Origin of the sequence: Marininema mesophilum (assembly GCF_900106775.1) — a bacterium.
GTDB classification, from domain to species: Bacteria; Bacillota; Bacilli; order Thermoactinomycetales; family DSM-45169; genus Marininema; species Marininema mesophilum.
In genome coordinates this window covers 1-45,622 of sequence record NZ_FNNQ01000019.1, presented here as the reverse complement: position 1 = coordinate 45,622, position 45,622 = coordinate 1, and the positions used below count along the sequence as shown (strand labels likewise).

The window sequence follows — 45,622 nt, the reverse complement described above, 5'->3', positions numbered from 1 at the left end:
TTGATCCGTGCTTTGTGCCAATTGGAACCGCCTTTGGTTCGTTGGCTCATGATGCGCTGTGCTTTGGCTAGCTTCTTTTCGTACTGGCGGAAATAGCGAGACGGTTTTACTTGGGTTCCGTCCGTTAGAATCGCAAAGTCTTTCAGCCCCAAATCAACACCGATACAAAGTACTTCCCCGTGGGATTACGCCGGATAGTTGCAGAAAGAATCCGTCCCTCTACTTCACGGGATTTGGCAACCTTCACCCATCCGAGTTTTGGGAGCCGGATCCGATTGGCTATCACCTCGATGGTGGCCTTTCCCTTTTTCGGATGGTTACATTGACTGGTGTAGGATTGGACACGGTTTCGTTTACTTTTAAAGCGAGGACGGTCATTTTGCTTTTTGAAGAAGCGAGAGAAGGAATCTGCTAGGTGTTTCAAGGTATTTTGAAGCGAAGTAGAATCGACTTCCCGTAGCCAATCGATCTCTTTTTTTAAGGCAGTCAGTTGGGCAGAACAGGTTCCATAGGTCAGACCTTTTCCTGTGCTGTCATAGGATTCGTTCCATCTGGCTAGAAAGTGATTAAATGTGAAACGACTACATCCAATGGATTTATGGATGAGAATGGTTTGTTCCTTTGTTGGATACAAGCGAAATTTAAACGCTTTGTGCATGGGTTTACCTCCCCTTTATCTAATTATATACGGGGATTGTCAGCCTTGCGAGAGGGAAGATCACCCCTCTCTCGTCTGACGCTCGCTTTCATCCCAACCCTGAAGGGCTGGGTTTTCCCGCTCGTAATCTATAAGCAATCTGGGCCCGGTGGATTTACCGGGCCCAGATTGCTTATACGGGTATCCCCTGCAAAGATAAGCAAGGGGGGCTTGCTTCTTACTGTTTATCTTGGAGAGGATCATATCAAATCTGCATGGAGCTTTACATATCCTTCATTCTGTTTCGGTACTTCTCATGCGGATCCAGCCATTGCTCTCTATTATTTCTAGGTACTTCACTAATCGCGGGAGAACGGGCTCTGCCTTTTCACCAAATTGTTCTTCCAAGGCATTGGCTAGATCCTCTACAGTCATTTTCCCAGTGCATCGCGATAAGACAAAACTTCCGATCACATCCAGCTGAACACGAATGGCTGTAGGCTGTTTTAACCATCGGATGGATAACCGTTCTAGCCACCCTGTTCGAGGGATAATCAGCGTAGAAACATCCTCCCCGGCTTCCCCCTTCTTTTCAAGTTGAAACTGTTCTTTGAGAATAGGTGCCATCGTAAGCATATTTTTTTCTTTCCTTTTGCCAAACATCCACCATCACCGCCATCATTATTTGGACCCAGTATCAGCTTTGGTCCGTTCATTAGATGCTCGATGAGCGATCCACCATAGGAGAATCCCTACTAGGAGGAAAACACCAAGGGAAACCCACATATTTTCATTCAATGGCGTGGTTGGGATAGAGACACCACCTACAATCAAAATCGCGATCACAACACCAATCAAGGATTCACCAGCGATCAGTCCCGAAGCAAAGAGAACACCTGCATCGTTACGTAGTTTCCGAACACCCTCCTCCTTCGAGAAGAGATCGATAAGCCACCGAATCGCTCCACCTACTACTATCGGAGTACTCACATGGATGGGCAAGTAGACGCCTACAGCTACAACCAATGAGTTCAAACCAAGAAATTCAATCACAATCGCAATTCCTGCACCAATAAAGATGAGGTCCCAGGGAAGGTCACCTTTCATAATGCCTTCAATGATTGTTTTCATTAACACGGCTTTCGGAGCAAGCAATTCTTTGGAACCCACTCCATAGGCTTGGTTTAATATCACCAATACCATACCGATCACTAAACCAGACGCCACCACACCGATCATCATAGCGATCTGTTGTTTCCATGGTGTTCCACCAACAAGATGACCTGTTTTTAAATCCTGTGAGATATCTCCTGAAACCGCCAAGGCTGTACAAACGACAGCTCCTATAATCAAGGCGGCCATCATCCCATGCATTCCACTCATGCCAGTCGCTTTGAAAATAAAAGTGACGATCAGAATGGTCGCAATCGTCATCCCCGATACAGGAGATGAAGAACTACCTACGATCCCAACAATCCGGGAAGAAACCGCAACAAAAAGAAACCCAAAGACTGCGATGGAAAGAGCACCAATCACTCCTACATTGGTAAGAGGCGTAAAAGCGAGAATTAAAACAACAACTAATACACCAATCCCAACCCATTTCATCGGGATATCCCGATCCGTCCGTGCTAGTCCTTGTCCTCCTTGTTTGTTTTTACGTGCACTGCGCATGGTTTCACCAATGGAGGTAACCAGCGTAGGTAAGGTCTTCACCATCGTGATCAACCCAGCGACAGCCACTGCACCTGCACCGATATAAGTGATATATCCCTTCCAGATTCCCCAGGCATCCAACTTCGCAATGGGTGCTTCAGCAGGGAAGATCGTCTGACCCGTGCCCGCTCCAAAAAAACTAATCAAAGGAATAAATACTACCCAAGCAAGAAGTCCACCCGCCATCATCTGGCCAGCGATACGAGGGCCGATGATATAGCCAACTCCTAACAACGCAGGGAAGGTATCTAGTCCAATCACTGCGTTTTTAAACTTACCAATCTGGGTTTCGATCTCCGTTTTAAAGAGCATAAATCCATCGCCCAGCGCTTTAACCAATCCGCCTACTAAGAAACCTACAGCGATCAAACGTGCATTTTTGCCCCCAGTTTCACCACTTTTGAGCACTTCAGCACATGCCGTTCCTTCTGGGTATGGAAGTGTTTCATGCTCATTGACGATTAGCAATCGACGGAGGGGAATCATCATAAATACCCCAAGAAATCCACCTGTCAATACAATAAATGCAATCATCGCTTGACTCGGGTTCAGATCCCATAGAAACAAGGCAGGGAGAGTAAATACAGCACCTGTACCAATTGCTTCCCCTGCAGTCGTTATCGTTTGCACGATGTTGTTTTCTAAAATGGACTCCCGACGAAAGATCCCTCGTAAAATCCCCATTGAAATAACTGCCGCAGGGATGGAGGCGGATACAGTCAGTCCGATTTTTAAACCTAAGTAGGCATTAGCCGCACCAAAAACCACCGCTAACACAATTCCTAACACACAAGCGATCCATGTTAATTCCGGCAACGTCTTATCCGCAGAAACATAAGGGACAAACCCCGTCTGCCGCGTGTTCTGTTTATCACTACTCATCGCTACCCCTCTTTCTCCAGCTAGGTCTATGAATGTCACACGATCCTACTTATATGGGAAATAACTAGCTTCCTTATATTCCACTTCATTACTTATAAATCTGCTTATATTCCCTTCATATAATGCGAAGGAAGCCCTATTACCCTTCCCGTAAAACCTGATTATTTACACCCACAACCCTGGACTAAACGATTCTAACATGTAATATAAAAATAATAAATTACTTATAAAAGAATTAGGAACCCCATACTAAGCCTCTATGCGGAGAAATTACGCCAAAATATGTTCAAAATTACTATTTTATCCTATATCACTCGTCATTCGCCAGCTCATTTGATTGCAAAAATTTTTGCTTATCGAGGGGTTTAAAAAGACGATCCGAATAACATAAGTTTTCCCATCTATCGCTCAAAATTATTACCACTCCACTTAAGAGTACCCATAGCCATCATTAAACAAAAATAGCTGTTTTCTTCTTCAAAAATTCTCTATACCATAAGGAGTAAGAGCTTTTATTTTGAGGGGGTATATCCATGCTTACGCCTGAGCTTAAAAGCGAACTAACGACGATCCTAGGTGCAGAATATGTCTGTGATGATATGGAAAGTTGTATAAGTTACTCCTATGATGCCACCCCACTTTATCAAGCAATCCCAGACGGGATCGTCTTTCCCAAAAATACAGAGGAGATACAGAGAATCCTCCGTCTCGCCCATCAGCATCACATCCCTATCATTGGCCGTGGCTCAGGCACCAATCTAGCTGCGGATACGGTCCCTACACAAGGAGGGATCGTGATGGTAATGACTCGGTTGAACCAGATCATCGAAATTGACACCGATAATTTAACCATTACTGTCCAGCCCGGCGTCCTGACACAAACGATCCACAATGCCGTGGAAGCGAAACAGCTCTTTTACCCTCCCGATCCGAGTAGTATGAAAATCTCCACCATCGGAGGGAATATTGCTGAGGGTTCAGGCGGATTACGGGGGCTTAAATACGGAACGACCCGAGACTATGTGCTTGGGCTTGAAGCAGTACTTGCAAACGGAGAGGTAATCCGTACCGGGGGAAAGCTGTACAAAGATGTGGCGGGTTACGATCTTACCCGCCTTCTTGTCGGTTCCGAAGGAACCCTTGCGATCATCACCGAAGCCACCCTTAAACTAATCCCCTTACCTGAAACTCGACGTGCTATGGTTGCTCACTATGCCGATTTAGACACCGCTGCACGAGCGGTCTCTGCAATCATCTCCGCCCGGATCATTCCCTGCACCTTAGAGTTTATGGATCAAGGGACGATCCAGGTAGTGGAGGATTATGCTCAAATCGGCCTCCCACGCGATATGGCAGCCATCCTACTCATTGAACAAGACGGACCCCACCTCTTAGTCGAACAGGACATTACAAAGCTTCATCAGATCTGTCTTGATAGTGGTGCTACTCACATCGAGGTTGCGCAAACTTCTGCAGATGGCACACAGTTAATGGCTGCACGACGAAACGCTCTCTCCGCCCTTGCACGACTACGCCCTACTCTCATTCTCGAAGATATCACCGTACCGCGCTCGCAAATTGCTCCGATGGTACGTTCTATCACAGAAATCTCCCGTCGTTACGACCTCACCATCTGTACCTTTGGCCATGCTGGCGATGGTAACCTACACCCCACCATTCTTACAGATGCCCGGAATTCCGAAGAGATCACCCGAGTAGAAAAAGCTCTTGCCGACATGTTTGCCACTGCTATCCGCCTAGGTGGAACGATTACTGGAGAACATGGTGTGGGATTAGCTAAAGCACCTTTTCTAGAATGGAAAGTTGGCCGTACAGGCATAGTTGCTCTCCAGGGGATCAAGAATGCCCTTGACCCCACTGGCATCCTCAATCCAGGTAAGATTTTCACACAGGTTCCAACTGAACAGGAGGGGACAAAGAAATGACTTCATGGAACGATGTTGGCAAAACACTCACCCTCACTTTAGATGAAGAAGAACTGACTCGTTGTATGCGATGTGGTTTCTGTTTACCTGCTTGTCCCACTTATCGTGAAACAGGGCGTGAAGCCGCCTCCCCTCGAGGTAGAATCGCTCTCATGAAAGCGGTCCATGAAGGGAGGATGATCCCAGACAGCTCCTTTCAAAAACAGATGGATTTTTGCCTTGGTTGCCGTGCTTGTGAAAGCGACTGTCCCGCCGACGTGCACTTTGGCCATCTGTTAGAGCAATCCCGTGCCGCTATTGTTTCACACGCTCCTTCGCCAACCTGGAAAAAATACATGCGGAAATTCTTTTTTCACGCCCTCATTCCCCATCGTAGACGACTCCGTCTGGTCGGTGCTTTTCTCGCACTCTATCAACGATCAGGTATCCAAAGGTTATTGCACCGTTCTGGACTATCTAAATGGCTAATGCCTTCTCACCTCCAACAAGTAGATGAAGTGCTCCCCCTTGCTAGTCCTTATGGCATCCGCGAACGAGTCACCACTGAACGACTCCCTGCAATCGGAACCCCTCTCGGACGCGTTGCCCTTTTTCAAGGATGTATCATGGATGTGCTCTTTGCAAAAACGAATCACAATACAGCCAAAGTGTTACAAGCGGCTGGATACGATGTTATCATTTCCAAGTCACAGACATGTTGCGGAGCTCTACATGCCCATTCAGGAGAAGAAGAAAAAGCTCGCCTGCTTGCACAGCAAAATATTAAAGGGTTTCAGGGGATAGATATCGATTGGATCGTTTCAAATGCTGGTGGCTGTGGTGCACATCTCATCGATTATCCTTATTTACTAAAGGATGACCCCCAGTGGGCCACAGCGGCGCAATCCTTTGCTCATCGAATAAAAGATGTCAGTGAATTACTTGTTGATGGACATTCTCTCAACCTTCAACCCATCCACGAACGAGTCACCTATCAAGATTCCTGTCACCTTCGTAATGGTATGAAAGTGATCAAAGAACCCCGAACCCTGCTGAATACCATCCCTGAAATCGACTATATCGAACTTGTTGAATCCGACCGTTGCTGCGGATCTGCTGGTATCTACAATCTCACCCACCCTCAAACCTCCCAACAACTCCTCGATGAAAAAATGCAGCATCTTCACCATACCCGGGCAGCTATTTTGGTTACCTCAAACCCAGGTTGTCTCATCCAAATGAAAGTGGGAATTCAGCGAGCTGGACTAGAAAACCATATGAGAGCTGTTCATCTGGTAGATCTTTTAATAGAAAGCATGGAGGGGGACAGAACCTGAATAACGGGATTAGAGCAAATTTCACTGGAAATTATGGGGCGTCCAATTATAAAAAATATTATTTCCAACCTCCCTATCTCCCCTTAATTTCCCTGAATTAACACCATAAAGCCTTGTTACACTAAAATTTTTTAGTAATAAAAACTTCTATCTTCTAAAATTAAGGTCAACCTACTACAATTTATCCTCTAATCGATTTCCAATTTTCTACTTTTGGTGTAGAATAGCCATGGCCTTAAAAGTTATGAGATGGAGGGTGATTCGTGTTGAGTGCACTGGATATCCATGAGATTGGGGAAATTATCCGAAAGGTTAGGAAGGAAAAAGGGTTGCGATTGGAAGATTTAGCTGATAAAAATATTTCCCCGGCTACCATAAGTAACATTGAACGCGGTATTCCTCATGTCAATCCTCAGCGTGCTACTTACCTATTGCAAAAACTAGATATTCGTTTAGAGGATATACCTAACCTTATGGTCCAAGAAAAAGAGGCTCTTCATGATTTAAAATTTAAGTTGTTTGCTATTGAATCCACCCGTGATGCAGGTAATCCAGATCAAGCTCTCCGACAATTAAAAGGGCTCCAAGTAGATGATAGCCACCCTTATGCTGCCAAGATTTATTATCTATTAGGAACCTGTTTAAACAAACTGACTCAGTTCGAAAGAGCCCAGCGCCTCCTATTTGATGCCATTCGTTTATCGAACCAGAATCCCTACGGCAAAAAAAATAATATTGCAGCCGCTAGCTTCTATGAATTAGGTCTCAATAGTTATCATCATCACCGTTTAGAACAAGCATTGGCTTATGTAGAAAACGGACTTGAAGCTTTTGTTGATGATGGTGAAGGAACCCACTTAAAATTCAAGCTCATCGAAAATAAGGCGGTCTACCTAGAACACCTTGAAAGGGTTGGTGAAGCTCTTAAAATTATCGAGGATCACTGGGATGCTGCCTTGGTATCCCAACATATTGATACTATTCTTGGATTTTATACTTGGCGCTCTGAACTATTATCCCGATTACAGCAATACGATGCCGCATCCGCCTTCTGTTTAGCAGGGATAGAGATCGCTAGAATAAATAAGCAACACAACCGATTATTTAACCTGTGGACCATTTTAGCTAATATTCATATGAGTAACTCACAATGGAAAAAAGCTGAGGAATGCTTTCAAGTTGCTTTGACTCTAAAGAGTAGCACCCTTCATCAAAAAGATTTAGCCCACGCCCATATGCGACTTTCCACTCTATATATACAACAAGAACGCTGGGAGAAAAGTTTAGGTTCCATTAATCAAGCGATCTCCTTATATAAATTAATTAAAGATATGCCTCGATTAGCCGATGCCCTTACCACTCTTGGGAAATATTATTGCATTCAGAAGAACCGACACACAGCCATTACTCATTTTCAAGAGGCATTAGATATTGCACACAAGTATCACCTATTAAATAAAAAAGTTGATATCCTCTTTCTCCTTGCTCGATGTTGGGAGAATATTGATAGAAAACAGTTTCAATTATGTTTAAATGACATGTATAAAGTAAAGCATGAGCTTACTGCTGACGAGTAACGGTTAGACTAATTAGTTAATCAGAAAAGCAAAGCACAAAAAAAGAGAGTCCCCTATTAGGTTAGGGCTCTCCTGTACATCCACTGCTTCCCATCTGATAACCTTCACCGAGGACTTCGCACAGACCGATTCGCATTAATCCTACCAAATGTCCACAGACTCCCTGTCCCAGGAATACGATCAGCAAATATCTGAATTGAACGTCTAATTTGAATATTATTTCTCCCTTGGCTGGCCAGCAATCCTGCCAACCCTGAGACAAATGGAGCCGACATCGAAGTGCCACTCTTGAAACCATAGCCACTACCAATTGTTGTAGAGAGTATGCTGACACCTGGGGCCGCTACATCCACCCAATTACCAAAGCTAGTAAAGGGAGCTCTACGATCCCTGGCATTGGTTGCTGCAACAGCAATCGCGTTGGCATAAAATGCAGGGTATTCAGGACGACTACTACGAGAATTGCCCGCAGCAGCAACAATAACCGAGCCCATATTCCATGCACCGTTTACTGCATTTTGGAGCGTACTACTTGTATTCGGTCCACCCAGACTAAGGTTTATCACTTTAGCTCCTCGTCGAGCAGCAAACAGAATTCCCCTAGCCACGTTAAAAAGAGTACCAACCCCTCGGCTATCCACTACCTTGACTGGTAAAATTCGTACGTTAAATCCTGTTCCAGCAATACCGATCCTATTATTTGTAGCAGCAGCAGCTATCCCAGCAACATGAGTACCATGACCATTATTATCGTTGGTATTGGAATTTCCAGAAACAAAATTAAATCCTCGTACCAACTTCGTTCGTAAATCCGGGTGATTCACCTGAACACCTGTATCCACTATAGCCACTAATACTGCTGCTCTCCCTCGCGTTACATTCCATGCCAAAGGTGCTTGGATTTGGCGTAGACCGTATTGACGAGAAAGTAGAGGATCATTGGGGATAAAATGAGTTTTCATCAGGTAATTGGGTTCTGCAAATTCGACAACCTCGTGTTGGGTTAATGCTTTCAATGACTCATAAATATGTCGGTTTAGGCGGACACGCGCCACTCCGACTACCTCTCCGGGTAAAGTCCTGGCTTCTACTTTCCCTAACAAAGAGTAAATATCTTTCTTTGAAGCAAGAGGATGGAATTTGACAAGCAATTCTCCTTGGACAAACCTCTGTGAAAGAGAATCGCTCTTTCTTCGACGTTGTTTCCTCTTAGACATACAGCATCTTCCTCTATTGAATTGCGTCATTTTCTTTCAATCTATGAATGGAAGGACGCAATCGGCAAGGCAGATTCCCACCCCATTTGGCAAATAAGGAACCTGTTTTTTAGAAGAAAATCCGCATGATATTGTTATATAAGAGCAGATTAACTAGAGAATTCAGCCCGCAGGAAAAGAGGAAGATCGATGCACGTCACCTTTTGGTCTCTGCTCCCTTTATTGATCGTCATCCCTGTTGCTCTTTTCACCCGACAAGTTTTTCCTGGTCTAGTTGTAGGTCTCTTGATCGGTTCCTATATGATGCGACCCAATTTTCTAGGTGGGATAGAAGTAGCGATTTCTAATCTATTACAGGAAATATCTCGGCCAAACAATATCCGCTTACTTGTGTTTCTATATGGATTTGGTGCTTTTGTAGGGTTAATTCGTGTCACTGGTGGAGTAGCTGGCTTTGCCGATTGGATGAACCAACGCATTCAATCTGTCCGAGGTGCCTTTACCCTCACCTGGCTTTCTTCCTTTGCTACTTTCATGGCTCCTGATTTTCGAATCATTACTGTAGGCCCTGTGATGCAACGGGTATTTGAACGATTAAAAGTTCCAAAATCTAAAGTCGCCTTTATCATCGATGCAACCTCTACCCCTCTGATTGCTTTAACTCCTATCGGTACCGCCTTTATAGGGTATATGGTAGGCCTGATCGCAAGTTCCGCCCATCATTTAAGGCTAGGGAAATCTGCTTATGAACTATTGTTGCAAAGCCTCCCCTTTAACTTTTTTGCAATTCTGATGTTACTTTACTCCCTATACCTTACTTTTTTCACAGGGAATAAAGATGAGTGCAAAGCGGATGATGAACAGGATTGTCCCCCAACCATCCAAACAGCTTTCCGCGCCTCACCCCAGGTGGCATATCTGGATCAGTTACGGCACGCAGAGAAGAAAAAAGATAAAAAAAAGACCCCCCATGATAAACTCTCAGGTGCCAGTAGCGAACATGAACCTGACAGCGATTTTCCAGATCCAATAGAAATCGTCTCCGAAACCGTACCTCCCCAGGCTATCCATCTTGTAGTACCTTTGTTCGCCCTCATAGGCCTCACCTTTCTTCTCACATGGTTGGACGGCTCTACCAAGGCTTCTACTCTCTGGGGAGCACTCGTTAAGGCTGATGCAAGTAAAGCCATGCTGGAAGCGATATTCATCACTCTCTTCTTAATGATGATTTGGTACGCGATCTTCCGTCAGCCCTTAACCCGCCTCTTATTTGGTTTTCTTCAAGGGGGGAACGAGATGATGGGAGTCAATCTTCTTCTTGCCCTGGTTTGGGCATTGACCGCCGTCTCCACTGATCTCGGCTTCATCCCATACACGAAGAGCTTGATCGGTACATCGTTGCCAGCACTCTGGTTAACTCCCCTATTCTTTATCATCGGATGTGTGATTGCCTACATTCTCGGCTCTAGTTTTGGATCATGGGCCATCTTAATGCCTCTCGCCTTCTCTCTTGCCGTCGGTACCCATGTCCCGTTGCCTTTAATCTCAGGTGCCGTCTTTGCTAGTGGTACATTCGGTGGCTTTGCTTCCCTACTTAGTGATAATACCGTAGCGATGGCAACCGTTATGAAATTACCCTTAATGAAATACTCCCATATGAAATTAAAAGCCTCTCTGCTCGTGGGAGTAGCAAGTACTCTCCTATATGTTGTAACCAGCTGGTTACTTGTCCGCTAACCCAGATAATCACAAAAAAAAACACCCACTAGTGGGTGTTTTTACAAGAGATCTATTAATTTTATCCTTTTATCATACCTTCGACTAGATAATGCTTCTGGCTGAGATTCTAAATCAGGGTTGTTCTCCCCATCCAAGTCTTCACGTAGACGCTCCGGCAACGGCTTAACTTCCTCGTGATCTAGCATAGGGATCACCTCCTACTCTATCCGTACCCTCTTTACCATAAACCAAAACAAAATGTTAGTAATTTTCCCCCTTATTGCCAATCAACCGTTGTTGTCTTTTTTCTCGTGCTTGATCGTAATTCCCTTCATAGCGCAGAAGGGAGCCCTCTTCCAGCCAAAAAACAGGGGCAAACAACCGATTTAAAAACCAGCGATCATGGGAAACAGCCAAAATCGTTCCTGTAAAATCTAGCAGTGCTTCTTCGAGAGCTTCCCGTGAATCAATGTCTAAGTGATTAGTGGGTTCATCCAGGATCAAAAAGTTAACTTCCTGGTACATCAATTGAGCCAATCGAAGCCGCATCCGCTCTCCACCACTTATTTGACCCACCGGGCGAAATACCGCGTATCCATAGAACAAAAACTTGGCCAACAAACGCCGTGCTTCCCCTTCTTCAACTGGAACTTCTTCTCGAAAAGCCTCAAGTACAGTTAAATCTTCGCCACCTTCCCAGCCAGCTTGGGATAAATATCCTACCTTTGCTCCACTGCCCAGTCGAACTTCTCCAATGTCTGGTTCCAATTGCGAAGTAGCCATCTTGAGTAAAGTGGTCTTTCCTGACCCATTTCCCCCTAAGATAGCGAGCCTCTCACGAAATCGCACCTGCAGATCGACATCTTCTAGAAGGATTCGATCACCGAACCATTTTGATACATCCTTTAGTATTAAGACATCCTGTCCACTTCGCTCCTCCATTTCAAAAGTAAGTCCGATTTTCTTTCGTTCAAGAACAGGTTTCTTTAGCCTTTCAATACGATTCAAGGCCTTTTCCATGCTGTTAGCACGACGGTGCATTCCATCATTTGGAGGATTGGCTCGATTTGCCCATTCACGCAGACGTTTGATCGCTTCCTTCATTTTTTTGATTTTCTTCTGTTGCTCCTGATACGCTTCAAACTCTATGAGAAGGCGTTTTTCCTTCTCCTTTACAAAGGCGGAATAACCTCCCTCATAGATGACGAGCTCCCCACCCTCTATATCAAAAATTCGATGCACGGCTCGATCCAAGAAAGTACGATCATGGGAGACAACAATAACGGTTGCTGTGGATCGGCTGAGATACTCCTCTAACCATTCCACTGCAGCTAGATCCAAATGGTTCGTTGGCTCATCGAGTAACAATAGATCCGGTTCTTGTAGCAAGATACGGGCCAAGCCTACTTTTGTTTTCTCACCCCCGCTCAGGATATGAAAAGAACTTTCCAGCATCTCTTCAGAAAACCCTAATCCATGGGCTACTTTCCGTACCTTCGCCTCTTGCTCATAGCCACCTGAACGCTCAAAGGCCTCTTGGGTATTTTGAAAACGAAGGAGTATCCGTTCCAACTTCTCCTCGCTTAAAGAGGGATCCCCCATTTGTTCAGACAAGCGGTTTAACTCCAGTTGTAGGGCCTGGGTTTGGTCAAAGGTATCCAGCAGTGCTTCCCTTACACTAACCTCCCTAGAGAAATGCGGGATTTGGGTAAGGTAACCGATCTTTGCTCCCTTGCGATGAAATACTTCTCCTCGGTCAGGGGTCTCTTCTCCGGCTAATATTCGTAGCAAAGTGGTTTTGCCACAGCCATTGGGGCCCACCCAACCTATTTTTTCTCCATCACGGATATCCATCGTTATATTTTCAAAAACCCAATGGGTTCCTATTAGTTTACCTACACGATTTGTTGCACAGAGTATCATAGGACGTTCTCTCCTTTTTGGGTACACAAAAAGCCACAGGTAAGGTCCCTGTGGCTTCGCAAATCCCGTACATTGCGGAGCGGTGAAGGAAGCTTACGCGTAATCCGGATATTCCCTAGCGCTAATTTTGGACACAGCTATCCCGTTATTAACTTTTCGATAGGTAATTTCAGAGATCACAACGGTAAACCAGTCCATTACGCTAATGATTCCGGCACGCATTCTTCCTTCACTCCTTTCGTCCATAATTAGTTTTATTATACTCGAACCTCCCCATGATCTGCAAATGATTCCAAATAGATAAGGCATTTTATTCCCATCAAAGGGAGGTTATAGCGACATGAGAAAGCGCTTTCATTTTCATCCGTTCAACGTCCAACAACCTTCTGTTTTTCATCTCCCTCTAGATTTCTAACCGTAGTGCTTCGCTTTGTCTCTTTTTCAGAGGGATAGGTTCCCATCGCTTTATCCAACAATGGATGGGTCACTCCGTACCAGTACTTTTCATTTTTAAAGTGGTGCCAAAGGTGCATTTTTTTCATGTATCTCCCCCAGGGAGTCCATGGTTTTAACGGGCGATGGGCAATATAATGTTTCCATTCATAGTAGAGTAGATATCCTACTACCCCTACACTAAAGGCTACAGTTAATATCCCATCCCTGGTAACACCATAAAAAATCGCCGATGTTAATGTAATCAATGGGATACTATACCATATAGGGAGAAAAAGAAGTTTTAGATCATCAGGATCTACATGATGATCATAATGCAATCGTTTTAATAATCGTAGAAAATTAGGATTGCTTGGAGGTTTAAGGTGAAATAAAAAACGATGGATGAGGTACTCACTCATGGCATAGCCTATCATTCCTGCGACAATCGCCACCCAGACAAATCCTCTACTCAAACTCGGGATGATCACTACTAACCCTACAAACATGATGGTGTTCATCACCACGATATCAGGGAAAGTAAAAAACTCTTTGTAGTATTGTCTCTTCATACTCTACACCTCCTTCACCCATCATAGCACATAATTCATTCTATTCTGTTTGTTGAAAAACATCCTTCCAGCATTTATTTCCCTTCTATCACTTGGCAAAAAAAGCCGCAAAAAGCTGCGGCTTTATGACATCTCCTATTAAGTACTTGGGCGATCAGGTCCTTCCAGCTTTTTATCACCAGCTCCATCTGCCTTCACCTGAATACCATTTTCAGCATCTTTGGCTTCTGCCTGCTTCCTCTGTTGTTCTCCACTGTCTTGCTGAACATCTCGATGTTGTTTCATTAAAAATCCCTCCTTTTCGCCCATAGCTTTTCCACGGAAACCTATACTATACGAAAAGCTACAGGAGGACGGGAATCTCTTGCTCCAGTTTAATCCCATCAAAATTAATCGAACATACATAAGCGCGTAAATCGATTCCCACTGAATCTGCTTTACGAAGTTGTTCTCCTAAAACAGGATCGATCCGATCATAGGGAGTAAAGTGGTTTACATAATCCATGAAAGCCACAAAGGCAATCATTCCACCCATACCCTCCTCAACAGCCTGGATCAATTCTCCAACATGCTTTTGCCCACGCTGGGTAGGGGCATCCGGAAACATAGCGACCCCATTCTCTTCATAAGTCACACACTTCACCTCAATCAAGGTAGGAGGCTCTCCCTCCATGTAAAAATCCATCCGACTTGCACCAAACTTCACTTCCCGCCGCACTTCACCTTGGATTCCACGCACTCTCCCACCTTGGATACCATCCTCAAAGACCCGATTCGCTAGGGCTGAGTACACACATACCCACGTTCCCTTCTTTTTTACAAGGGTGAGGCTATAGGGATGCTTCCGCTTTGGGTTATCTGAACGGACAAGAGCTACCTCGATACCTGGTGCCAACAACCCACTCATCCGACCGGTATTGGGTACATGAACAATCTCACGGATTCCCTGGATCTCTACAACGGCTTGGAAACGATTGGGTCGTTCCAAAAAAATCCCTTGTACTACCTCTCCTGGCAATGATACTGCCATCTACACACCTCCTATAAAAAAGCATCGAGGATAACTATTATTCTATTTAATAATTACCATATTTTTTCACTTACTTCATGATCATTTACTGTCCCCAATGGATCATTTAATCGATCTTGAACATTGAACATATGGACGGTACATCGCTGGAATTGTTCCTCATCCCGACCCTTATAACATTTAGCAAGCTGATACCAGCCTTGATACTCTTTCTCCGGGTACCCATACTGCCGGGCCAATCCGATACCACAGTGATAACAGGAGATCGCCTCATCTATTCGATTCTGTTTAAAAAAGCATACTCCCAGAGAAATAGAGGAGGCCGCTAAATTATACGGGCTATTGATCGCTTCTGATTTATCGATGGCTGTTTGTAAAACTTCTTCCGCTTCTGTCCATTTTTCCAATTGGATATAGAGGGATCCCATTTGGATACAAGCACGAATGTACCTACCGTTTCCTCTATACTCCTCAGGAACCGACATCGCAATTTGAAAACACATTTCTGCCTTGGCAAAGTCCATTTTTGCGGTGTAGGTACTTCCCAATACAATCCACAAATCAAAAACATACCTGGGTTTATCGTTTAAACTGGCTAATTTCCTCCCCATTTGTCCGTAATGGATCGCGGAATCTAGAGAACCGCTTTTGCGTAATAACTCCGCTCTTAAACAATAAAAGCCTAGTATGGTATCTATTTTCTCAATCTGATCCATCTCTTTCCACACTTCTTCTACCACTTTCATTCCATCCATGATGCGGTCGAGGCGCTCTAAATATAAGGCTTTATTTAGCGTAAGAAGATATTTCCCATATCGACGGCCTCCTTCAGAGTTAAATACTTGGAGCCCGTTCTCAGTATACTTAAGTGCTGTATGTAAATCATCCCGATAATAACTACAGACACTGAGTGCATTAAAGCTTAGGGCTTCGATATTCTCCGCCTGGGCTAAAGGGTTTTGCCCACTTAATCGAAGCGCGTTGGTTAATTCTCGTTCAGCCCGCCGATAGTTTTTTTCATTCATACAGCAGATGCCTTTCAGCCAGTATATTTCAGCAGCATAGGGGTGATCATCCGGCTTTTCCAATTGATCTAATTCAAGGAGTGCCTGATGGGTTTGCCCGATGCGTTCCATAGACTCGATCGCACAGAGTTTAAACCTTACTTCTTCCAGTTTTTTTTGTTCACTTACCATCAATTGAGGCAGCTTCTCCATCGAAACATTCAGTTTCTCTAATAAATAAGTTAATTTCTCTTGCTTAACATGGGGGACTCCTCGTTCCAAATTACTTATCGTTGCAGGGGAAATATTTTCATCTGCCACATCATCAATTCGAAGCCCGCGTTCCTTTCGTATCTTTCTAATCATTTCACCGATCTCATGTATCCCTACGGTCGACACAATATTCTCTCCCTTCCGAGCCCGCCAATGATACTATCATAGAACAAGTACCAGAAATGGCAAATGAAATTTCCATGAGAATCACATACTAAAAACCATATATTTAATAATCAATTGGAAAGAGAGAGTCATGTGCAATTATCCGATACTACTAAAAAAACCCGTCCACCGACGGGTTTTAGATTTGTGCTTCCTTTTCCTTCTTTTTGCTGTTCTGTTCATAACAATGATTGCAATAACCATCATATTTTTCTCCACACTCTTCACAGTTAAAATGAAGATCATGGCACTTATCATTATCATTTGTGCAGTTTACATAGCGAGTCGTTGGTTTGCCGCAGTGACAGCAATGGCTCACAATACTTTCATCCACTTGGTTAATGGGTACGGACATCCGCTCATCAAAAACAAAACACTTTCCTTTAAACCCTTCACCCTTTACCTCTGGATCCTTACCATAGGTAACAATCCCACCTTGCAATTGAGACACGTCAGTAAAACCTTCGTCTAGCATAAACGCGCTCAATTTTTCACAGCGAATTCCTCCTGTACAATAAGTGAGGATCTTCTTATCCTTTTTATCGCTTAAGTTTTCACGGATCCACTGCGGAAACTCACGGAAGGAATCCACATCGGGGCGGATCGCATTGGTAAAGTGTCCGAGATCGTATTCATAACCAGTACGTCCATCCAGGATCACCACGTCTTCCTCCTGCATCTCGCGATGGAATTCCTCAGGAGATAGACGATTTCCGGAAGAATGATTAGGGTCTAGTTCTTTATCCACGCGGAAGGTAACCAGTTCTTTTTTATGGCGTACATGCATCTTTTTAAATGCATCACCCTCATGGGGGTCCATCTTAAACACCATATCTTTAAAACGCGGATCTTGGTGCATAGCATCCATATATGCCTGGGTAGCCGGTATAGGCCCGGATACTGTTCCGTTGATGCCCTCCTCCGCAATAAGGATCCTCCCTTTCAAACCTAACTCATTACAAAAGCGAAGATGCTCAACAGTAAAAGCTTCAGGATCTTCAATAGGCACATAGTGATAATATAGTAACACCTGATATGGGTGCGTATTCGACATGCTACATTCACTCCTATACTTTGCAAATTGCTCTAAAGACACTATCTATCATTGTAAACTAATTTTGCCCAGAAATAAAAACAGACCAGACTTTACCACATACATATGTCACTTTTTCATTAGCCGATGGATAGTGACAAGTAATTCTTCGACTACATCATCGTCTCCCGCCCGAATTTTTTCCACAACACAATGCTTCAAATGCCCCTCAAGGAGAATTCGGGTCACACTATTTAAAGCTGATTGAGCGGCTGCAATCTGAGTCAATACATCATCACAATAAGTGTCTTGATCAATCAGACGACGCACTCCTCGTATCTGTCCCTCAATACGATTTAACCGAGCGGTCAAATTACTCTTAACCTCTTTAGAATGATGGCTTTGACGTAGCTTTTCTTCGTTCATATTACACACCTCTTCATTTGACGTATCGTGATGCTCCTTATCTGCATGACTCTTCTCCATAACCTTTCCTCCTTTCTTATCTAACCTTCTGTGGAGTACCTTTCATTTCATGCGTTGTAATCGGAGTGCATTGAGTACAACGGAGACGGAACTAAAGGCCATCGCCGCACCTGCTAACCAAGGTGCCAAAAACCCAGCAGCGGCAATCGGAATGCCGATCACGTTATATGCCAATGCCCAAAACAAGTTTTGCTGAATGTTTCCAACCGTTTTTTTACTTGTTCGAATCGCATCAGCAACACTTCGAAGGTCCCCTCTCATCAGGGTGATATCCGCTGCCTCCATCGCTATATCCGTACCGGTACCCATCGCCATCCCGATATCTGCGGTAACCAAAGCAGGAGCGTCATTGATCCCATCCCCAACCATCGCTATCCGATGGCCGGCGGATTGTAATTTTTTGACCTCTGTCGCTTTTTGCTCCGGCAATACCTCCGCGATCACCGCTGAAATACCCACCTCCCGAGCAATTGCCTGAGCAGTACGCTCATTATCCCCAGTAAGTAACGATACCTGGAGTCCCATCTGCTGTAATTGCTGAATAGCCTCCTTTGAAGATTCCTTTACGGTATCCGCTACAGCGATCACCCCTGCTACTTGACGATCCACCGCGACAAACATGGCTGTCTTTCCTTCATCCTCTAAGGAACGAATAGTCTCTTCTGCTTCACTACCGTCAATATCATAACGCTTCATCAACCTTCGCGTACCGATTAAGACTTCTTTAGTAAAAACATGGGCACGAACACCCTCCCCGGGAATCGCCGTAAACTCATCGGGTGTTTGCAGTTGGGCCCCTCTGCCCTTCACCCCAACTACAATCGCTCCAGCAATCGGGTGCTCCGATTCTTTTTCAGCAGAGCCGATCAAGGAGAAAAACTTCTTTTCATCCATCTCGAAGGGAAGAATATCCGTCAGCTCTGGCTTCCCTTTTGTCACCGTCCCTGTTTTATCAAGCACAACTTCATCAATTTGATGGGTCGTCTCTAAATGCTCTCCACTTTTAAACAGGATTCCTAGCTCCGCCGCACGACCGGATCCTGCCATGATGGAAGTAGGGGTTGCTAAGCCTAAGGCACAGGGACACGCGATTACCAAAACTGCAATGGTATGTTCCAAAGCAATCGCAAAATCTCCTGGACGCACTCCTAGAAACCAGATAAGAAATGTCACTAGAGCAATCCCGATCACCACCGGAACAAATATTCCGGAGATACGATCTGCGATCCGTTGGATTGGAGCTTTTGAACCTTGTGCCTCTTCAACCACCTGAATAATTTGCGCTAAAGCAGTCTCTTTCCCCACTTTATCGGCTCGTACCCGTAACACTCCATTCCCATTAACCGTCGCGCCAATCACTTTATCACCGTTTTGTTTTTCAATCGGCAAACTTTCCCCTGTTAACATCGATTCATCCACAGCAGAAGTGCCAGAAATCACTTCACCATCCACAGGAATCTTATCTCCGGGTTTTACAATGACCGTATCCCCTACCATGACTTCCGCTACAGGCACAGAAATCTCACTACCATTGCGTATCACAGTAGCCACCTTTGCCCGAAGTCCCATCAATTTCTTGATCGCTACCGTTGTTCGTCCCTTCGCCTTCGCTTCCAATAATTTCCCCAATAAAATCAGGGTAATCAGAATCGCACTTGTTTCAAAATAGAGTGGAATCCCATGTCCACTGTGTCCCCAAGAACGTAGCGTAAGGAAAAGACTATAGAAATAAGCTGCTGAGGTTCCTAAAGCCACCAGGACATCCATGTTGGCACTACGATTTTTCACTGCTTTATATGCCCCAACATAAAACTGCCATCCGATCACAAACTGAATCGGTGTGGCTACTAATAACTGAAATAGCGGATTGGTAAATCCATCAGGTACCCAGATAAAGGAGGTAAATGAAAAGTGGGAAACCATCGCCCATAAAAGCGGGGAAGAGAGCAGAGCGGAAGCAATCAATTTATATTTTTGAGTGTTGCGACTCGTTTCTTCGTCACTCTCTTTTTCTTTCATATCAGGTTTAGCAGTATACCCCAATTTTCCAATCTGGTTGATCAAACCCTCCTCTGTGACCAACCCAGATGAATAGACGACATGGGCTCTTTCTGTCGCCAAATTTACATGGACCGCACTCACACCCTTTAACCGGCTCAGCCCCTTTTCAATACGCTGGGCACAGGCGGCGCAGGTCATTCCACCGATCAGAAGATCTACCTCCTCGTGAACCGTTCCATAACCTAACTCGCTCACTTTCCCTTCAATTTGTGAAAGGCTTACCTGCTCTGGATCATAGTAAACGGACGCATTCTCTGTAGCAAGATTAACCTGCACCGACTGAACACCTGCCAGTTTGCCGACTCCTTTTTCAATCCGATTGGCACAGGTCGCACAGGTCATTCCACTAATTCGCAAGGATGCTTTCTCACTCATTAATTTCACCCCTTCAAATACCCCTACTGGGTATATTTTTAACAAAAGAAAAAACCACATCGGCTTTTTCTAATTTCTTCTTTTAGCTAACCACCGTCTGAAAGCCCCACTCTTTAAGGGTGGGATGAAAGTCGGCGTTGCTCTAACCCCTGCTTTTCTAGGATATGAGCAACGTGCTTAGAAGAGTGTACGTATGAGCGTGTCGAATCGTGATAGCGGCTTTGTTCCTATTATACATCATCGGGTAAAAAGTAACACATAACATACCAGAGGGAAACAAGATTCCCCTCTCCGTTTGCCCGCCTGAATGGTACCTATACCAACTATCTATGAGCGCGCTGTAGATGGTTGTATATTTCTTTCACAAGAATGCACTGCAGGATAATTGTAGCCCCTGCCGCATAGCCTGCCACTACATCGGTCGGATAATGGGCACCCAGATAGACTCGGCTCCAACCGATCAGAAGAATGAGAAGAAGCCAAGCCCCAGTTAGAATGACCTTTACCGGATAGGAAAGACGACTTTTCCAAGCTAAATACAACAGGAGGCTAAAAAATGAAATCGCCCCCATACTATGACCACTCGGAAAACTATACCCATCGGCATCGATTAAGGAGTTCTCTGGACGAGATCGTTCATAGGCATTCTTCAGCAACGTATTCATCCCAGAGGTTCCAAGCATCCCCATCGCAACCACTACCGCATACTGAACTTGGCGCCGGATAAGAAGGATAAGCACGACTATTACTGTACCTGTCAACAACCATTTTACTGACCCTAACTCCGTAACTCCTTTCATGATCGCAGTAAGTGTAGGGGATTCCATGTTTAATGACCAGGAAATACCGAGTTGATCCAACCCCCAGGTTTCGCGCTCTTGTACATCCTCTGCGACCTCAAAAAAGCTATCGATCAACGTACCGGTCAATATTAGGGCAACAGCTAGATAGATAAATAGCAGCCAAGCTCCTTTGATTCGATTGAACGTCGTCATCGTCCATCCCTCCCTTCCTGAATCATCTTTCCAAACGCATCATTTTTTCATGATTACCCTGTAACCGCCATCGATAAGCTAAGAATTCTTCAAATCCACTTAATCTCCACAGACTCCGGGGGATTGGTCATTTGTTGCCCATCGGTTTAGTTTCTTATAGGATTCCCGTAACTGATCGAATCCACTAACTGATCCGCTTATTTCCTTCCTAATTCCGACAAAGATGCCTCAGCTTCTTGACCTCTCGCTTGCCAGTGGCGTACCGCCCTCCTGTAAATGATTCATACACCCGATACGGTGAATTCGCCAACCAGTTTGAGGATGGAAAATGAGGTGTGTAACTGAAGTATTACCAATTTGAGTCCTTGGCCCATGAATCCCTTGGCTAATGGCTGCTAGCACAGAGTTAATCCCTCCTCCATGGCTAACTACAGCGATTCGTTCACCAGGATGATTCCTCACCAATTTTTCCAGTCGATGAAGGATGCGACCTTTGAGATCCTCTGTACTTTCAAGCCCAAATTCCCCGCCATCATGCCATACCCGCTCCCATGCACCAGGGTGTTGCGCTTTAATATCTGCAACTAAACTTCCCTCCCACTCTCCCATATCCCGTTCTCTTAAATCCTTATAGGCCTGGACAGACAAGGGGGCCTCGGCCCGCTTTGCAATGGTCTGTGCCGTTTCTACTGCTCGTTGAAGATCACTGGTATAAATTCCGTGAAGTCCTTCACCAACAAAACGTTCCGCTAAGCATCGCGCTTGTTCTATCCCTATTGAGGAAAGGGGTATATCCACATGCCCCTGTACCCGTTTCTCTTTATTCCAATCCGTCTCACCATGTCGAATAAGGTATACCTGGGTCTCCATCTCCATAGATCCTCCTAATTTGATTTCTTAGCACGATAAACTAGCTACAGGATCTTCATCGTGTTTCTATCTATTAAATTTCTACCTTTATACTTGGATATACAAATATGTAAAAATAAAGCTCTACCCCTATCTAAAAATGATCCGTTCAATTCCTTGAATTCCCCCAGCTAGCTGGTTTGAAAATCCAATGACCTTTTTCCGTCTTATCAGCGAGAAAGACAGCTGTATTGGGTGTAAGTGGTTTTGTAATCGGTACAAAATCCCCTTTTCCCCGATCATGCTTCACTGTCCGAACCACTTTATCATCCTTAACGAAGACAAATAAGCACTGACGATCATTGATTCCACCAACAACGTCATCCTTTGCTCCTTCCCACTGAAAGCCAAGGCTGTTGTTTACGACTTCCTTTGTCATTTTGGAACTAAATATGTATAGCTTGTCCCATTCAAAATTACTAGCTACATAACTCATGCGTAATAATCCATTTCCTGTTGCACCACCATCACTATCTTGTACCTTTTTTACGGCTGCGTTCAGATCTTCTTCTAAACCAGGTTGAGGAGTACATGCTGTTAAGAACATGAAACACGTCAGTACTACGATCCATGCACCTTTCCACACTTTCATTAGAACCCCTCCTTTTCCTCATTATACAGAAGATTAGATAACAAAAATGTGAAGGAAGTGTCAATGAATTCTTCATTTTACCCATAAAAAAATGCCCGAGGGAATCCCCCAGACGTGAAATGGTTTTTAGAGCCTAGTTAAGATCTCATGACTCTCATCTGTTACCGCTATCGTATGTTCATATTGAACACAGAGAGATCCATCTACTGTCCGCGCTGTCCAGCCATCTGCATCCACCTTCGCCCGCCAACTACCCGTCGTGATCATCGGCTCTACCGCCAATACCATTCCTGACTCTATCCCTGGGCCAGTGTGGGCGATACCAAAGTGAGGGATCGGTGGTTCTTCCCACAATTCCTGCCCCACAGCGTGTCCGGTAAACTCGCGTACTACTCCATACCCTTCACCTTCAGCATAGGACTGGATCGCCCAGCCAATATCCCCAATCCGATTCCCTGGGCGAACCTGTTCCAACCCGCGATGGAAACTCTCCAGTCCCACCTCCATCAATCGCTTCACCTCAGGTGTCACCTTTCCCACCGCATAGGTCCAACCCGAGTCACCATGGTATCCTTGATAGCGAGCACCCACATCCAAGGTAACGACATCGCCTTCTTGTAATGGCGTATCTGTCGGAAAACCATGACAAATCACGTCATTGATAGCTACACAGATGGATCCTGGAAAACCATGATGTCCTTTAAAACTCGGTTCTGCGCCTCGTTTGAGTATCCATTTTTCCACCAGTCGATCTAATATCTTGGTCGAGATCCCTGGACGTAGATTTTCCGCCAATAAAGCATGGCATTCAGCTACGATCTTACCTGCTTCTCTCATTAGAGCTAGCTCTTGTTTTGATCGTATGGTCGTCATGTTCTCTCCCCTTCGTCTAGTGATCTCTGTTAATAACTTGCTCCCTCCGAAGTATAAGTGAAAGAAATCGTCAGGGAGGAATTCATGAAAAACACATCCCTGCTCAATATCTTTGATTCTAAACTCTCTTACTTATGTTAGACTGCTTGCTTCCTCATTTTCAAGACATGATAAAAAGCAGGCAGGTCTCCATGTTTAAAGACCATCAGTCCCGGAGTGATATTGACCTCATAAATCCAAATATCCCCTTTTGAATCAATCCCCAGGTCCACACCAAATTCTCTCCATTTTGGATAGGCTCGACTAATGGTACGAACTGCTCCTGTACAAATGTTCTCCATCTTCTCCAGCATGTTATGACGCTCCACTGGTTTATATCCCAATCCTCGTTCCAAAATCTCTCCAACAGAAACTGGATTGCCTCCGCTGTGTCGATTGGTAACAATCCTACTCTTTGTAGCTACCTTGCCTACTGCCCCAGCCATCTTCCATCTCCCACCGATCCGTACTAAGTGAACACGAATGTCAAAGAAATTTCCATCCTTAGTTAAACTCGGGATCCCTTGTTGCACGATATACCGTCGTTTGATTTGTACTCGGCGAATCTGTGCCAACACTGAAGAAGTGCTTCTATGGAGACTGGTAACACCTTCCCAGGTACGTACTCGGAATTGCTTGTCTCCTAAGCGATCCACCCGAATAATTCCTCTCCCTTTTGCACAATCATTTGGCTTCACATACACATTAGGAAAATGATGGAGCATATTGGTTAAGTTGTTTAGGTCTAACCACTGGGTCGCAGGAACATGGGGTGCTGTTAATCTGTTTCTCTTTAATAGCTTGACATTCCCGATTTTACTTATCACACTAGCCATCTTAAACTCCCCCGTCTCATTCTTGTATGAAGTAACCGATCCAACTACAACGGATCATTTTTAATCATCCATTGAAGCACTACAGGTGCTTATTTTTTGAGACGAAACGGCGGTACTCTATCAAAAGGGGCGTCCGAGTACCTTCCCCTCTCTCATCTATAATATCTATATCACCAGATCCAACAAATTGACGCGGTGGATGTCTCATCTATAATAAAAAGGCATGTAAAAAAAGGACCCTCCCTCCAGAGTATGAACAGAGATTAACCACTTAGGGGGGTGGCCGATATATATTTCCAGCGTGCACAACCTTGTGTTAACGTTCCGTTGACTTTTTGTGGATATCCGCTATAATATAAGTTTGTATGGAATCAACGTGTTCCTTTCATGGGGAACCCGAGGATAGCTCAGCAACGAACGGTGATGGAATCACCCTCACTGGTCTGCCTTGCAGAAGGTTTTACCTTTTGTAAGTGCCCCACTTTTCGTCGCTATCCGGAAAGTGAAGGCAAGACAAGCAGGTCAGCCATACCCGGTTGTTTGCTTTAAGCACACAAATCGAAAGGAGCCAATTCACATGGCACGTTACACAGGACCTCGTTGGAAATTGAGCCGCCGTCTGGGGATTTCTCTCTCCGGCACAGGCAAAGAACTGAAACGCCCTTACCCACCAGGGCAGCATGGCGCTAACCAACGCCGTAAGCTCTCGGAGTATGGTGTTCAGTTGCAAGAAAAACAAAAGCTGCGCTTTATGTACGGTTTGAACGAAAAACAATTCCGTACTCTCTTTGATAAAGCTGGCAAAATGAAAGGGATTCACGGTGAGAACTTCATGAAGTTGCTCGAATCCCGTCTGGACAACCTCGTTTACCGTCTTGGTTTAGCTCGTACGCGCTCCCAAGCACGTCAGTTAGTTGTCCATAGACACATTACCGTTAACGGTAAAAAGGTAGACCGCCCTTCCTTTAAAGTAAGCATTGGCGACGTAATCAGCCTGCGGGAAAAAAGCCGCAATCTGGATGTTGTCAAAGAAGCTTTGGCAGAGCGCACTTTCCTGCCTGAGTACCTCTCCTTTGATGAGAACAAACTAGAAGGTACTTTCTCTCGCATACCAGAACGGGATGAGCTACCTGCTGAAATCAACGAGCGTCAAATCGTTGAATTCTATAGCCGCTGATATCGGCTTGAAGAGAAACCACCCAATCCTGTTGAGGATTGGGTGGTTCTTTTTTGTGGCACGTGTTTCGCAAATTCAAAGTCATCTGGCATTAAACGCCCCTACTTCTCATGCCGCGTTAACTCCCCATTGTAACTTTAGCAAATTTCCGCTTGCCGACTTGCACAATCATCCCCTCGGTGAGCGCAATGCGAGCATCCACATCGGTAACTTTCTCTTCTCCAATCTTTACAGCTCCCTGTTTTACCATCCGCCGAGCATCTCCATTGGAAGCAACTAATCCTAGTTTGGCTAGCAACGGCACAATCCATATTTCCCCATCTTCAAGATCCGCGCTGGAGATAGGGACAGCAGGGATATCTTGTGGCAAGGAACGTTCTTGGAAGACACGTTTAAAACCAGCTTCGGCTTCTTCTGCCGCCGCTTCTCCGTGATACATCGCTGTCAGTTGGTGAGCGAGTGCCATCTTAGCATCTCGGGGGTGAAGAGTCCCTTCTGCTAATCCCTTCTTCACCTCTCCCAACTTTTCTAAAGAAATATCGGTCACTAATTCATAGTACTTCACCATCAAATCATCAGGGATGGACATGGATTTGCCGTAAATTTCAGATGCTTGTTCTTGAATACCGATATAGTTACCAAGACTCTTGGACATCTTCTTTACACCATCGAGCCCTTCAATTAGAGGCATCGTCATAATCACTTGCTCCTCCTGATCATAATGGGGTTGGAGTTGACGTCCCATCAAAAGGTTAAAGGTCTGATCCGTCCCACCCAGTTCCACGTCACTTTCTAGAGCGACCGAATCATACCCTTGCATGAGTGGATAGAAAAATTCATGAACACTAATCGCCTGCCCGCTGTGGTACCTTTTGGAAAAGTCATCCCGTTCCAACATTCGGGCCACTGTAGTCTTCGCCGCCAAATCGACAATCGCTGAAAAATCCAAGGAGGAGAGCCAGCGACTGTTAAGATGAATCTCCGTCTTTTCTCGATCAAGAATGAGGAACAACTGGTCCGCATAACTCTGTGCGTTCTCCTTTACTTCATCCTCGGTCAATTGCTTACGTGTCTCTGACTTTCCAGTAGGATCCCCAATACGGCCAGTAAAGTCACCGATAACCAACTGAACAAGATGACCTAAATCTTGAAATTGACGCAACTTATTAAGCACTACCGTATGACCAATGTGAATATCTGGAGCTGAGGGATCTAAACCTAGTTTCACCTTAAGAGGCTTCCCTGTTTTTACTGAACGGATCAGTTTTTTCTCCAGGTCTGCCGCCGGCAAAATTTCTGCTACGCCTCGTTGAAGCACCGCCAACTGTCGATCAACCTCTTGCCTTTCTGCTACGCTCAATTTTTTTTCCATATCCTTCACCTTCCTACTATCATTCGCTTTCTGTTAAAAGAAGCGTTAATTCCATAAACTAACCCCGTCCCCAAATAAGGGACGGGGTTAGTTATTACCCGCGGTACCACCCTTGTTGAAAGCATTCGCCTTCCACTTATCACATAACGGGAAAGGGTTCCCGCCACCTATCTAGTGGATAGATGGAGCTCCCAGGTTGTAATTCATCTATGGGGGCCACCGGTTCACACCAACCACCGGCTCTCTGGAGAAACCCTCCATCGACTACTTGATTCCTGATCGTCGCTATTAATAATTATATTCGCTCTTGTAACCCTACTGATCTCATATTACCCGAGAAAGTGAGGCTGATCAAGCCATGGCTCATCGACCACAAGAGAAAAATAAACTCCCCCGCCGTATTTGGCGAATTTTTGCCCGATCAGTTTTGGTCCTCTCTCTTCTCTTCGTTCTATTCTCTTTTATTGGAGCGGGAAGTGTCCTTGGCTACCTTGCCTCCGTTGCCAAAAAGGAACCGATTCGTACACGTCAAGAAACTGCCTATCAATTAGATAATCTCTCTCAGACAAGCCATGCCTTTTTCCAAGATGGTTCCAAAATCGGCCCTCTGCGCTCTGATGCTGATCGCCGCTCGATTCAACTCAAGCAGGTAAGCCCTACTTTCATCCAAGCACTGCTAGCAACGGAAGACCGGGAATTTTATCATCATGATGGAATCTCTTTCCGTGGAATCCTGCGTGCGGCTCGGGATAACCTTATCCAACGAAAAGTAGCCAGCGGAGGAAGCACAATTACCCAACAGCTTGTCAAAAACATGGTGTTACAAAATCGCGAAAAGGCCATCCATCGAAAGCTAAGGGAAATCATCATCGCCCTACGTATGGAACGAATGTTTTCCAAGAATGAGATCTTAACTTTTTATTTAAATAGCCTTTATTTTGGTCAAGGAGAACTCCATCGCAACCTCTTAGGTATACAAGCCGCCTCCAGAGAGCTGTTTGGAGTCAATGCCAATCAACTCACTCTACCCCAAGCCGCCTACCTGGCTGGTATGATTCAACGCCCCTCCTCTTACAACCCTTATCATTCCAAAACCCGTGCTGCCGGTAAGGGGCGAATGAAAAAAGTGCTTCACTCCATGTTAGACACTGGCGTAATCTCAGCTCATGCCTATGAAAAAGCTATCGCCTCTGATATCACATCTTCCCTCAATCACCCTCCTGTAGAGAGCACCTTTCGCCACCACCCTTTTCTGATGACTGCCGTGGAAGAAGAAGCGGCTAAGCTCCTCATGAAGGCCGATGGATTTAACCCCAAAACCCTTTCTACTCAAGGTCTCTACCGTTCCACCTTAGAGCAATATCGAAAGCGTGTATTAACTGGAGGCTTGCGAATCGAAACCACGATTGATAAGCGACTGGATAGGGCAATCAATCAAGCGGCAACCAACCCCCGTCTCTATGCGCCACCGATCAGCTATTCTACTGTGGTCCATGGTCAAAAAAGCGTCGTAAAAGATGCTCGTGAAGAAGTCGGATCAGTGGTACTAAATACACAAGACAATAGTATACTCGCCTTCGTTGGTGGACGAGATTTTACAAACGGCCAAACCAACCATGCCCTATCGGCTCGCAGACAGCCAGGCTCTACAATTAAACCACTGCTGGATTATGCCCCTGCTTTGGAAGCTCGATTGATTACACCTGGTACTCCATTGATGGATGAGCCTCTCACCACCGTTAATGGCGATGGAAGTGAAAAGACATACAAAAACTACAACGGTAAATATCGAGGACCTGTTACCGCTCGTCAAGCCCTCACATGGTCCCTCAATATCCCTGCTCTTCAGCTCTTTCGCCAAATAGGAAAAGAACTCGCTTTTAGCCCGCTCCAACAGATGGACTTCCCCATTCACCCCCAGGATGGAGAAGCTTCTGCGATTGGTGGATTTACCCGTGGATTTACAGTTGCTGAAATGACAGGAGGCTATGCCGCACTTGCCCACGGTGGCACATGGGAGCCTCCTCACCTCATTCAACGCATCTCTGATCTCACTGGAAAAACCCTTTATCAATATACCTCCTCTCCTCGTCGCATCTATTCTCCCGAAGCCTCTTTTCAAACCATTGATATGATGCGTGATGTGATGCGAGTAGGAACAGGGCGCTGGGTTGGATACCGCTCCAGGGGATATGATCTCGCTGGTAAAACGGGCACGACTCAGAATGGGCATGACCTCTGGTTTATCGGGACAACCCCCCGGATTGCTCTAGGTGTTTGGGTCGGATACGATATGAATCATCGATTGACAGATGATCGCCGTGCAAAACGCGTCTGGTCTCACCTCTTTCAGGCAATGGCGACAGCTCGCCCTGATTTCATCACAAAAAGCACCTCCTTTACCGCTCCAGATACCTTGGAACAAGTAGAAACCTGTACCGTATCTGGGTTACAGGCAACGGAGGCTTGCCGCATGGCCCATGAGACCAAAAAGGATTGGGTACAAAAAGGCGAAGCTCCTACAGTAGAATGTCCCCTTCATACTCATGCTAGCGTCGTCCACGTCGGGAACCAAGATTATCTCGCTGATGCTCGTACTCCATCGGACCTTGTCAAGGATTGTTGGGGAGTACGCTTCTCCAAAGACTCCTCAGCTTCCCACTGGTATAAAGGTACACAAATTCCTATTGAGTCTGATCCACGCATAGGGGGAGAGATCCCATTTTCCCCACAGGTTCAGCTAACCCACCTTCCCTCTGGTAACACTCACCTCCAGTGGACTGACGCTGGCGGAAGTATTGCTGGGTGGCGGATTTATGAAAACGGAAAGCGAATCGCCAGCATCCCCACTGGTCAGCCTCTCTCTTGGACTGGACCACCTGGAGAATATACGATGACTGCTGTTGACCTCACAGGGCTCGAATCAAAACCCGCTATCCCTACTGAATAAAATTTCCTAGCGGATTCCCATCAAAATCTCATAAACTCATCCAAGGGAACCGGTGTCATTTTGCCAGTTTCCCAATCCGTTCGTAGCATCGCATAAGCAACCGAGTCACACAAACCCCTTGGATGTGACCAGGAACGTCGATGATATCCCTCCATTACATATCCACAACGGAGTAGCGTACGACGCATCCCTTCGTTATCTACTCTTGTATAGGCTTCAATGCGCTCAATATGGCCATGACTACAGAATAGGTGCTCGGTCAACCAGTTAACCCCTTTCTTTCCAAGTCCCCTCCCTCTCGCATTGGAAGCAATACGAATATCAAATAATGCGGTGGAATCCGTTAAGTCAAAAAGGCGTAGAAATCCAACCGGGACTCCCCTTTCCATCATCAGGTAAGATTCTTTGCCTACTCCACTGTATAACTCCTTCTCCCAGGATGCTCGCACATCTTGCTCACTTAAAAAGGGCTTTTCATGATACGGCCACTCACTCCCGCTGAGGAAAGAGACTAATTCAACCACTTGATCCACTTCAAGCAGATGATAAATCACACCCACGACTCCTCCCCCCCTTTTAAAAACAAATGACGGGCCATCGCCCGCCATTCTGTTCATTAATCTTCCATCGTAGAAAGATCTCCTGTTGGTAGATCCAATTCCCAGGCTTTTAAAACACGGCGCATGATCTTCCCTGACCGAGTCTTAGGGAGCCTATCTATAAATTCAATCTCCCTCGGTGCAGCATGGGCTGCGAGACCTTCCTTGACAAAGGATCGAATCTCTTCTTTCAGATTATCGGATGCTCCATGACCCTTTCGTAGGGAAATAAAGGCTTTGATAATTTCACCCCGCACCGGGTCCGGTTTCCCAATCACACCCGCTTCAGCTACTGCTGGATGCTCAACCAGTTTACTCTCCACTTCAAAGGGACCTACCCGCTCTCCCGATGTGTTGATTACATCATCAATCCGGCCCTGGAACCAGAAGTAGCCATCCTCATCCTGATAAGCAGAATCCCCAGAGATATACCAACCCTTGATACGGAAGTACTCATCAAACTTCCCTTCATTTTTCCAGATCTTGCGCATCAGTGAAGGCCAAGGGGTACGAATCGCTAAGTTCCCCATCTGCATTGGCGGGAGTTCATTTCCTTGATCATCGATGATAGCCGCTTCAATACCAGGGAACGGTTTCCCCATCGAACCTGGCTTGATTTCCATGGCAGGATAATTAGTGATCAGAATTCCACCTGTCTCCGTCATCCACCAATTATCATGGATTCGTTTATTAAATACCTTCATCCCCCACCGTACTACTTCAGGGTTTAGCGGCTCTCCCACACTAAGCACATGGCGTAACTTCGACAAGTCTGCCTGTTTTACTGGGGCCTCACCTGCTCCCATTAACATACGGAAAGCGGTAGGTGCACTATACCAGACCGTCACTCCATTCTTCTCTAGAGTCTGGTACCAATCTTCAGGACTAAATCGGCCACCCCGGATCACATTGGTCACACCGTTGAGCCAGGGTGCAAAGATGCCGTAAGCTGTTCCCGTCACCCAACCAGGATCGGCGGTGCACCAATAGATATCATCTTCTTTTAAATCCAGAACCCATTTCCCTGTTTGATAATGTTGTAGCATAGCATTGTGAACATGAAAAACACCCTTGGGTTTTCCTGTGGATCCTGATGTATAGTGCATCAACATACCATCTTCGCGATCCACCCATTCAATGTCCAACTCACTTGAGGCGGAGGCCATTTCCTTTTCAAAGCTATAGAAACCATTCTGCTCATCCGCTTCGCCGCCAACAAGAATAATATGCTTTAACGCAGATAATTCTTTGTAGGGGACTCTAGATAGTAGTGTAGGTGTTGTAACCAGAGCAACCGCTTCACTATCTTCCAAACGATCCCGTACTGCCCCTTCCATAAACGCTTCAAAGAGGGGACCCGCAATAGCTCCCACCTTCAAAATACCAAGGAAACTAAAATAGAGTTCTGGCGAACGAGGCATAAAAATAAAGACGCGTTCCCCTTTATTAATCCCTAATTTTTTTAATAGATTACCAAATTTATCTGATTCTTCCTTCATTTCACGGAAGGTATACTGATCTGTCCGATTGGGGTCCGAATAGAGTAGTGCGGTATGATCCCCCCGGCCTGATTCAACATGGCGGTCAATCGCTTCATAGGCCGCATTTACCTTCCCTGTCTCATACCAGGAGAAAGATTTTTCAACTTCCTCCCATTGATACGATGCATAAGCACGATCATAGGATTCCATATTATGGCCCTTCGTCATAATATCAATGAGTTCAGTGGTTTTCATTTTCGGACGCCTCCCTTAACTTTATAAAATCCCATAGAATAGCCACCCGAAGAATATCTATTCTTCTTTCTTTCTACTAAAACTCCCTGTAAGCGGATTCATAATACATCAAAATTATAACACAGACCCGGAAAGTGCACACATCCATTATAAGGTGGGATTTGCCGATCTATCTACCCCCACCTATAATGATGTATAAAACCATGTCATTATGAAATTGCTATTCAAGGGGGACACGTCGAGTGCAGATCACCCAAGTCAACTAACTTCATGTCATCGTTGAGGATAAAATGGAACTATACCTTAATTTCGGTAAAAACCATTCCAATATCCATAGCCTGCTTATTAAGCGTGAGGCGCATCACCTTCTACGTCTCATTTTTCGAGTTCAAGCCATGGACCTGCGTGATCTCATAAAGGAATTTAGTCCGCTGGCCATCAAGTACGTTGGCCACAAACGGAAGAGGAGCTGAAGGACAACTTCGATGAATAACCGTGTACTAATGATCACTAGTGATGATTTTCTTAAATATCGATTTAGTGAGACCCATCCCTTCAATAATCAACGGTTGCAACTCACCTTGGATATGATCCAATCCTTCGGTTTGCTTGATGAATCCGACACCCTTCCTCCGCGAATGGCTACAGATGAAGAATTAGCCCTCGCCCATGACCCTACCTTTATTGACGTAATTAAACATGCCCACACACGTAAACGGACCCAAGAGCAACTAGAAGAATACGGCCTTTGCACCCGGGATAACCCCGTATTCCCTGGTATGCATGAAACCGCTGCTCTAGTCGTTGGCGGAACGCTCATAGCCGCAGAAGCTGTCATGTCCGGTCGTGCCAATCATGCACTGAACCTCGCTGGTGGTCTACACCATGGACTAAAAGACCGTGTATCCGGTTTTTGTATCTATAATGACGCCTCTGTAGCCATCGCTTGGTTACGAAAGCACTATGATGCACGGGTCATGTATATTGACACCGATGCCCATCACGGTGATGGTGTTCAATGGTCCTTTTACGAGGATCCCAATGTGATGTCCCTTTCCATTCATGAAACCGGACGTTCTCTCTTCCCTGGAACGGGCGATGTCTATGAACGTGGAAAAAAAGCAGGACTCGGAACCACGGTCAATATTCCATTGGAGGCATATACAGAGAATGACTCATTTATCGAGGCACTCCATCGGGTACTGCCCGCTGTCACCCGTTCTTTTAAGCCAGATATTATCATTTCTCAAAATGGTTGTGATGCGCACCGATACGATCCACTTACGCACCTTGCCGGTACCATGGATATCTTTCAGGAGATTCCACGCCTCATCCATGAGCTGGCCCATGAACATTGCGAGGGTCGCTTAGTCGCTGTCGGTGGAGGGGGTTATGACATCTGGCGTGTCGTTCCCCGAGCCTGGACCTATCTATGGGCTGAACTTTCACATCAACCTCTTGGCGAGACTGATATCCCCAAAAAATGGATAGATCGATGGGGAAAAGTAGGCCCTGAAGACCTTCCTACCACCCTTCATGATAAGAAAGATCTTTTTCGCCCAATCCCCAATCGCGACCGGATTACAAAAAAGAACTCCTTGATTGTGGATCAAGCGATGCAATATTTTTCTTGATACTCATCACAAAAGCCAGCCTGGTTGTAACCGGCTGGCTTTAACATAACGGGATATAATGGGCAAAGCTTCCTATATGCGCATAACACTATACAAGAAATGGTTTCCAATTTCAATTAAAAACAATAAACAAGCGACATCACTTTCTTCAGATAAAGGTATGTATCGTCGCCCATCATTCACTAGGTGAATACAACACTAAAAAGACTGAAACGGTACATCCTTCTCTCCCGTTCCAGCCTTATAATTTAGACCCACTCTTCGATTATCATCCATCCGCCAACTTTAAAAACGTTAAATCAGGATGATCCTGTTCCAATGTAGACAGGTAAAATTCGGAGGTAAAGAGTACCACGAGCCGGTCTCTTGAGTCCTTTACACAGCGCGTATGTCCCCGATAGACAAGACGGGATGGATCACTTACCTCACCAGATACCCAGCGGGCAAATCGAAAGGGGAGCCGATCCATAATGAGATCGACGTTATACTCCCCCTTCATCCGATGTTCGAACACTTGAAACTGCAGTTCACCAACTGCACCGATATAAAGCTCGTCGATTCCTTCCATAAATGTGTGATACAGCTGAATCGCACCCTCTTCGACGAGCTGGTTAATTCCCTTTTGGAACTGCTTATACCGCATCGCATTTTTATTGGTCAGACGGATAAAGTGTTCTGGCGGGAACTGAGGCAAGCGCTCAAAACGGAACTTCCCTCCTTCACAGAGGGTATCCCCCACCTGGAAGTTCCCTGTATCAAAGAGACCAACTACATCACCTGCGTAAGCCTCTTCCACCGCTGAACGGTCCTGAGCCATAAATTGTTGCGGAAGCGCTAGCTTGATCGATTTACCCGTACGCACATGGTTGACCGCCATTCCTCGCTCGTACCTTCCAGAACAAATACGAAGGAAAGCAATTCGATCGCGATGAGCAGGGTTCATATTGGCCTGGATCTTAAATACAAATCCCGAAAACTTCTCCTGGTCAGGTTCCACAGAACCCTGATCGGATTCACGTGCCCCTGGTGCAGGAGCTATATCAAGGAACGACTCCAAGAAAGGCTCCACACCAAAGTTGGTAACTGCACTCCCAAAAAAGACTGGAGTTAGCTTTCCTGCCCAGATCGCATCCATATCAAAGGGGTCGCCTGCAACATCCAAGAGCTCGATCTCTTCTGCGAGCCGATCCGCTAAAACATCCCCAACATCCTCGCGGATTCGCCCATCATCCGCCCCATCTGTCTCCAGGACATAGGAATCTTGCCCACGCTCATAGCGATGAATCCGTCGATGCTCCCGATCATATACCCCACAAAAATCAGCGCCCATGCCCACAGGCCAGTTCATTGGACAAGAGCGCATGCCGAGAACCTCTTCGATCTCCTCGAGTAGCTCTAAAGGATCCTTCCCTTGCCGGTCCAGTTTGTTAACAAAGGTGAATACAGGGATTCCCCGCATACGACAAGCTTCAAATAGCTTGATCGTCTGGGGTTCTACACCCTTAGCACAGTCGATCAACATCACCGCGCTATCTGCCGCCGCCAAGGTGCGATAAGTATCTTCACTAAAATCCTGGTGACCAGGAGTATCCAAGATATTGATATGGCATCCCTGATAACGAAATTCCAATACACTGGAGGTTACAGAAATTCCCCGTTGTTTCTCAATCTCCATCCAGTCCGATGCAGCGTGTTTATTTGCTTTTCTCCCCTTTACTGACCCTGCTTCACGAATCGCTCCTCCGAAAAGAAGGAGTTTTTCTGTCAGTGTCGTTTTACCTGCGTCAGGATGGGAAATAATAGCAAATGTACGTCTTTTTTCGACTTGTTCCGTATAACGTCCCATAGTACGACCCTTTCCATTGCAAAATCTACCATTCACTATACCACACCCACTTTCACTGGGCATCTTTCTTTTCTATAGAAAACTACCCAGAGTGGGCTTGAGTCCCCCCTCGCGGTATGCTATTCTTCTCCATGAAGCATGATCATCGCAAATTCCATGGTCCAGCAAAAATATTTTCTTTGATCTCATCAATTACATTCCCCCTGACATATCCAGCTCCTCATTTTCGATGAGATTCTTTCAAAGGTATGATCCTTGCCTACCTTCAAAACGGGGCAACTGGACTAATAACTTAAGAATACACAACACCATTCTCTTTGGAGGTGAAAAGTTGAACGATTCCGTAACGGTCTTCTCCCTGGGCGGCCTTGGAGAAATCGGAAAAAACATGTACGTCGTACGCTACAAAGATGAAATCGTCGTTATCGATTGTGGACGTAAATTTGCCGACGATGATCATCCTGGTGTGGAATCGATCCTACCAGATATTCGTTATTTAGTGGAGCATACGGAGATGGTAAAGGGAATCTTTATTACCCATGGACACGAAGACCATATTGGTGCTCTTCCATATGTACTTCCACGTCTTAACGTGCCTGTCTTTGGTTCTCCACTCTCAATTGGACTTACCCGTTCTGCGCTTCAGGAACACGGACTCCTGCGTAATGTAAAGCTTAAAGAAGTGAATGACCGCTCCATAGTCCGTTTCAATCGCATCTCTATCTCCTTCTTCCGTACAAATCACTCGATCCCTGATTCTCTAGGAGTAGTCGTTCATACACCAGAAGGAGCCGTCGTCCATACAGGAGATTTTAAATTTGATATGACTCCTCCCTCAGGACCTGGTGTCGACTTTGGTGCGATTGCACAAATCAGTAAAGATAACGTACTCGCTCTACTCTCTGACAGTACCAATAGTGAGCGAACAGGTTCTACCCCGTCTGATGCAATGGTTGGAGAGTCAATCCACCGTTTATTTCAAAAAGCAAAGGGACGGATTTTTTTCTCCACCTTTGCATCCAATGTTTACCGCCTTCAACAAGTAGTGGATGCCGCCCATGTTAATGACCGTAAAGTGGCTATTCTCGGTTTTAGCATGGACAAGGCCATTCGTATCAGCGAGGAGCTTGGGCATCTCACCATCCCAAAAGGGATGTTGATCGATACGAAGGACATACGAAAATACCGTCCAGAACAATTGGTCATTCTCTGTACAGGAAGTCAAGGGGAGCCTCGGGCCGCCCTCGCCCGGATCTCTACAGCGTCTCACCCTTCTGTGGAAATTTTGCCTGGTGATACGGTCATCCTCTCTTCTGCCCCGATTCCTGGTAATACCCGTAAGGTATATCGGACCATTGACCGTCTTTTCCGGGCAGGAGCTGAAGTGATTTATGGCCCCGAAGTGGATATTCATACATCGGGGCATGGTAGTCAGACTGACCAACAACTCATGTTGCAATTGATTCAGCCACGCTACTTTATCCCCATCCACGGAGAGCATCGGATGCAGGTTGCTCATGCCCACTTAGCTGAAGAAATGGGCATTGCCCCTCGTAACATCTTTGTGCTTGAAAATGGGGAAACCGTTCATCTGAATCAGAAACGAGGGCGACGTGGGGAAAAAATTCCCCTTGATCTTACCGTTGTCGATGGAAGTGGCGTCGAAAATAACTTTGGCATCGTCCTAAAAGATCGAAAGCGGCTTGCAGAGAGTGGACTCGTTCTTGTCCTCCTTACCGTAGATCGCAAGAAACCGATCCTACGCGGTGGACCGGAGATTATCACTCGTGGTTTCGTCTATGTCAGAGAGTCCGAAAAACTGATCGATGATATGCGGACCATCGTCATGGAGACACTTGACTCCTGTCGAGAGCGCAACATCACCTCTCAAAATCGATGGAAGGCAGAAATCTCACAGCGCCTGGACCGGTACTTGAGCAAAAAGTTACAACGGCAACCGTTGATTCTCCCTATCGTTACCCATGCGTAAGTGGTACTCTATCATAGAGTAATACGCTATGACGATGAACCCCCACTTGATCAAGTGGGGGTTTGTACTATTTATATTTATCTCCCATGCGCCCAATATTAAGGGATCGTCTATTTTTTCACTTACTCCGATTCAATTTCCTTCAACTTCGTCGAATTTGCCAAGTCAATTCGATACTGAAGCAAGACTTGATGATTTTCAATGGGTTCATCGTTCATATATTTCGTTAGAAGACGCATCGCCACCGCCCCAATATCATACATCGGAACAGCGATGGTGGAGAGGAGTGGTCGCACTTGTGAAGCGAGAGAGATGTTATCAAAGCCGATGATAGAGACATCGTCAGGAACTTTTTTTCCTAGGTCCTGAGCGGCGTGAATCGCCCCTACCGCCATCTCATCGTTAACGACAAAGAGGGCTGTCGGAGATTTTTCGGAGGAGAGAAGTTCCTTAGCTGTCTGGAGGCCAGAGTCGTACCGTAGGTTCCCGAGACGAACTAAATCCTCATCAAATTCGACGCCTGCTTCAGCTAGTGCTTCCTTATATCCAAGGAAACGGGGATATCCGATGATCGGGTCTTTCAAAGGCCCCCCAATTAGACCAACACGCTCATGTCCTTCATTTAATAACACATGAGTCGCTTCTTTAGCTGCCTGAACTTGATCGATGGTAACAAAGGGACGCTTCGCGTCAACATCATCCCGAGTGGCCGCTAGGACAATTGGTACCTGGGAACCTGCAAAAATCTCACGATGTTCCTCCGTTACCTCTCCACCAAGGAAAAGAAGCCCATCCACTTGTTTTTCAAGTAATGCATTGATTAACTGCAATTCCTTCTCTTTTTTCAGATCAGAATTACAGAGGATGATATTGTAATGATACATATTGGCGATATCCTCAATACCCCGTGCCAGTTCAGCAAAAAATGCGTAAGAGATATCTGGGATGACGACCCCGACTGTCGTGGTCTTTTTGCTTGCCAGGCCACGAGCCACTGCATTCGGACGATACCCCATCTCCTGAATGATATTTAGTACTTTTTTTCGTGTGATCGGCTTTACATTTGGATTCCCGTTCACTACACGAGAAACCGTTGCCATCGAAACTCCCGCTTCTCTGGCCACATCATAAATGGTAATGGTTTCTTTTTTCTTCCCCATGTATATCCACACCCAATTTCGTTGTTCATTATCTTATTGCGTTAGGTTTCTATAAGGATATTACAAATGGAAACCCCTTGCCTAGGGATAAATCCTTCCAATCCTTGACGAATCCAGGAATTATCCATGCTCTATGTCCTAGTCTGTCCGTAATAACAAAAAAGAATCGGCATTTTCATGCCGATTCTTACTCACTTTAGTTTCGGACGAGTTCTTCTTCTCTTGTTGCAATCAAGCCAGCGGATCTCATATGGTCCATAAAGGATTCAAATTGAGGGATGTCAATCTGTTGGTTGGCATCTGAAAGGGCTACAGCCGGATCAGGATGCACCTCCAACATTAAGCCATCCGCTCCTGCCGCCAGTGCCGCTTTAGCGATAGGTATCTGAATATCTCGCCGTCCAATAGAGTGCGTAATATCCACAAAAACGGGAAGGTGACTTTCTTGCTTTAACAAGGGGACAGCAGAAATATCGAGAGTATTTCGTGTCCATTTTTCATAAGTGCGAATCCCACGTTCACATAGCATGACTTGGGAGTTTCCTTTTGAAACGATGTACTCAGCAGCAAAGAGGAATTCCTCAACCGTTGCTGACATGCCACGTTTCAAGAAGACAGGCAGTTGAACGTCACCAGCTGCTTTGAGTAGTTCAAAGTTTTGCATATTGCGAGCACCGACTTGAACGACATCCACATAGCGAGCCGCCAATTCCATATCCGCAGGATTGACAATCTCACTGATGACCTTAAGACCATATTTATCCGCCGCCCGGCGTAAAATGGCAAGACCTGTTTCACCAAGTCCCTGAAAATCATAGGGAGATGTGCGAGGTTTAAATGCGCCACCCCGTAGCAAGGTAACCCCCTGCTCTTTCAGAGAGCGAGCCACTGTCATTACTTGCTCCTCTGTTTCCACTGAACACGGGCCAGCTACAATTGTCTTCTCCCCTGCACCGATTAGCGTATCACCAATACAAACGTGGGTATTCTCAGGTTGACGTTTCCGACTGACCAAGAGGGCTTTTTGATGATCTTGTTGTTGTAAATCAAGGGAAGCTTTAAAAATCTGCTTAAATAAATGACGCATTGTATCATTATCAAAGGGACCCGGGTTGGATGATACAATTGTATCCAGCATATCCCGCTCCCTTACTGGATCAAATTTGTTAACACCTTGTGCAGTCTTCACATCACCAATTTGTTTCGTTAGCTCAGCACGGCGGCTCAATAAGTTAAGAAGCTCTACGTTGATTTCGTCCACCTGTGCTCTAAGTTGTTTCAATTCTTCGCTCATACTCATCTCGGCTCCCGTCACGAAATTTTGTCGTTAATTATAACAAGCTTAGCTCGGTCTGTCATCGATTTTTTTTGCAGGAAATAATATACAGAAAATTAACAACTATTCATTAACCCGCCTTTATATAAAGGCGGGTTAATGAATAGTTGGAGTAGACGCCAATTTATCAAACCAATGAATCACCTTTTGCTTACTCCCAGGAAAGCGAAAGGTTTTCCACCTAGGTCTCTTCCCGGTAGTTAATATCACCGAGGTTGGAAAAGATGTCTTCTTAAAAAAATCTCTTGCTTCAATACCCTTTGTTGAAATCCCTACCGAGGTAAACAATTGGTGCAAGGTCTCTGGATCAGGAACATGTACTAAAACTAAACGCTTCATGTTCTTCACCCATCCCTGCTCCTCCTCTGTCAGAAAAGGCATCGCACTTGGATAGATCCATGCAGTCTGCCCCGTAATATTAATACTTTGCGAACGGGGTTGGGGACTGACCACCTCGATATTCTCCCTCTCGGGAATATGAAGGTTTTCTTTTTGTGTAGCCAAAACAGTTACCCTGGTTTGTGGAGTCACTTTATTCTCAAGGGAAGAGTCCTGATCCAGCGTATCATTTCGGTGCGTCAAAAGTGAAGGACCACTTGTTACGAATAAGATGATCACTGTATAGACTGCCATCCATTTGATGATGTAATTGACAAAAGGGACAGGGCGACTCCACGACTCATGTTGCCGGATCTCTTCTAAGGAGGAGACTAGGGTAATCATCTCTGTCAAACTTGAAAGACATGATTCACAACCTGCCACATGATGTTGTAACTCTTGGCGTTCCTGTTCATTGATCTCCTGATCCACATAGAGTTGGATCAACCGATCCATATCTTTACAAGACATTGATCGATCCCCTTACTTTTTGGAGAATCTTTCCTTCAGCATTTTCCGTGCGCGGAAAAGCTGGGTTTTCACCGTCCCCTCAGGTATATCTAACGCTTCACTAATCTCGGTGTAAGAGTATCCCTTAAAATGGCGAAGAACAATTACACGACGATAGATATCAGGTAGATCACAAATCTCATCCTTTACCTGTTCCATCATCATGCGCTGTTCTACCTGTTCTTCTACCGATTTTGTTTGCGCCGCATGAGGTGGTTCTGATTGTATAAACGCGTCTTCAAGGGCAACTAGTTTCAAACTTTTTTTCCGTTTTTGATCACGAAAGCGATTGGTCATCATCGTGCGCAACCAAGCCTTCAGTGATTTTTCATAGACATATTTATTCGATTTCCGATGGGCTTGCCAGATGGTCTCCTGCATTAAATCTTTGGCATCTTCAGTATTTCCCGTCAGTCTGTAGGCGATGTGGTACAGGTAGCGCCGGTGTTGTTCCAGACGTGCCAAAAACTCATCGGTTATCGACTTTCGCGGCGTATTTTCCAGACTCATGGCAACCTCCTGGTTCCATCGTTTCGGGACTCGGCGAGACCGAACTATTAAGTATTAGTAACTCCATCCATTTCATTTTCAACTTCAGCTATTCCTATGCTTTAGGAGAACATGTCCATAAAAAAAGCACAACCCGTGACTTGCTAAATGGGCTGTGCTTTGGTTCCATATGCTCTTTCTTTCGCCAAGATTCCGTATCATTTGCATTTAATCACCGAGGAGAAATATCCCGGCTGCTACAAGGACGATCCCTCCCACCTTACCCAAAGTGATCGCTTCTCCGAAAATGATCACCGACAAAAGAAAAGCCAAAACCGGAAAACTCCCTACAACCGCCATCACTTTTCCTATCTCACCAATTTCAAGAGCTTTGAAGTAAAAATATTGAGCAAAGAGCACACCAAAGACTCCACCTAGCAATACATAGATAAGGGATTTCATATCAGGAAATTCCCACACGGAGCTTTTCATATTCCATCCAAGGTAGAACGTAACAAGAAGGGTAGTTACTGTGGCTCGCAGAAACAAGGCCATCGTCGGGTCTGTTCGTACAAGCCCTAGTTTTTCAAATATAGGAGCAATCCCAAAACAACATGCCGCTAATAATGCGTAGATTATTTCTCGACTCATCAGCCTGCCCCCCTGCCTACCCTCATTAATCCATGTATATGTGGTTCATAAATGCATTAGGACAGGCAATCCATCCCATAGAAAAAAACAGACTTCAAAGCCCTATGGCTTTAAAGTCTGTTCCTCAATGATTAGGATTTAAATTTTGCTACTTTCTCGCCGATCTCCTCCAATTTTTTCCCGACTCCCTCCATGGTCGAGGCCACTTCCTTAGCCGTTCCTGTAGTAGATTCGCGAATGTCAATCCACCGATCCGCAGCCGCTTCTTTCACCTTTGCTGCTTTTAGGGATACTTGGTCCCCTTGCTCTTTAAAATTTTCACGGGCCGTTTCCAACCCCTTGGCTATATCGCGACGTGTTTCCCGCCCCGTTTGAGGAGCCAATAATAATGCCGCCGCCGCACCAAGAGCACCACCGACCACTGCACCAATAAAGAGATCCTTGCCGTTCATTCCACTGTTTTTCCCCATTTTATCAACTCCATTTCCATAGTATTGGATGATTCATTTTACTCGTTTTCGAGAGGGTTCCGAGCGCCGTTTCCGGAAAAGGTCCCACCCTGAGCTAAATAGTGCCGTGACATTGCTTAAGCGTTCCTTTTGGGCAGACGCTGTTTTTGTAATTGTCGTGGACAATTCTTGTAGGCCGTTTCCTATACTATCCACAGTTTGGAAGAGGCTATCCGTTTTGCGACTCTTTTCGCGCATATCCGCTAATAACTCATTCGTTTCATCCAATGTTCTTTTGGTACGGGTAATTACTTCCTCTACTTGGGGTTCTACTTGTTTTATCGTCTCATGCACGGATTCAAGCACCCGCATCGCTCGTTTTAATGTCACCAGCAAAGTAACAACAAGTACTACAAATGCGACAGTAGCAACTACTACACTAATTTCAATAATCAAAACTTCCCCCTCCTCCCATCACTTGCCTTTTACCCAACCAGACTCCTGCTAAAACATGGAAGGAATGATGTTGGGCTTGTTTTTTATTTTATTAAAATACTTGGAGTACCTGCGGGATACAAGCCTGGAATAGATACAGGAAGCCTCCCCTTCGCTTTGGAAGTGCCAGTAATCACCTCTGCCGCCGCTTCCATCGAAACCGGTCGATAACCATACACAGCCAGGTACGTTTTCACATGGGGTGCTGCCATCAAATCATAGGGAGTATCCAACCCCACAACGACCACCGGTTTCCCCGTTTTTTCAAATGCTTGGGCCAAACGAGCGCGATCAGGGTGGGTTTTCCACTGATACGCACCAAGGATGATGGCATCCATCTCTTTGGCATCTAGTCTGAGCTTGGCTACTTGCTTTGCATCCATCTTAGGATCTAATGAGCGTACACTCGTCTGAAATCCCCTTTTTTGAAATGCCTTCCCCATCTCCTCCGCCTCAACAGGAGAGGCAACCAGAAGCTCTGGTGTCTTTTGTGCTGAAAGCGGCAGAACATGTTTTTGATTTCGAATCAGTGTGCTTCCTTGTTGAGCGACTCTTAGAGCCCAGGATTTATTTTCTGAAGTACCAACACGATTCTTTATCTGATGGACCGATGCCATAGGAGACTTCACAATCGCATCCTTGTCCAATTTTTTCGCTTTCATTTTCAAAATTCGTCGTAGAGAATCGTTAATCCTTTTCTCTGAAATAATCCCTTTATGTACAGCATTCAATACAGCATTGATGGATTGTTCTTGTCTCGTTAGATCATGGGAGATCAATATGAGATCGGCACCCGCTTTAACAGCACGTACCGTAGCCTCAGCGGTACCATAATTTTTTATTATCGCCCCCATCTCCATATCATCGGTGATAATCACACCCTGATATCCCAATCGTTCACGCAAAAGTCCCGTTAACACTTTTTTGGATAAGGTTCCAGGAAGACCGGGTGTGGGATCAATCGCGGGGAAGGTAATATGGGCAGACATTATGGCATCTGCATCAGCCTTTATCGCCGCCTTAAAAGGGCGCAGCTCCACGTTATTTAACCGGGAATAGGGTTGATCCACAGTCGGAAGGCCAATATGAGAATCAGTACTCGTATCTCCATGTCCCGGAAAATGTTTGACCACGGAGAGAACATTTCCATCACGAAAACCTCTCATTTGAGCGATTCCCATCTTAGAGACAAGTGTCGGATCACTTCCATAGGAACGTACACCGATAATTGGATTAGCAGGTTGATTATTAATATCGAGAGATGGAGCAAAGTCCATATTGATTCCCATCGCTCGCAATTCGCTCGCAGTTACTTTACCTGCTTGATAAGCCAATTTCTCATCACGGGAAGCTCCTAACACCATGTTACCAGGGAATAACGTTACCCCCTGCTTAAGACGCGCTACAGCCCCACCCTCTTGATCCACTGAAATTAACAGGGGTATCCCTGATGAAGAGGTTTGCGCTGTTCGTTGCAATTGATTGCTAAGCTCTCCAACCTGACGGGGTGTGCCCACATTCCGGTCAAATAAGATGATTCCACCAACATATTTTTGACTAATTAATCGTTTTGCTTGTTGGTTCATTTCATATGCCGGTGCATCCCCATTGTGAAAACCAACAATAAATAATTGACCGACTTTTTCTTCTAATGTCATCTGGTCAATGGTTTTATCCACCCAATCTTCATCCTGTATCTTTGGTCGTTCAAGGGAGGATTTGATCCAATGATTCGCCCCTGGTACTACAATGAGTAACGCACAGATAAGGACCCATCCCCATCGTTTAGCGATTGGAATAATTTTCAATCCCACCACTCCCTTTTCTCTATCAACCACTTCGTACATGAATACATTTTTCAAAGAATTGGCAGAGGGCATCGTATATATTTTTAAAACTCCTATCATTCTAACAATGATGATCGTTGCTTGCTAGTGAATGCCGGAGTCAGTGTCTTAACAGTTGGTCTTCCATTTTTGGCAGATAGCTTTGGAGCTGGAGCAGATGGTCTAGGTATTATAGATTACGAGCGGGAAAACCCAGCCCTTCAGGGTTGGGGTGAAAGCGAGCGTCAGACGAGAGAGGGGAGATCTCCCTCTCGCAAGGCTGACAATCCCCGTATATAATTAGATAAAGGGGAGGTAAATCCATGCACAAAGCGTTTAAATTTCGCTTGTATCCAACAAAGGAACAAACCATTCTCATCCATAAATCCATTGGATGTAGTCGTTTCACATTTAAT

Annotated in this window: 39 protein-coding genes, 1 pseudogene and 1 other annotated feature; of the genes and pseudogenes, 9 read left to right on the top strand and 31 right to left on the bottom strand. The window is 45.4% G+C overall.

Annotation, left to right across the window (positions count from 1 at the left end; genetic code table 11):
- The 3 genes and pseudogenes from BLV90_RS14740 to BLV90_RS14730 all read right to left on the bottom strand — a co-directional run.
- Window positions 1-658, bottom strand: a pseudogene (locus BLV90_RS14740) (RNA-guided endonuclease TnpB family protein); the annotation flags it as partial.
- Between the two features lie 273 nt (window positions 659-931).
- Window positions 932-1,273, bottom strand: a complete 342-nt coding sequence (locus tag BLV90_RS14735; RefSeq protein WP_245726379.1) for a PqqD family protein — start codon at window positions 1,271-1,273, stop codon at window positions 932-934.
- Between the two features lie 45 nt (window positions 1,274-1,318).
- Complete coding sequence (locus tag BLV90_RS14730; RefSeq protein WP_091742731.1) at window positions 1,319-3,235, bottom strand: OPT family oligopeptide transporter; 1,917 nt, start codon at window positions 3,233-3,235, stop codon at window positions 1,319-1,321.
- A 533-nt stretch (window positions 3,236-3,768) separates the two neighbouring features.
- Between BLV90_RS14730 and BLV90_RS14725 the strand changes: the two genes are divergently transcribed.
- The 3 genes from BLV90_RS14725 to BLV90_RS14715 all read left to right on the top strand — a co-directional run bounded on the left by BLV90_RS14725 (window position 3,769) and on the right by BLV90_RS14715 (window position 8,074).
- On the top strand, window positions 3,769-5,181 hold the full coding sequence (locus BLV90_RS14725; RefSeq protein WP_091742729.1) for an FAD-binding oxidoreductase: 1,413 nt from the start codon (window positions 3,769-3,771) through the stop codon (window positions 5,179-5,181).
- On the top strand, window positions 5,178-6,497 hold the full coding sequence (locus tag BLV90_RS14720) for a (Fe-S)-binding protein (protein WP_091742727.1): 1,320 nt from the start codon (window positions 5,178-5,180) through the stop codon (window positions 6,495-6,497). Before BLV90_RS14725 ends, BLV90_RS14720 begins: the two co-directional genes overlap by 4 nt.
- A gap of 263 nt (window positions 6,498-6,760) precedes the next feature.
- Window positions 6,761-8,074, top strand: coding sequence for a helix-turn-helix domain-containing protein (locus tag BLV90_RS14715; RefSeq protein WP_091742725.1), 1,314 nt, complete (start codon window positions 6,761-6,763; stop codon window positions 8,072-8,074).
- A gap of 104 nt (window positions 8,075-8,178) precedes the next feature.
- On the opposite strand, the gene BLV90_RS14710 is transcribed toward BLV90_RS14715, so the two are convergent.
- Window positions 8,179-9,291 (bottom strand): S8 family peptidase, encoded by a 1,113-nt coding sequence (locus BLV90_RS14710; protein WP_177168105.1) that lies wholly within the window; start codon window positions 9,289-9,291, stop codon window positions 8,179-8,181.
- A gap of 189 nt (window positions 9,292-9,480) precedes the next feature.
- Here BLV90_RS14710 and BLV90_RS14705 point away from each other — a divergent pair, with 189 nt between their 5' ends.
- Window positions 9,481-11,028, top strand: coding sequence for a Na+/H+ antiporter NhaC family protein (locus BLV90_RS14705; RefSeq protein ID WP_091742721.1), 1,548 nt, complete (start codon window positions 9,481-9,483; stop codon window positions 11,026-11,028).
- A gap of 41 nt (window positions 11,029-11,069) precedes the next feature.
- On the opposite strand, the gene BLV90_RS16360 is transcribed toward BLV90_RS14705, so the two are convergent.
- From BLV90_RS16360 to BLV90_RS14645, 15 genes are all read right to left on the bottom strand, one after another.
- A complete protein-coding gene (locus tag BLV90_RS16360) occupies window positions 11,070-11,216 on the bottom strand; it encodes a hypothetical protein (RefSeq protein ID WP_177168104.1) in 147 nt (48 codons plus the stop codon).
- A gap of 55 nt (window positions 11,217-11,271) precedes the next feature.
- The gene (abc-f, locus tag BLV90_RS14700) at window positions 11,272-12,933 is read right to left on the bottom strand and encodes a ribosomal protection-like ABC-F family protein (RefSeq protein ID WP_245726378.1); all 1,662 of its coding nucleotides are present in this window, start codon (window positions 12,931-12,933) and stop codon (window positions 11,272-11,274) included.
- 93 nt (window positions 12,934-13,026) lie between these two features.
- On the bottom strand, window positions 13,027-13,155 hold the full coding sequence (locus BLV90_RS16735) for a hypothetical protein (protein ID WP_281242050.1): 129 nt from the start codon (window positions 13,153-13,155) through the stop codon (window positions 13,027-13,029).
- 146 nt (window positions 13,156-13,301) lie between these two features.
- Window positions 13,302-13,937, bottom strand: a complete 636-nt coding sequence (locus tag BLV90_RS14695; protein WP_091742720.1) for a sterol desaturase family protein — start codon at window positions 13,935-13,937, stop codon at window positions 13,302-13,304.
- A 138-nt stretch (window positions 13,938-14,075) separates the two neighbouring features.
- Window positions 14,076-14,222: a hypothetical protein gene (locus BLV90_RS16355; RefSeq protein ID WP_177168103.1), complete on the bottom strand. Its 147-nt coding sequence runs from the start codon at window positions 14,220-14,222 to the stop codon at window positions 14,076-14,078.
- A gap of 58 nt (window positions 14,223-14,280) precedes the next feature.
- Window positions 14,281-14,967, bottom strand: coding sequence for a DNA/RNA nuclease SfsA (gene sfsA, locus BLV90_RS14690; protein WP_091742719.1), 687 nt, complete (start codon window positions 14,965-14,967; stop codon window positions 14,281-14,283).
- A 53-nt stretch (window positions 14,968-15,020) separates the two neighbouring features.
- A complete protein-coding gene (locus tag BLV90_RS14685) occupies window positions 15,021-16,370 on the bottom strand; it encodes a helix-turn-helix domain-containing protein (RefSeq protein WP_091742717.1) in 1,350 nt (449 codons plus the stop codon).
- Window positions 16,371-16,548: 178 nt separating this feature from the next.
- A complete protein-coding gene (gene trhO, locus BLV90_RS14680) occupies window positions 16,549-17,463 on the bottom strand; it encodes an oxygen-dependent tRNA uridine(34) hydroxylase TrhO (RefSeq protein ID WP_091742715.1) in 915 nt (304 codons plus the stop codon).
- Between the two features lie 108 nt (window positions 17,464-17,571).
- Window positions 17,572-17,868 carry a metal-sensitive transcriptional regulator gene (locus BLV90_RS14675; protein WP_177168106.1) on the bottom strand — a complete coding sequence of 99 codons (297 nt, stop codon included), beginning with the start codon at window positions 17,866-17,868 and terminating at the stop codon, window positions 17,572-17,574.
- Between the two features lie 102 nt (window positions 17,869-17,970).
- A complete protein-coding gene (locus tag BLV90_RS14670) occupies window positions 17,971-20,364 on the bottom strand; it encodes a heavy metal translocating P-type ATPase (RefSeq protein WP_091742711.1) in 2,394 nt (797 codons plus the stop codon).
- 323 nt (window positions 20,365-20,687) lie between these two features.
- Window positions 20,688-21,359: a phosphatase PAP2 family protein gene (locus tag BLV90_RS14665; protein WP_091742709.1), complete on the bottom strand. Its 672-nt coding sequence runs from the start codon at window positions 21,357-21,359 to the stop codon at window positions 20,688-20,690.
- Between the two features lie 228 nt (window positions 21,360-21,587).
- Complete coding sequence (locus BLV90_RS14660) at window positions 21,588-22,229, bottom strand: histidine phosphatase family protein (RefSeq protein WP_177168102.1); 642 nt, start codon at window positions 22,227-22,229, stop codon at window positions 21,588-21,590.
- A 148-nt stretch (window positions 22,230-22,377) separates the two neighbouring features.
- Window positions 22,378-22,860, bottom strand: a complete 483-nt coding sequence (locus tag BLV90_RS14655) for a hypothetical protein (protein ID WP_091742705.1) — start codon at window positions 22,858-22,860, stop codon at window positions 22,378-22,380.
- Window positions 22,861-22,986: 126 nt separating this feature from the next.
- Window positions 22,987-23,733 (bottom strand): type I methionyl aminopeptidase, encoded by a 747-nt coding sequence (gene map, locus BLV90_RS14650; RefSeq protein ID WP_091742703.1) that lies wholly within the window; start codon window positions 23,731-23,733, stop codon window positions 22,987-22,989.
- Between the two features lie 137 nt (window positions 23,734-23,870).
- Window positions 23,871-24,608, bottom strand: a complete 738-nt coding sequence (locus BLV90_RS14645) for a YheC/YheD family protein (RefSeq protein WP_091742701.1) — start codon at window positions 24,606-24,608, stop codon at window positions 23,871-23,873.
- A gap of 577 nt (window positions 24,609-25,185) precedes the next feature.
- Between BLV90_RS14645 and rpsD the strand changes: the two genes are divergently transcribed.
- Window positions 25,186-25,785, top strand: coding sequence for a 30S ribosomal protein S4 (gene rpsD / locus BLV90_RS14640; RefSeq protein ID WP_091742699.1), 600 nt, complete (start codon window positions 25,186-25,188; stop codon window positions 25,783-25,785).
- A 118-nt stretch (window positions 25,786-25,903) separates the two neighbouring features.
- On the opposite strand, the gene tyrS is transcribed toward rpsD, so the two are convergent.
- The gene (tyrS, locus tag BLV90_RS14635) at window positions 25,904-27,157 is read right to left on the bottom strand and encodes a tyrosine--tRNA ligase (protein WP_091742697.1); all 1,254 of its coding nucleotides are present in this window, start codon (window positions 27,155-27,157) and stop codon (window positions 25,904-25,906) included.
- Window positions 27,158-27,231: 74 nt separating this feature from the next.
- Window positions 27,232-27,449 (bottom strand) — a binding site (T-box leader).
- A 66-nt stretch (window positions 27,450-27,515) separates the two neighbouring features.
- On the opposite strand from tyrS, the gene BLV90_RS14630 reads away from it, so the two are divergent.
- Window positions 27,516-30,107 (top strand): transglycosylase domain-containing protein, encoded by a 2,592-nt coding sequence (locus tag BLV90_RS14630; RefSeq protein WP_091742695.1) that lies wholly within the window; start codon window positions 27,516-27,518, stop codon window positions 30,105-30,107.
- A gap of 20 nt (window positions 30,108-30,127) precedes the next feature.
- On the opposite strand, the gene BLV90_RS14625 is transcribed toward BLV90_RS14630, so the two are convergent.
- Complete coding sequence (locus tag BLV90_RS14625; protein WP_177168101.1) at window positions 30,128-30,667, bottom strand: GNAT family N-acetyltransferase; 540 nt, start codon at window positions 30,665-30,667, stop codon at window positions 30,128-30,130.
- A gap of 56 nt (window positions 30,668-30,723) precedes the next feature.
- On the bottom strand, window positions 30,724-32,415 hold the full coding sequence (gene acsA / locus BLV90_RS14620; RefSeq protein ID WP_425433905.1) for an acetate--CoA ligase: 1,692 nt from the start codon (window positions 32,413-32,415) through the stop codon (window positions 30,724-30,726).
- Window positions 32,416-32,927: 512 nt separating this feature from the next.
- Between acsA and BLV90_RS14615 the strand changes: the two genes are divergently transcribed.
- Window positions 32,928-34,076: an acetoin utilization protein AcuC gene (locus BLV90_RS14615; RefSeq protein ID WP_091742689.1), complete on the top strand. Its 1,149-nt coding sequence runs from the start codon at window positions 32,928-32,930 to the stop codon at window positions 34,074-34,076.
- Between the two features lie 268 nt (window positions 34,077-34,344).
- Here BLV90_RS14615 and BLV90_RS14610 read toward each other — a convergent pair whose 3' ends face one another.
- Window positions 34,345-35,922, bottom strand: coding sequence for a peptide chain release factor 3 (locus tag BLV90_RS14610; protein ID WP_091742687.1), 1,578 nt, complete (start codon window positions 35,920-35,922; stop codon window positions 34,345-34,347).
- Window positions 35,923-36,253: 331 nt separating this feature from the next.
- Here BLV90_RS14610 and BLV90_RS14605 point away from each other — a divergent pair, with 331 nt between their 5' ends.
- Complete coding sequence (locus tag BLV90_RS14605; RefSeq protein WP_425433903.1) at window positions 36,254-37,912, top strand: ribonuclease J; 1,659 nt, start codon at window positions 36,254-36,256, stop codon at window positions 37,910-37,912.
- A 122-nt stretch (window positions 37,913-38,034) separates the two neighbouring features.
- Here BLV90_RS14605 and ccpA read toward each other — a convergent pair whose 3' ends face one another.
- From ccpA to nagZ, 8 genes are all read right to left on the bottom strand, one after another.
- Window positions 38,035-39,072 (bottom strand): catabolite control protein A, encoded by a 1,038-nt coding sequence (ccpA, locus tag BLV90_RS14600; RefSeq protein ID WP_091742683.1) that lies wholly within the window; start codon window positions 39,070-39,072, stop codon window positions 38,035-38,037.
- Between the two features lie 196 nt (window positions 39,073-39,268).
- Complete coding sequence (locus tag BLV90_RS14595) at window positions 39,269-40,366, bottom strand: bifunctional 3-deoxy-7-phosphoheptulonate synthase/chorismate mutase (RefSeq protein WP_091742681.1); 1,098 nt, start codon at window positions 40,364-40,366, stop codon at window positions 39,269-39,271.
- A 138-nt stretch (window positions 40,367-40,504) separates the two neighbouring features.
- A complete protein-coding gene (locus BLV90_RS14590) occupies window positions 40,505-41,257 on the bottom strand; it encodes an anti-sigma factor family protein (RefSeq protein ID WP_091742679.1) in 753 nt (250 codons plus the stop codon).
- 12 nt (window positions 41,258-41,269) lie between these two features.
- Window positions 41,270-41,806, bottom strand: coding sequence for an RNA polymerase sigma factor (locus tag BLV90_RS14585; RefSeq protein WP_091742677.1), 537 nt, complete (start codon window positions 41,804-41,806; stop codon window positions 41,270-41,272).
- A gap of 207 nt (window positions 41,807-42,013) precedes the next feature.
- Window positions 42,014-42,436, bottom strand: a complete 423-nt coding sequence (locus BLV90_RS14580) for an EamA family transporter (RefSeq protein WP_091742675.1) — start codon at window positions 42,434-42,436, stop codon at window positions 42,014-42,016.
- 131 nt (window positions 42,437-42,567) lie between these two features.
- Entirely contained in the window at window positions 42,568-42,906 is a 339-nt protein-coding gene (locus BLV90_RS14575) for a YtxH domain-containing protein (RefSeq protein WP_143035073.1), read from the bottom strand.
- 33 nt (window positions 42,907-42,939) lie between these two features.
- Entirely contained in the window at window positions 42,940-43,341 is a 402-nt protein-coding gene (locus BLV90_RS14570) for a DUF948 domain-containing protein (RefSeq protein ID WP_091742674.1), read from the bottom strand.
- An 83-nt stretch (window positions 43,342-43,424) separates the two neighbouring features.
- Window positions 43,425-45,188: a beta-N-acetylhexosaminidase gene (gene nagZ / locus BLV90_RS14565; protein WP_177168100.1), complete on the bottom strand. Its 1,764-nt coding sequence runs from the start codon at window positions 45,186-45,188 to the stop codon at window positions 43,425-43,427.
- A gap of 341 nt (window positions 45,189-45,529) precedes the next feature.
- Here nagZ and BLV90_RS14560 point away from each other — a divergent pair.
- A partial coding sequence (locus BLV90_RS14560) for a helix-turn-helix domain-containing protein (protein WP_143035003.1) occupies window positions 45,530-45,622 on the top strand: 93 nt, incomplete at its 3' end.

Coding starts and splice junctions, on each gene's coding strand:
- BLV90_RS14585 (WP_091742677.1), bottom strand. CDS start 41,806: ATGAGTCTGGAAAATACGCCGCGAAAGTCGATAACCGATGAGTTTTTG.
- ccpA (WP_091742683.1), bottom strand. CDS start 39,072: ATGGGGAAGAAAAAAGAAACCATTACCATTTATGATGTGGCCAGAGAA.
- BLV90_RS16360 (WP_177168104.1), bottom strand. CDS start 11,216: ATGCTAGATCACGAGGAAGTTAAGCCGTTGCCGGAGCGTCTACGTGAA.
- BLV90_RS14720 (WP_091742727.1), top strand. CDS start 5,178: ATGACTTCATGGAACGATGTTGGCAAAACACTCACCCTCACTTTAGAT.
- BLV90_RS14630 (WP_091742695.1), top strand. CDS start 27,516: ATGGCTCATCGACCACAAGAGAAAAATAAACTCCCCCGCCGTATTTGG.
- acsA (WP_425433905.1), bottom strand. CDS start 32,415: ATGACGAAGGGCCATAATATGGAATCCTATGATCGTGCTTATGCATCG.
- rpsD (WP_091742699.1), top strand. CDS start 25,186: ATGGCACGTTACACAGGACCTCGTTGGAAATTGAGCCGCCGTCTGGGG.
- BLV90_RS14660 (WP_177168102.1), bottom strand. CDS start 22,229: ATGGAGACCCAGGTATACCTTATTCGACATGGTGAGACGGATTGGAAT.
- BLV90_RS14730 (WP_091742731.1), bottom strand. CDS start 3,235: ATGAGTAGTGATAAACAGAACACGCGGCAGACGGGGTTTGTCCCTTAT.
- BLV90_RS14610 (WP_091742687.1), bottom strand. CDS start 35,922: ATGGGACGTTATACGGAACAAGTCGAAAAAAGACGTACATTTGCTATT.
- sfsA (WP_091742719.1), bottom strand. CDS start 14,967: ATGGCAGTATCATTGCCAGGAGAGGTAGTACAAGGGATTTTTTTGGAA.
- BLV90_RS16735 (WP_281242050.1), bottom strand. CDS start 13,155: ATGCGTGCCGGAATCATTAGCGTAATGGACTGGTTTACCGTTGTGATC.
- BLV90_RS14580 (WP_091742675.1), bottom strand. CDS start 42,436: ATGAGTCGAGAAATAATCTACGCATTATTAGCGGCATGTTGTTTTGGG.
- map (WP_091742703.1), bottom strand. CDS start 23,733: ATGACGACCATACGATCAAAACAAGAGCTAGCTCTAATGAGAGAAGCA.
- BLV90_RS14705 (WP_091742721.1), top strand. CDS start 9,481: ATGCACGTCACCTTTTGGTCTCTGCTCCCTTTATTGATCGTCATCCCT.
- BLV90_RS16355 (WP_177168103.1), bottom strand. CDS start 14,222: ATGAAACAACATCGAGATGTTCAGCAAGACAGTGGAGAACAACAGAGG.
- abc-f (WP_245726378.1), bottom strand. CDS start 12,933: ATGATACTCTGTGCAACAAATCGTGTAGGTAAACTAATAGGAACCCAT.
- BLV90_RS14655 (WP_091742705.1), bottom strand. CDS start 22,860: ATGAAAGTGTGGAAAGGTGCATGGATCGTAGTACTGACGTGTTTCATG.
- BLV90_RS14735 (WP_245726379.1), bottom strand. CDS start 1,273: ATGCTTACGATGGCACCTATTCTCAAAGAACAGTTTCAACTTGAAAAG.
- tyrS (WP_091742697.1), bottom strand. CDS start 27,157: ATGGAAAAAAAATTGAGCGTAGCAGAAAGGCAAGAGGTTGATCGACAG.
- BLV90_RS14725 (WP_091742729.1), top strand. CDS start 3,769: ATGCTTACGCCTGAGCTTAAAAGCGAACTAACGACGATCCTAGGTGCA.
- BLV90_RS14595 (WP_091742681.1), bottom strand. CDS start 40,366: ATGAGCGAAGAATTGAAACAACTTAGAGCACAGGTGGACGAAATCAAC.
- BLV90_RS14615 (WP_091742689.1), top strand. CDS start 32,928: ATGAATAACCGTGTACTAATGATCACTAGTGATGATTTTCTTAAATAT.
- BLV90_RS14645 (WP_091742701.1), bottom strand. CDS start 24,608: ATGGCTAGTGTGATAAGTAAAATCGGGAATGTCAAGCTATTAAAGAGA.
- BLV90_RS14695 (WP_091742720.1), bottom strand. CDS start 13,937: ATGAAGAGACAATACTACAAAGAGTTTTTTACTTTCCCTGATATCGTG.
- BLV90_RS14670 (WP_091742711.1), bottom strand. CDS start 20,364: ATGAGTGAGAAAGCATCCTTGCGAATTAGTGGAATGACCTGTGCGACC.
- BLV90_RS14575 (WP_143035073.1), bottom strand. CDS start 42,906: ATGGGGAAAAACAGTGGAATGAACGGCAAGGATCTCTTTATTGGTGCA.
- BLV90_RS14675 (WP_177168106.1), bottom strand. CDS start 17,868: ATGAACGAAGAAAAGCTACGTCAAAGCCATCATTCTAAAGAGGTTAAG.
- BLV90_RS14590 (WP_091742679.1), bottom strand. CDS start 41,257: ATGTCTTGTAAAGATATGGATCGGTTGATCCAACTCTATGTGGATCAG.
- BLV90_RS14665 (WP_091742709.1), bottom strand. CDS start 21,359: ATGACGACGTTCAATCGAATCAAAGGAGCTTGGCTGCTATTTATCTAT.
- BLV90_RS14710 (WP_177168105.1), bottom strand. CDS start 9,291: ATGTCTAAGAGGAAACAACGTCGAAGAAAGAGCGATTCTCTTTCACAG.
- trhO (WP_091742715.1), bottom strand. CDS start 17,463: ATGTCGAATACGCACCCATATCAGGTGTTACTATATTATCACTATGTG.